The sequence below is a fragment of the Bacillus cereus group sp. BfR-BA-01360 genome, assembly GCF_022663595.1.
GTDB lineage: Bacteria > Bacillota > Bacilli > Bacillales > Bacillaceae_G > Bacillus_A > Bacillus_A cytotoxicus.
Map to the genome: position 1 here is coordinate 57,672 of NZ_JAKUFV010000009.1, position 57,671 is coordinate 115,342.

The window sequence follows — 57,671 nt, forward strand, 5'->3', positions numbered from 1 at the left end:
GAAAAAAGAACTTGTAGCTCGCTACAAGTTCTTTTTTCGTATATTCAGGACGGGGGTATAACTAGACAAGCTAAGTCAATTAGGGAGTAGTACTTATACATTTATTATAGATTGAATTGTGAAGAGTTTATCGTGTGATTTGTGAGAATTATGTGAATTTTATAAGGGGGGGTTTTTTGGTTTGTAACAAAAATATAGATGAAGAAGAATAACATCTCTAAATGATAGATGTTATTCTTTGTAAAGAACATGAAAAAGAAAGTGGACGGTTTTCAAAAGATGATTCTCATATTGAACGGGGAGATTTTTTCCGTTGGGGTAAATGCAATTATAATAAAATTCCCTTTGTAAAAAGGAGTTTTTATTATATAAAAATAAAATAATTAATTGTAGTATATTACTTGTACTAATACTAGTGGCTTTGTAAAGGCTAAAGCTACTGCGTGTGATTTACATCTATATGGTAATTCTAATCTGTTTTGAGCTTTTTAATTATATATTAAGATGAAAGGATTATGGTTATAATGAAAAATCTAGAAAAATATAGAGGTTTTGCAGATAAGTTAGAGGATTTTGCAGATAAGTTAAAAATTATGGCACATCCGGATCGTTTAAGAATATTGAATCTATTAATGGAGGGTGATTCAAAAAATGGAAAGCAAATTTATAAAGAGCTTAATATGGCACAATCGACACTATCACAACATTTAACAAAATTAAGAATGCATCAATTAATATATGGAAGAAGAAAAGGAGTAGAAATTTACTACGATATCAATGATAGTTTAGTATGTAAAGTTATAGGAATTTTAAGTGAAGACTCTTCTAAGAAAAAGGCAGTATAACGTAAAAATCGCTTTTGTTTATCCTGCTATTTTAGAGCAGGAAGACTTCCACCTCAAGATGATAAGGTGGAAGTAGAGCTGTTAATCAGAGGGAGAAAAAGAACCCCTTCTCTGATTAAAGTTTCATTTTATAAGAAAGATATACGACTATATAATTGCTTGTTTCATAAATAAATAGCATGTTGCTTAGGAGAAGGAGGTATCAAACACGAAATAAATAGGATATTTCGTGTAACAATGATGATAAAAAAGAAGATTTTAAATGTTTTAGCGATGACAGTGGTACTTCAGGGAGGAATGACCGCAACACCTGCATTTGCAGCTTCAGCTTCCTCTGTAAAACAATTAGATGAAGCAATATCTTATGATATACAGGTGCTGAAAAGTATAGAAGAACATATGAAAGATGAAGATGGAAAAGGTGAAAAAATAGGAGAAAATGGTGAAATACAAGGCGATTTTCTTGTATATATTCCAAAAGAAATGCCTATATATTCTTCTTATGATTTAAATACTCCAATTATACATCAAGTATCTCAACAGGTAGTAAAAGCAACTAAGAAAAAAGAAAACTGGTATTATATTGAAACTGATTCTGTAAAAGGTTGGGTACAAAATAAAGAGAATGTTCTTGAAGAACGAGAAGTATATTCTTTACCGAAAGATACAAAAAAAATACAAATTAAAGAAGTAACATCTGTATATTCAGCACCATTTCATGCATTCAAAGAGAATGATGTTTTACAACCTCAATCTGTTGAGGCGATTACACAAGCTGGAGAATGGTTTCAAATTCAAACGTCTAATGGGATAAAGTGGATTCATTCGTCATCTGCAAAATTTGAAGGAACAAAGGCCTCTCTTATTCAGTCTACAGTCAATTATAAAGAAGATGCTTCTCTTCAATACGCGCCATCAAGCTTAAATGTGGGGAATATATATGGTGTGAAGTTTACTGAATGGATTGTTCCAAAAGGAAATCCACAAATTCGCCCAGGTTATGCTATGGACCCTCGTTATATCACAATCCACGAAACTGCTAATGAAAGAAGAGGTGCGGATGCAAAAAATCATGCTAAATATTTGATGAATCAAGCGACAGGAAGTACAAGTCGCGGTGCATCATGGCATTTTACAGTAGATGACAAAGAGATTTACCAACATTTACCTTTAAATGAAAATGGATGGCATGCAGGTGATGGAACAAACGGGACTGGAAATAGACAATCAATTGGAATTGAAATTGCTGTAAATCAGGATGGAAACTATGAGAAAGCAGTAGAAAATGCTCGCAAATTGACAGCTTATTTAATGCAGGAATTAAATATTCCAATAGATAATGTAAAGAAACATCAACATTGGAGTGGAAAAAATTGTCCAGCAAAAATAATTGCAAGAGGGACATGGCCAGCTTTTTTAAATGGTGCGAAAAGTTATTATGAAAAAAATAAGCCCGCTGTAATCTCAAATAAAGAAGAGGTTCACCGAAAAGACGATATTTCTGGGAAATGGTATGAACACGAAATTCGTGAGCTCGCGAAAAAAGGTATTATGGCGGGAGATGGAAAGGGCTCATATTGGCCAGAGCGTCTTGTAACACGTGCAGAATTTGCTGCTTTAATTACACGTTCTTTACAATTACCAGAAGGGAAATCGAATTTTAAGGATCTTAGTTTAGCTCATCCATCATTAGTAGATGGCATAAACCGAGCAGCGGCAGCTGGTATCATTCATGGTCGAGGCAATGGTATATTTGCACCAAACGATACGATTACGCGTGAAGAAGTAGTCATTATGGTAGATCGTGCTTTGCAAAGCAAAGGAATTACTGGAGCATTAAAAGAAGCTCCATTTATAGATCAAGATGCAGCTTATGATAAAAAAGCGCTGCAACGTGTATATGGATTAGGAATTGTTAAAGGAAATGATCAAAATCAATTCTTACCAAAAGGAACGGCAAGCCGCGCGGAAGCAGCAGCATTTTTAAATCGTATGTTACGTGTAATGGATAAAAAGCCAGGAGAAAATGCGAAACACAATATTACTGCTAAATCATATGTAGAATTAGATTTAACATTAGCTTCCAATATTACAGGTAAAGAGATTGATAACTTTATTGCAAGATACCATCCTGATAGCCCATTAGTAGGACATGGACAAGACTTTATTGAAGCGCAAAATAATCATGGGGTGAATGCATTATATTTAGCTGCACATGCTATTTTGGAATCGGGTTATGGAAAATCTGAAATTGCATATCGAAAACACAACTTATTTGGATTACGTGCATATGATTGGGATCCATTTGGAAATGCGAAATATTTACAAAGTTATGGAGAAAGTATTGCTTATAATGCAAATTATGTACGTGCGCGTTACTTAGAAAAAACAGGAATGTATTATAATGGCCCAACGTTAACGGGTATGAATGTTAAGTATGCAACAGATAAAGAATGGGCTCCTAAAATTGCAAATATTATGGAGCGTATTAAGCCTTTTAAGGCAGAAGACTATATGTATGCAAAAAGGCTTTCAAAAAATCCAAGTATATTAAATGTTGATGCGTTACCATCGGCAATTCCATATAAGTTGTATCCAGCTGGGACAAAAGCTACGGTAAAATCATCAGCACATTATTATCAAATACCATTTCCATTCAATGGTAAAATTAGAAGTGAAAATATTACTCCAGAACAAAATAAGGTGGGTAGATTGTCTACTGGATCGATTGTAAATATTTATCGTGAAGATCCAAATGGATGGATTGAGTTTTCGTTTGATACTAGCAATCAAAAATATTGGACAGAAAAACATAATTTAAATTTATCATATAAATAGTTTAATAGTATTAAAAGAGGTTGTCCCCAAAGTAGCTGAATAACTACTCTGGACAACCTCTTTTTTACGTAAAATATCAAAAAGAATCATCCTTGATAGAAGAAAATTAGTAAGTTTCCTTTCCTACAAAGTATTTTTTCATCCATATAAAGGGGAAAAGAAAGGGATTGCCTCCCCCTTTAATAAGTATGATTTTATGATATAATGTAAATTATTTAATTTACTATACAGTTGGGAACGGAGGAAGAGTTGCTGTGTCAGAGAAGAAAAGGTACGGGAGTGTTTTATATAAGGCAGTTGAAATTATAGATTATTTAAGAGATATTGAGACACCGGTGACCTTGATGGAAATTTGTACTGTTCTGAAGATAAACAAAGGAACTGCATCGAAAATCATGAATTCCCTCCTTGACTTGAATTTAGTAATGAGAGATGAGCTCACGAATCGATTTACGATGGGGAGCCGCTTGATTGGATATGGAGCTGTGGCAACAAAGCAATTCAATATTGAGACGATTACTGCACCGATAATGGAGGAACTTCATTCGAAATTTGGGGAGACGTTACATTTAGGTATTGAACAAAATGGACGTATGATGTATTTACGGAAATATGAAGCCGTTTCACCGGTTAACTTGCGTTCTCGTGTTGGACAGACAATTCCTTTGTATGCTTCCGCAATGGGAAAAGCGACACTCGCTGCGAAACCTAATCAAGAGATATATAATTATTATCATGCAGCTGAGATTATTCGGTATACAGAGAATACTATTACGAATTTTGAACATTTCATGGCAGAGATAGAGCGTATTCGAAAGAGAAAGTATGCGGTAGATAATGAAGAATATGAACTCGGTGTCCAATGTGTAGCAATCGCTCTGACGAAGTTTGGTAAGAACCATGGGGCAATCAGTATCAGTGTACCGAAGTATCGTATGAATGATAATTTGAGGGGAGATATCATTGATTCACTGTTATTAACGAAAGATAAAATAGAGAAAAAATTATAGGTAAATTAAGTCTGTAATGACCTAAAAACAGAATGGAACATTCCATTCTGTTTTTTTATTGCATTTCTCTCAAACAGAGTATAAATGTGACAGTTTTTTGAAAACGATTGCATTTCGGTTTGTAAAAATATATACTTTAACCATATAAGAAACCTTGTTTCTTATATGGAAACAATTAAACTATAAAGAGTGATGAATGGAGAGGTATGATGAAGATCATCGATGATTATCTAACCAAACGTTCGGAATTTGATGAAAATAACATCATTGTTCCATCTTTTGATCAAGAAGAAGTACGTGTACAAACAAAAAAGACGCCTGAATGGGTTCACTTTGGAGGAGGAAATTTATATCGTTGTTTCCATGCAAAAATCGCTTCGGATTTGTTGAATCAACAAAGGTTAAAGACTGGTATCGTTCTGGTTGAAACCTTTGGTGAAGACATTATCAATGAAGTTTATAGGAAAAATCAAAATCGTTCGCTAACAGTTACGATGGAAGCTGATGGAAATTTTGATAAAGAATTGATTGCAAGTACGGCTGAGAGCCTGTTCTTGGGATATCAAGAAGATATTAATTGTTTGAGAGAAATTTTCGAGGCTGAAAGTCTGAAACTGGTTACGCTTACGATTACAGAGAAAGGATATGTTACTAGAGATTCTCATGGTAATCTGTCATCACAAGCAGCGAAAGATATTAAGACTGGACCTGTAATTGAGAAATTGATTTCCCCAATGGGTCAATTGACTTATTTTGTATACCGACGTTATTTGAAAAAAGAAATTCCCTTAGCGCTTGTATCTACAGATAACTTTTCCCATAATGGTCAACGTTTGAAAGAGGCGATTATGACCATTGCTAATGGCTGGCTTGAGCTAGGATTTGTAGATAAGAAGTTTTTAAACTATGTATCAGAAGAGAGGAAAATAAGTTATCCATTCTCGATGATTGATCGCATTACTCCAATACCTAATGAAGATATTGCGAAGGAGCTTGAAGCCGAAGGGATCGAAGATATGATGCCATTCGTATCTGAGAAACAGGGCATGAAACTTGCTTCCTTCGTAAACACCGAAAAAATCCATTATTTGGTCGTCGAAGATCATTTTCCAAATGGTCGTCCAGCATTGGAAGAAGCGGGTGTTATCTTAACAGATCGTGATACTGTGAATAAAGCAGATTTGATGAAAGTATGTACTTGCTTGAATCCGCTACACACGGCATTAGCAGTATATGGTTCACTCTTAGGATTTAACCGAATTTATGATGAGTCCCAAGATGCTGATTTGCGTAAATTGATTGACAAAATTGGTTCCGAAGGATTGAAGGTTGTTGAAAACCCAGGAATTATCGATCCAAAAGACTTTATCAAAGAAGTTATCGAAAAACGCTTCTCGAATCCTAATATTCCAGATACACCTCAAAGAATTGCATCTGATACTTCACAAAAAGTCGGCATTCGTTTCGGTGAGACAATCAAGAACTATGTTAAATCTTCGGAAGTAAAGGTAGAAGATTTAAAATACATTCCGTTAGTGATCGCTGGCTGGCTGCGTTACTTGATGGGGATTAATGACGAGCTTCAATCGTTCGAAGTAAGCCCAGATCCATTGTTAGAAGAATTGCAAGATTATGTCGGTAAGATTGAGATCGGCATGAACGATAAAACATTGATACATGAATGCTTGAATCCAATATTATCCAATGAGGTGATTTTTGGTTTGAATCTTTGTGCAATTGGAATGTCTGATTTGATTGAACAATATTTCATTGAAATGATCCAAGATCAAGGTTCTGTTAGAAGTACATTACACAAATATGTGACTGAATAATGTCACTAAATACTTAGAGGAGATGACATGGAAATGAAGATGACAATGCGTCATTACGGTGAGAAAGATGATCCTGTAAAAATTGAGTATATCCGCCAGACTCCAGGAATAACAGGAGTTGTCGGTGCTTTGTTTGACGTTCCTGTTGGTGAAGTTTGGCCAATGGATAAGATTCAAGCTATGAAAGATTACGTCGTGAAGCATAGATTGGAGCTTGAAGTCATTGAGTCTGTTAACATCCATGAAGATATCAAACTGGGTTTGTCAACTCGTGACAAATATATTGAGAACTACAAAGAGACAGTTCGTCGGTTGGCTAAAATTGGGATTAAAGTAATTTGTTACAACTTCATGCCTGTATTTGACTGGATGAAGACAGAAATGGATTATAGTCTTGAAGACGGATCAACAACGATGGCATTTTTCCTGAAAGGTGTGCAAAAGTCACCGGAAGAAGTGGCACGAGAAGTTATTTCTAAGAACAAAAATACAATATTACCTGGATGGGAACCAGAACGTTTGGCCCATGTTACGAAATTAATTGAACACTACCAAGGGATTACAGAAGATGATTTGCGTATAAACTTAAAATACTTCCTAGAGCAAGTCATTCCAGTCTGTGAAGAAGTGGATATCAAAATGGCAATTCACCCTGATGATCCGCCTTACTCTATCTTTGGTTTGCCACGGATTGTGAAGAATCGTGATGATTTGAACTTTATTTGCAATATGGTAGATTCGCCTTATAACGGTATTACGCTCTGCACAGGCTCCGTCGGTGAAGATCCAGAGAATGATGTTGTCTCCATCGTTGCTGAATTTACAAAACGTGGCCGTATTCCTTTCGCTCATGTTCGTAATGTGAAATTTATTGGTAATGGAAAAGACTGCTACGAATCAGCTCACTATTCACCTTGTGGATCGCTCGATCTATTCCGCATCATGGAAGCACTCTATGATAACGGTTTTGATGGGTATATCCGTCCGGACCATGGACGTATGATCTGGGGAGAAACGGGACGTCCGGGATACGGATTGTACGACCGTGCTTTAGGTGCTATGTACCTAACAGGTATATGGGAATCATTAGAAAAACGAGGGAAATAATTTATTTTCCATTTTACAATAAATGATGTTCACAATAAACCTTGACTAGGCGGAGGGAAATATAATGACACAAGGGGTATCACTCTTATGGATAGTTGTAGGTATCGCATTATTGATGTTCTTTAACCTGAAGTTCAAATTGCATAATGTAATTTCACTTCTCGTTGTAGGCATCTTTGTTGCTATCATGGAAGGAATGCCGATTCAAGGCATTGTCGAAACCGTTGAACAAGGAATGGGTGGTATTTTTGGCCACCTTGCCTTGATTATCATCTTCGGAGCTGTTGTTGGTAAAATTATGACAGATAGTGGTGCAAGCCAACAAATTGCTGATACTATTATTGTCAAATGTGGTACGAAATATTTAGCAGTTGGATTACTGGTTATTGGAGTCATTTTCGGGATTGCGATGTTCTATGAAGTAGCCTTCTTGATCGCCGTGCCACTCATACTTAATATTGCTAAAAAAGCGAATATACCGTATATGCGCTTGATTATTCCGACCGTTGTCGGGGCAACAATGGGACACAGCCTGTTTCCACCTCAACCTGGACCTGTAGCCCTCGTAGCAGCGTTCAATGCAGATATCTCTCAAGTTTATATTTGGGGTATCGTTGTTATCATTCCTTCATTGATTTGCGCAGGCATTATTCTGCCTCGCCTGATTCCAGGATTGAATAAAATGCCTTTGGATTCTATGTTGAAACCAGTGGATGAAATTCCTAAAAATCAATTGCCATCCTTTGGCACTTCAATTACGATTCCTCTGATTCCAGCCATTCTGATGATTATTTCGTCCATTGTTAAACCGGTTGTTGGGAAAGACTCAGTGACGGGGCATATTCTGACCTTTGTTGGTTCAGCAGAAATTTCGATGTTGATTGCCTTGTTCGCAGCTATGATCTTGCTTGGTTTTCGTCGAGGTAAAAATATGACTGATATGACTAAGACGATGAGCCAAGGTGTAGCGCAAATTGCCGACGTTCTGATAGTTATTACAGCTGGTGGTATTCTAAAACAAGTTATTATCGATAGTGGCGTATCTGATCACATCGTTAACCTGGTAAGTAACATTCCAGTATCACCATTTATTATTGCATGGATTATTACAGCTATCATTCGTATCCTTACTGGGCAAGGTGCTGTTGCTGCGATTACGTCAGCAGGTATGGTAGCTCCATTGGTTACGCAATTTAACTTGAACCCAGCTTTGATGGTACTAGCTGTAGCATGTGGCTCTAACACGATAACATTGATGTATGATGGAGGTTTTTTGTTGTTCAAAGAGACATTTGGTATTTCGATGAAAGATACGTTCAAAACTTGGGGTCTCTTGGAATTGACTAACTCTGTTGTAGGTTTACTTGCTGTATTAGTATTGAGTCTATTTATCTAATTATTAATTATGGTAGAAATTCAAATAACATCTACAAAAATCATACAGATGGGACAATTGGAGAAGATGGTCGATAAGAACTCTTTTACGATTAAATAAAGTTTAAATCACCTTTGATTGTCTATGGCTTATAGGGAATGGGAAACATTTTGTTATCGTCAAGCAAATCAGATAATCGAAGATAAGCTCAAAAAGATGAGGACAAAAAATCGTGGACAGCGATCTATGCTAAATTGTTCGATAACACTTTCAAAGTGAGCTAATTAATTATCTTTCTTGTGAAAATAAGACAATATTTAGAAATAGAATTGGATGTGTTTTCTGATGAAGAAGCAAGAAATTTTAAATAAAGTAGTGCAAAACCCAGTTATCGCTGTAATTCGTGGGGCTTCTAAAGAGGAAGCCTTGCAGGGGGCAGAAGCTGTCATTGCTGGAGGGCTCAAAGGAATTGAATTAACCTTTACTGTTCCTCAAGCAGATCAAGTTATTGCAGAAATGGCTGCCAAATATGCGAATGATCCAGAAGTTGTGATAGGTGCAGGGACTGTATTGGATGCAGTAACGGCACGAATTGCCATTATGGCAGGGGCGCAATTCATTGTTAGCCCAGCTTTTGATGCAGTAACGGCAGAGATATGTAACCTATATCATATTCCTTATATGTCTGGATGTATGACAATTAATGAGATGATTACAGCAACGAAGGCAGGAGTAGACATTATTAAATTGTTTCCAGGAGATGCATTCGGACCGTCGATGGTGAAATCGGTGAAAGGACCTTTGCCACATATTAATATTATGCCAACTGGTGGCGTTGGTCTAGACAATATGGAGACATGGTTCAAAGCAGGCGTTATTGCAGTAGGGATCGGTGGTAATCTGATGGCTCCTGCTGAGAAAGGCGATTTTGCCAAGGTAACAGAAATTGCTAAGCAATATGTAGACAAGATGAATATAATCAAAGGAAAGGAGTATAAATGATGAAAGTACTAACTTTTGGTGAAATAATGTTACGGTTGAAACCAACAGGGAATGAGCGGATTTTGCAGACTAATTTGTTTGAAGGCACTTACGGTGGTTCTGAAGCAAATGTTGCCGTCTCCTTAGCTTTACTAGGTGATGAAGTTTCATATTTGACTAAGATTCCTACGAATCAACTTGGTACAAACGCGTTAAATACGTTGAGAAAGTATGGCGTAGAGACGAATAAAATTTTACGTGGTGACGGTCGTCTAGGTATCTATTTCTTTGAAAAAGGGGCGAGCGTTCGCTCGACGAGCGTCGTCTATGACCGGGCTTATAGCACATTCTCCATGATGAATCATGATGAATTCAATTGGGAGCAAATTTTTGCTGATATCGATTACTTTTATTTCTCAGGGGTTACTCCGGCGCTGTCGAAGGAATTAGAAATTGCTACGTTCGAAGCTTGCGAATACTGCCATGCGCATAACATTCCAGTTGTCTGTGATATGAACTATCGTAGCAAGCTGTGGACGCCAAGACATTCCCAACAAGTGATGTCTAAATTGATGAACTATGTTACTATATGTATTGCTAATGATGAAGATTTCGAAGCGTCGTTAGGTATTAAAGCGTTCGATGGTGACACATCCAAAGGGATTGATCAGAAAGAGGTATTCAAAGCAGCGATGAAAGAAGTTACTGTACGTTATCCTAACTGTAAAATGGTTGCTAGTGTGCTAAGAAACATCTACTCTGTTGAAGAAAGTCATTGGTCAGCTATTCTTCTCACAGGCGATCAATTCTATGAATCAGATGTGTATAACATGCACGTAATGGAGGGAGTTGCTGCTGGAGATGCATTCAGTGCAGGGCTTCTTCACGGAACATTGCATGAGTATGATCCAGACAAAATGGTTAAATTCGCGATTGCAGCTAGTGTACTCAAATTGACGATCACAGGGGATTTAAATCTCGTCTCAGAAGATGAGATTAATAGTGTGATGTCAAAAGATTCATCAGCGCGCTTAAATCGGTAATCAGTATATTTAATTTTACTCAAATTTTTTTACAAAAAGCAGATTGAATCTGTACCCTTTGTAAAGGATATTTTGAAAAAAAGTTATGCAACATCAAGAAGATGATTTCTGTATTCAACAGGGGTCATCTTCTTTAAATTCCATTGATATCTATAATGATTGTAATACGTCATGTAGTTCTTAATTTCATTTTCTAATTGCACAAAAGACTCACAAGACTTTACATGTGCTTCATGTAAAATGACCAAAAAATGATTCTTGTGGGGCGTTATCTCAACAGTTTCCTCTTCTCGACATAGATTGTCCTAACTTACACTTCTTGACTCATTTTTGATAGGTAGGGCTTGTGTAGTGAGTTCCTTGATCTGAATAAATAAATGCACCTTCAGCTAATTTGATTCTCTTATTTTTCTTTAGTTTAAGCAGGATATGAGTAGCTAGATCTAACGTAAGTCGTTTTGAAACATGATACGCTAAGATTTCGTTAGTGGATGCGTCTAGAATTGTAGACAAATAAGCTCTCTTACTCTTACCATACACTAAATAAGTAATATCTGTTAGAAGCGCCTTTCCAGGGAGATTTTGTTTGAACTCCCGGTTTAATAGATGGGGTACAACGCGATGTTCTTTCGTCGCTTTCATCATTCTTTTATAAGGGTTTGCCTTACGAATCGGACAAACAATCCCGTATTTTTTCATGATTCTACGTATATGCTTTAAATTGTAGATAACTTGAAATTGACTCGCTCATGTCATTTTAATTTGACGGGCCCCTTTCTCCAGCTTTCTAAATCGCAATGCTTTTAAAATGATTTCTTTTGCCACTTCATCTTGATTATTCTTTTGTTTCCGCTGTTTTTGGGATTGTGAAGAGAAATAATTATATTTTCCTTTTGTTAAAGGAACTTATTCGTATTGTATAAACAGTACCGATATAAGAAAATAATAATGAACAAAGAGCATTTAAGTACATGTTGTTGCCGATGAAAATTCCTTATGTAGAAACTACCAATCCAAACTCATCCTGTCTAAAAAGATCGTTCTTTTTAGACAGGATGATGTATGAGTGTAAAAGTAGTTTACTATTTTTACACTCATACATCATGATTTTATTTGTAATAATAAACCTTTTATTTATAAAATTTAGCCTGTTCTTTTTAGAGAAGATGTTACAATGATAAGATTCTCTTAAAGGAACGGCTTTTTGTATGTAATCAACAAGATAGAAAGGAAAGATAGTAAGAATGAAAAAAAGTAAAAAAAAGTATGGCGCGATGACTTATAAAACATTGCTTGCAATCAATATTTTGTGGGTTCCATTTGCTAGCGGAACCTTTGAAGTAACGAAAGCAGCAGCAGAGTCGATAGAAAATATAGAAACAACATTAGAAGAGCGTACTTTTCTTTTGAAAGGAAAGGGGAATGTCGATCACCTTGCGAATATTCATCAGCGTGCCTTTGCATTCAGTCCATTTGAACCAACAGGGCTATACGCTAAACCAAATGAAACAATAATAATCCATGTTGAAGGAAAACAAAATATTCAAGCATATATAGGCACATATTCCTATGATGGTAATCCTAAGAAATTTTATTTGAAACCTGGGAAAAATGAAATTTCTGCTCCAAAAGGTGGAATGCTATATTTTGAAAATGCTAATCTGAATGGAGAAACAAAAGTAACTGTATCAAGTGGTGGAACGCCTATCCCATATTTCGAATTAGGAAAGCATACGAAAGAAGATTGGGATGCAATGTTAGAGAAGTTCCCTAATGCTTATGCTGTAGAATTAAAAGGAGAAAGAAGCTTATTCACAGTGACGTATAAAGCTGCTAAACAATATTTAGGAGGAAAAGATCCCTCACCGTTATTGCGTAAGCATGATGAAGCGATTCGAATTCAAGATAAAGTATCAGGAGTATCAGAGGAGTATACAGGTGTAGCACAGGCTGATACACATTACGTTCATTTTGTTGAAGATTTTAATAAAAAAGATGGTTGGATGTATGCGACAAACTATCGAACTGGATATGTTTCCGATGCTATGAAATATGTTTTAGATTTAGAACACTTTGAAAAAGATGGATGGGGACCATGGCATGAAGCAGGGCATCAAAGGCAACAAACATGGAAATGGTCTGGTTTAACCGAGGTTACGGTAAATATTTACAGTATGGCAGTGCAAAGAGCTTTTGGGAATCCTTCACGTTTAGAAGCGGAAGAACGATATAACGATATATTTCTTTATTTAATGAAGCCTCAATCAGAAAAAAATTATGATCAGATTGATAATCTTTTCGTGAAATTAGGGATGTTTTGGCAGCTAGATTTAGCTTTTGGAGATAATTTTTATCCGAAGTTGCATCAGATGTATCGTTTAACTTCACTGGAAGAATTAGGGGATGGATCGGATGAAGAGAAAAAACAACTGTTTATAACAATGGCATCCAAGGTGGCAAATCGGGATTTAACTCCTTTCTTTGAAATATGGGGTTTGATGCCGTCAGAAAAAACAAAAAATAGGATTAAACATTTACCTAAACTTCAAAAAGAAATATGGAAGGGAAGAGATTTAAGACCAGTTGTGGAAGAAAGAGTCTCAAAGTACCAAGTTCCAATGGGAGGAATACCAGTTCCAACTACAGTTGATATAGGAGCCATTAATGATATTGACGTAACAAAGCTTGTAACGAATCTTTCACCTAACGTTTATTTGACAGGGAATAGAAGTATAGATATGAGGCAATTTGACTCAGCATCTGTAACGGTTGAAATTGCTGATAAAGAAGGTAATAAGAATGCGGTTATTGTCCCTATGAAAGTAACTTATGGGGATAGTATAGTCTTTCAAGGGTTGAGTGATTGGAATAGTGCAATTATCAGTATTTCTCATGCTAATCGTCAACTGAAAGCTATTACGACGGATGTAACGAAGACAATTCATTACCGTTTTCCAGAAACATACTATTCTTTCAAAGTATATGATAAAGATACAAGACAAGAAAAGCTCTCCGTATCGACAAGCGGACAAGTGGGGGCGAAAGATTTCGTTAGTAAAATACAAAATGTAAAGTTTAACTATGGAGATATAGTCGAAGTGTTCCATAGTGAGCCTAGCAGATTGCATGTATATCATAACAATGAAAAGGTGCCTCAAGATAAGCAAACAACTAAACAATATATTATTACACCAAAAGGATTTCAAGATCCTCAAGATGTAGATTTAGCAGTTATAGATAACAAAGAAAAAGAGAAGAAAGATGAATCTGAAGTTATAGACAACAAGCAAAAAGAGAAGAAAGACGAGCCCGAAGTTATAGATAACACGAAAAATAAGAAAAAAGATGATATCTCTGGAAAATGGTATGAACACGAAATTCGTGAGCTCGCGAAAAAAGGTATTATGGCGGGAGATGGGAAAGGTTCGTATTGGCCAGAGCGCCTTGTAACACGTGCAGAATTTGCGGCGTTAATTGCGCGAGCTTTACAATTATCGGAAGGAACATCAAACTTTAAAGATCTTGGATTGGCACATCCATCATTAGTAGATGGCATAAACCGAGCAGCGGCAGCTGGTATCATTCATGGACGAGGCAATGGTATATTTGCACCAAATGATACGATTACGCGTGAAGAAGTAGTCATTATGGTAGATCGTGCCTTGCAAAGCAAAGGAATTACTGGAGCATTAAAAGAAGTTCCGTTTATAGATCAAGATGCAGCTTATGATAAAAAAGCGCTGCAACGTGTATATGGATTAGGAATTGTTAAAGGAAATGATCAAAATCAATTCTTACCAAAAGGAACGGCAAGCCGTGCGGAAGCAGCAGCATTTTTAAATCGTATGTTAAGAGTTATAGACGAAGAAAAATAATCGATTAAAGAAAACGGCATCTCTCTGCATGAGGGGCCGTTTTCTTTTTGAAGGAATTGTCTTTTCATCTTGATTTTATCTTTTTAGGCGAGAAGATACCCACCTCAAGGAATGTGGAGGGCATAGCCCAATGAGGAGGTGGAAGGCACGTTAGTCAATAAAGCGTATAAGTTTCGCCTCTATCCAAATAAAGAACAAGAGATACTAATTGCTAAAACAACCGGATGTTCTCGTTTTGTATTCAATCACTTTTTAGCGCAATGAAATGAAGCATACAAAGAAACAGGCAAAGGATTCACTTATAAACACTTGTTCTTCTCAATTAACACAACTAAAGAAAGAATGAACTTGGTTAAAAGAAGTGGATAGTATTTCGCTTCAATCCTCATTAAAAAAACTTGCTAATACATATTCACGTCCTTATTAGTAGAATATGTATCAAGCCATGCCCCTGAAGCAACTTAAAAACTATTATAAAGTAGATTGCCACCAATCCATAAAATGAACGAGACAGCAAAAGCGAGTATAAAGTGCCATTTTTTTCACGTTCGCATATAAAACCTCTTTTCTTTACCAAAAGGAAAATGATTGATTCTTTAAAAGACAAAAAATCCGATAAGTTTGTAAAGCATTTCAAGAAATAAAAATAAACAGAGCGAAGATGTCTAATGAATCGCTAGAGTATATATTTTAATCAAGTTTTTGCAGCTAGTTTGGAAAAAATCTAAAATTCCTTTAGAATAGAAATGAAGGTGATAACGATGGAAAAAGAAATTGAGCGCAAAATCAATTTATTAAATATTCTTGTTCAAGAAAAGAAGTGGTTCACGCTTTTAGAATTGGAAAAGCGGTTGAATTCTTCTAGTAAAACGATACGAAAAGATATAGTAGTGATTAATGATTTATTACCAACAGGCACAACGATACATTCTAAAAAAGGAAAAGGTGTAAAGTTATCTTTACCTCAAGATCAATCAATTTCTGAGGTGATTTCGAAACTTTTAAAACAGTCTCGAACGTTTTTAGTTCTTCAGCAATTATTAGAAGAAAGTTCAAGCACAGTTACATCTTTATCAGAAAATTTATATCTACCTATTTCTTCTACTAATACAGTGTTAAGAAGGCTTGCCAGATATATAAAGAAATTTGGTTTGTCTTTACAAAAGAAACCGTTACAAATTATAGGGAATGAGTTTCAAATTATACTTATGTTTTCTGAACGTTATTTAGAAGCTTTTATAGAAGACGAATGGCCTTTTCCAGAATATAAAGAAGAAGTGCTATTAAGTTATGTAGACTATATTGAGGAGAAACTAGGAATTCTATTTTATTCTAACGACCGAAGAAGATTAGTCTTTATTCTGGCAATTCTTTTTAAGCGAATGAATCAAGGATATAAAGTACAATTTAGTGAATGGGTTATTAAAAATACACTTGAATCTTTATATTACAAAAAAATATTTGAAGGGGAGCACATTATAAAGAAAGATGGAAATAGACCTTTACATATTGAAGAACAAGTGTTGTTAATTATCATTATTAAATTATCGAGTTATGTAAGTGAAAATGAAACAAATTCCAAAAGAGAAGAATTAACGCTTTATACAGAAGGGAAAATACAGGCTTATGTTTATATAAAGAATTTCATTGATATGTTGGAGCAAGAATTACAAATGGATTTAGCTAGTCATGAAGATTTTGTATATGGAATGATTGAGTATTGTAGAAATACATTTTATATATTAAAATTCCTTCCTAGAATAAAAGCTCCAGAAAAAGATACGTGTGCATATATAAAGAAAAACTATAAAGAAACGTTTGATTTAGTAAAAAAGGCGTATATAAAATGGGGAAAACAATTGAAACTAACAGATATTCCGGACGAAGAAGTTGCAAAAGTAACTATGAGGATTGCAGCAATAGGAAAACTCCCTAATAAAAATAGAAAAAAAGTGTTACTTCTTACAGGGGAAGGAAAAAGCTGGGAACAGTATATGAAAAGCTGTATTAATAAACGGTATGGTGATCAACTAGAGTTTATAGAAGGGAAAAATAAAAGGGTGTTACAAGGAGATATTGAAGGAATGGATGTAGACTTTATTATTACAACTGTACCGTTAAATATAACTGTAAAATCTATTGTGTATGTATCCCCTATTTTGCAAGAGCGAGATTTTTATGAAATAGGAATTTCTGTAAATCAGTAATAATTGATTTTTTAAGTGTATTTGAGTATAGAATGGGTTAGATAAAAACCTTGCCTTTTTTAGTAAAAGAGAGAATGAATAAAAAGACAAGGTTTTTATAGATCATCTCACTGCCCTAAAAAAGCGGGATCAATAGCCAGATAAAAGAATGTAAAAATATATAAAGATGGGACGGATAAATATGTATGTAACTGTAACAGATACAGCTTATAAAAAAATTATGGATACGATTCCAAACGAGACGAAATTTATGAAGTTATTTTATGATAACGAAGGGTGCGGCTGTGTAATGAGTGGAATTATTGATTTAGTAGCTGTATCTGAAAAAGAGGAACGTGATGTAGACGTTGCGTCAAATAAATTAAAATTTATCGCAGATCGTACAAAGCTTGTATTTATGGATGATAAATTGATTGTCGATTTGCATGAATCGGGTGAGTATTTTCAATTAAAGAGTCCGAGTCAATTTTATAATCCAAATATGAAACTTCATATTCGAGTGTAATGAATGAAGGAGGAGCAAAAATATGCTCCTTTTTTATGGAGTTTTTTAGATAATAAAAACGCAAAATGGATTGAAATTTCTGTATAATTATTCTTATGGGGGAGATAAGAATGAGGAGATGGGGAATTGAAGTATTAATTTTTAGCGTTGTGGTTATATGGGGCATCAATTATACGATTGCGAAATACGGGCTATTAGAATTTACAGCGATTGAATTTACAGCACTTCGGATGATGGCAGCAGCACCGCTGTTATTATTACTTACGTTTTATATTGAAAAGTCGCTCTATATAGAGAGAAGAGATATACCGAGGCTCATTATTGTCAGTGTTGTTGGCATTATACTATATCAAACATTATTTATGGAAACTGTAAAATATACATCTGCAACAAATGCTTCTTTACTCATTTCTATTTCACCTATTTTTACAACACTATTTACAATTTCGCTGAAACAAGAGAATTTTTCTATTCGAAAATTCATCGGTTCTATTATCGCTTGTGCAGGCACAGTACTTGTGTTACGAGCGGGCCATTCATTTGCCAGCTCGTTCTATGGAAATGGGATTGGGGTTATTACTTCAATATGTTGGGGGCTTTATCCAGTATTAGCGGGACCACTTATAAAAAAATATACAGCACTACGTGTCACTGCTTGGTCAGCGGTTGTTGGGGCGATTCCACTTTGTCTACTGAGTGGATGGCATGTCTTTTTATTACCATTTCAAATTGAAAAAGGAATGACATGGTTTGCGCTCTTATATTCTATTTTCTTTGTAACAGTATTTGGTTTGGTAATGTGGTATATAGGGGTTCAAAAAATCGGAGCATCCCATACGATGGTGTATATGTATATTACTCCACTTGTAGCAGTGTTATTTGCAGCGTTATGGGCAAAAGAGCATATTTCTATGCAGCAAATCATTGGTGGATGTATTATTTTTTTCGGATTATGGTTTGTGAAATTTGAAGAGCGAGCATCACAGGCAATCATATCAGAACATATATCAAAATAGGAAAACAGATCAATCGTGATCTGTTTTCCTATTTTTTTATTTTGGGAAGAAATATGAGAAAAAGAATAGCAGTAATAAGAGGGATTAAATTAAGAAACGGTATACGAAATAATGTGATGAGAATGATGCCGGGAAGAAGGACACCGAGAACAGCATAGAAGATACTGTGCTTTTTTGTGTACCAATATAAAGAAAGGCCAATAAGTGCTGGAACAATGAAATGAATAAGAGCCAATAAAAAATAAATCATCAGACGCCCCCTTTATTTATGTGCTTACTACATCATATCCATATGTTTATAGATTGATATCAATTTTTTGGGAAATGGACAGAAAAATGTTTGCAAAAACGTCAAAAAATCTTTAGGATAGGCAGTAAAAATCTTGTATAATGTTATTTTGTAAAAGTATTTTAATAACATAAACGCAGTGTTTATATGATTTTTGTAAATATAACAAATAAAATGTGATGGTATGTAGATAGAAATGAATAACAGTAAAGGAGCATAGTATGATTCGTATGTCATTAAGGGCGTTTAAAATTCAAATGTATTATTTGCTAGGTATTATGCTACTAGGATGGGCAATGACTCCATTTTCTGCACATTTTTTAGGTGTGGGAATCGGTCTACTAGTTAGTATGTATTGTGTTTGGATTTTAGGCAGACGCATTGAAAAGCTTGGGGATAGCATTGTAAAAAAAACAAAGGCACCGTCCCTTGGAATGTTTAATCGATTTGCAGCAGCGATACTGGGTGCAATTATTATGTATGAAATCGAACATCATATGGTAATGTGGGCGTTTGCTGTTGGGATTATGGGTGGTTACATCTTAATTGTCATTAATTTAGGGTATTACAGCATGAAAGATGAGCAGAAATAGATTATAAGTATAAAACGTTCCTTCTTCAAAAGAAGTGAGACACTCTGTTTGGTTTTTGAAGGTAGGATTTTATATAAAGAAAGAAGCTTACGTTTTTTATCGTAAGCTTCTTTTTTATTGTAAGTATGTGTATAACCGATAAAGTCGCATTGGGTTTTGTCGGTGAGTACGCGTAGCTTTATTTTGATTTACAACATACTTATTCATATGGGTAAGAGTCATTCTTAAGCAGTTGGACCGCCAAGGTTGATAATATCTTTTGAGACATTATCGAATTTCTTGAAGTTTTCTTTAAATTGATTAGCAAGTTCAATTGCTTTTTGCTTATAAGCAGCTTGATCAGCCCATGTTTGTTCAGGCATTAATACTTCATCAGGTACACCTGGCACATGAAGTGGAACATCTAGACCGAAGATATCATGTTTTACGGTTTCTACTTTATCCAGTTCACCGTTTAATGCAGCTTGAACCATTGCTCGAGTATAAGCTAAATTCATGCGCTTCCCAACGCCGTATTCGCCGCCAGTCCAACCAGTATTTACTAAGAATACTTTTGCATCGTGCTTTTCAATTTTTTCACCAAGCATTTCTGCATATCTTGATGCATCAAGCGGTAAGAATGGTGAACCGAAGCAAGTAGAGAATGTAGCTTGTGGAGATGTAACACCACGTTCAGTCCCTGCTAGTTTACTAGTGTAACCGCTTAAGAAATGATACATAGCTTGTTCTTTTGATAACTTACTGATTGGTGGTAATACACCAGATGCATCAGCAGTTAAGAAAATAATGGTATTTGGGTGTCCTGCAACACTTGGTAGAACGATATTGTCAATCGCATCTATTGGATATGCAGCACGTGTATTTTCTGTTAACGCTGTATCGCTATAGTCTGCAATGCGTGTTTTATCATCAACTATAACATTTTCTAATACGGATCCGAATTTAATAGCATCAAAGATTTGTGGTTCTTTTTCATGAGAAAGATTAATGCATTTTGCGTAGCAACCGCCTTCAATATTGAATACGCCATTATCAGACCATCCATGTTCATCATCACCGATTAATTTTCGATGTGGGTCAGCTGATAAAGTTGTTTTACCTGTTCCAGATAAGCCGAAGAATAATGCTACGTCGCCTTCTTCCCCTACGTTAGCAGAGCAGTGCATAGAAAGAATATCTTGTTCAGGAAGTAAGAAGTTCATAATAGAGAAAATAGATTTCTTCATTTCTCCAGCGTATTCAGTACCACCAATTAGCACAATGCGTTTTTCGAATGAAACAATAATGAATGCTTCAGAGTTTGTGCCATCAACTGCTGGATCTGCTTTAAAGTTTGGTGCAGAAACAATTGTGAATGGTGCATTATGATTTGCTAATTCCTCTTCAGTTGGACGAATAAATAATTGATGAACGAATAAATTATGCCATGCATATTCGTTTACAACTTGAATTGGCAGACGGTAGTTACGATCAGCGCCAGCAAATCCTTTAAATACAAATAGTTCTTCTTTTTCCTTTAAGTACTCTAATACTTTTGTATATAATTTATTAAAACGCTCTTCAGAAATCGGTTGATTTACAGGTCCCCAAGCGATTTTATTTGCAACCGATGGTTCTTTCACGATAAATTTATCTTTAGGAGAACGTCCTGTATATTTTCCTGTTGAAGCAGAAACAGCACCGGTAGAAGTTAGTTTTCCTTCATTTCTCATCAGTACTTTTTCCACTAACTGCGGAACGCTTAGTTGAATCTGTGCATTGCTTCCGTTCAGTAATTCATGTAATCCAATTTGGACATTCACAGTACTCATAGTTTATATACCATCCTTTTCATTTTATGAAATATTTCTCGTAATCCCCATCAAAAGTATAACACAATTATATAAATAATGTATACTATTTATTTATTTTTGTTTGTGTGAATGTATAATTTTCTTATTTATATTTTAGCGTGAAAAACTTGTAGGAATAAATGAATATTAATTGACAAATGAATAGCATTTCTTTAGTATAGGTTGGGACGGATACTCTCTTATCCCGAGCTGGCGGAGGGACAGGCCCGATGAAGCCCAGCAACCTCACTTGTACTGGTAAAAACAAGTGAATAGGTGCTAAAACCTGTGCGAGGCGAATGGTCTCGAACGATAAGAGCGAAGGGCAAAAAGCAGTATGCAAGTAGCAAACCAAACCTTTCCTCTATATAATGGGAAAGGTTTTTCTTTATACTTGTGTGGGAGAATAAATGAATGTCGCAATTTGTGGCAAGTTAAGGATGAGTTCCGTACAATATATACAATTACTGTAGGGAGGTTTACCACATGACAAAACAACGTCATCTGTTCACATCTGAGTCTGTAACTGAAGGACATCCAGATAAAATTTGTGACCAAATTTCTGATTCAATTTTAGATGCGATCTTATCAAAAGACGCAAATGCACGTGTAGCTTGTGAAACAACAGTAACAACTGGTTTAGTATTGGTAGCGGGGGAAATTACAACTTCTACGTATGTAGATATTCCAAAAATCGTTCGTGAAACAATACAAGGCATTGGGTATACTCGTGCAAAATATGGATTCGATGCAGAAACTTGTGCAGTTTTAACATCTATCGATGAACAATCTGCTGACATCGCTATGGGTGTTGACCGAGCGTTAGAAGCACGTGAAGGTCAAATGACTGATGCTGAGATTGAAGCGATTGGTGCAGGAGACCAAGGTTTAATGTTTGGTTTCGCATGTAATGAAACGAAAGAATTAATGCCACTTCCAATCTCACTTGCTCACAAATTAGCTCGTCGTTTAACGGAAGTTCGTAAAGATGAAACATTAGAATATTTACGTCCAGACGGTAAAACGCAAGTTACAGTTGAGTATGATGAAAATGGTAAACCAGTACGTGTCGACACAATTGTAATTTCTACTCAACATCATCCGGAAATTACATGGGAACAAATCGATCGCGACTTAAAAGAGCATGTAATTAAAGCTGTTGTGCCAGCAGAATTAATGGACGAAGAAACAAAATTCTTTATTAACCCAACTGGTCGTTTCGTAATTGGTGGGCCACAAGGGGATGCTGGATTAACGGGACGTAAAATTATCGTTGATACTTATGGTGGATATGCTCGTCACGGCGGTGGTGCATTCTCTGGTAAGGATGCAACAAAAGTTGACCGTTCTGCAGCGTATGCAGCACGTTATGTTGCGAAAAATATTGTAGCAGCTGGTCTTGCTGAAAAAGCAGAAGTACAGCTTGCGTATGCAATTGGTGTAGCGAAGCCAGTATCAATTTCAGTTGATACATTTGGAACTGGGAAAGTATCTGAAGAGGTACTAGTAGAATTAGTTCGTAACAACTTCGATCTTCGCCCAGCTGGCATTATTAAAATGTTAGACCTACGTCGCCCAATTTACAAACAAACAGCAGCTTACGGCCACTTTGGACGTACTGATGTAGATCTTCCTTGGGAGCGTACAGACAAAGCAGCTGACTTAAAAGAGCAAGCTGGTCTATAATATAATAAAAAAGGTTTTGCGCTTTCGCGCAAAACCTTTTTTATTTATAGTTAGGCTGTAATAGTGCAAAAAGTTCAATATCATGCCATGCCCCATTTCGAAATATCGCTTCTTTACAAGTCCCTTCATGTTGAAAGCCAAGTTTCTTATAAAGATGTATTGCCTTATCGTTAAACGAAAATACTCGTAGAGAAACGCGATGTAAGTTTAATTCTCGAAAAGCGTAGTTTAATAATAGAGTTAATGCTTCTTTACCATATCCTTGTCCCCAGTAATCTTTCTGCCCAATATCGATGATACATTCTGCGTTCTGGTTATAGGAATCAATCTGAATGAGAGAGGTAATTCCTATTGGGAGGTTGTCATTTTTCAATTCGATGATATAACTTTTGGAATTAGCTGCGTGTATGATTTGTTTGCAAAATGCTTCGGTCTCTTCGAATGAATATGTATCAAGTATAGGGCTAGTTGTTTGCATAACTTCAGGATCGTTACGCCAAAGATGATAAGTCGGAATATCGTCTTCTGATAACTTTCGTAAGCGAATTCGGTTAGATTCAAACAATTTGGAAATACCTCCTATTTCATCTCATTATTTTGTTTCGTACATACCTCAGCGCAAGCATTACAATATATTTGTCCATTCAGTTCAATATATTTTTTATATTTGTCATCCCGCTACTAGGGGTAGGCATATGAATCCATGATTTTTCATAAGATTTGATTTCTTTTTTGCAAGACTTACAAAGTATTGGCTTACTGCGGAATATTTGCAATCATCTTCTCTTTTGACGCGCTTTTCCAGCGCAAAATGCACTGCATAGTAAAAAAAACGTGGCAAAACTAATTCCGCCAATCGTTGCATGAGGTACAGCATCTTTTAACGCAAATCCTGCACTTATGGAAGCAGCAAACAAAAGAAGAAATGTTGTTGTAAGTTTTTGATAGAGTCCCATGTATATCCTCCTCATTGTGAAAATACGGTTCGATTTATAGAATGTGAAAAATAGTAATTGTGATTGAGTGAGTCGTAGAGATGATATGTGGTGGAAGAAACAATAAGATTCCTCTTTATGGATTTATATACTAATATTGTAACATATTATTTTGTGTCGTCACTACATAATGATGAAAGTGTGATGTGCTTCATATAAGCAAGGGATTGAATCGGGTATGATAAAATAAAATAGAGTTTGTTAAAAGAGGAGAATGAGCATGAGTGTAGTAGAACATAAAAAACAAGCGCCAAAAGAAGTGCGTTGTAAAGTAATTACTGTGTCTGATACACGTACAGATACAACGGATAAAAGCGGTAAGGTATTACATGAGTTATTAAGCGAAGCAGGTCATTTCGTAACTGCCTATGAAATTGTAAAAGATGATAAAGAAAGTATTAGGCAAGCTGTATTAAGTGGATATCATCAAGAAGATGTCGACGTTATTTTAACAAACGGAGGAACTGGTATTACAAAGCGCGATGTAACGATTGAAGCAGTTTCGGCATTAATAGATAAAGAGATTGTTGGATTTGGTGAGCTATTTCGCACGATTAGTTATTTAGAGGATATCGGGAGTGCAGCAATGTTAAGTAGAGCAATTGGGGGAACAATGGGCAGAAAGGTTGTCTTTGCTATGCCAGGTTCGACTGGAGCTGTGCGTCTTGCGATGAATAAATTGATTTTGCCAGAGCTCGGGCATATTATATTTGAGCTAAATCGCCAATGAAGAGCGTAGCAGGAATTGTATTAGCTGGTGGTATGTCTAGACGCTTTGGAGAACCGAAAGCCTTAGTAAGTTGGCAAGGGTATACGTTTATTGAACGGATTGTTCAAGTGATGCAGGATGTAATGCAAGATATAGTTGTCATTAGTCATGCTAGCATAAAAGAACGTGTAGCTCATTTAATAGAAGTTCCTGTTATAGAAGATATTTCTTTCTATAAAGGAGAAGGACCGCTTGCAGGAATTGTATCTGGTATGGAGCATCTTGAAGCAGAATGGTATATGATTTCACCTTGTGACACGCCGAATATTTCTAGCAAATGGATAAAACAAATAACAGGACAAATTGACGATGAGTATGAAGCGATTATTCCGATTGTTGAGGGGAGAAAGCAGCCGTTATTAGGGGCGTATCATAAGAATGTGAAAGAGAAAATTTATAAGTTATTAGACGAAGAAAAACGGAGCATGGAGCAACTTTTATCACATTGTAATGTAAAGTATGTGACGGGAGATGAATGGAATATAGAAAAAACATGGTTTGTAAATGTGAATACGAAAGAAGAATATGCAGAATTACTTACATGTAAAAAGAAATAAATGGAATGATAACAGAAAAAATGGCTGTTGTGTGTCCAAGATGGAAAAGAATAGCCTTTTAAAGAATGCGATGGATATTTTGCATTTTGGATTGTTAAATAAGGTCGTTTACGTGGATACCATCTTTTTAACATTTGTACAGGAATATGGCTCATTGTTAAGGAAACAGCTGCTGCATAATTTGTAGAATCCCTTTTGAAAAAAATAAGAAGACAAAGGACGAGTGAGATAGAGAAGATTGCATCACCGATGTGTGTAATGATACGGAAAAAGACATTTAATGTTTTTTGATCGAAATAACGGTTAATTCTTTTGAAAATGTAACACGCTATTTTATATAAGGAGCTGACAGATTTCATCTTCATGGAACATCTTCCTTCTCATTTACATATATATTGAGATGATATCTTCTATTTTAATAAGATTTTGTTGAGGAGATAATAAAGTGAAACTTTAATCAGGGGGGCTTCATTCCCCACTGATTATGAGCCCTCACCAATCGGGCTGCCCTAAAATAGCGGGATAAAATTTTGTAAAGAAACTATTTGTATTTTCATAAAATAAGCTGCCATTGTTATGGCAGCAAGAAGAGTTATTTTTGTAATGATTTATAGTATTGTCCTTTTTCAACATATTGCTTACGAATACGTTCCATATCTTTTCGATCTGCATCTGTTAATTCACGAATGACTTTTGCGGGACGTCCAAATGCAAGTGTATGAGGAGGTATTTTCTTTCCTTGTGAAACTAAGCTTCCAGCGCCGATAAAAGCACCTTCACCAATTTCAGCACCGTCTAAAATGATAGACCCCATCCCGATTAAAGCGTCTTTTTTTATCATGCAGCTATGTAAAATTACTTGATGTCCAATTGTAACATCATCTTCTAAAATGAGAGGATATTGCGGACTTTGATGCAGGGTACATTGATCTTGTACATTCACTCTATTTCCGATGATGGTTGGAGACACATCCCCCCGAATGACAGTGTTAAACCAAATGCTGGATTCTTCACCGATTGTAACGTCACCTGTAATCGTAACGTAGTCAGCAATAAAAGCACTACTCGCAATTTTCGGATTTTTATCTTTGTAAGAATAGATCATGTTCAGCCTTCCTTTCCTAGAGACTATTTTTAGTGTATCAAATTATGAAACAGAGTGAAATGGAGGAGAATTATATGTGGAATTATGAAGCGGAATCGGCAAAGGCTGTTATCGTAATTGTGCATGGTGCCATGGAATACCATGGACGTTATGAAGCGCTGGCAGAAGAGTGGAATCACATTGGGTATCATGTTGTTATGGGAGATCTTCCTGCTCATGGAACAACGTCAAGAAATAGAGGACATATTAATTCGTTTGATGAATACATAGAAGAGGTCAAAGTATGGATAAAAGAAGCGAGAAAGTATAGACTACCTATTTTTTTATTGGGACATAGTATGGGGGGACTTATCATCATTCGAATGATGGAAGAAACGAAGCGCGAAGATATAGATGGTATTATATTAAGTTCACCATGCTTAGGGGTGTTAGCTACTCCAGCGGCACCACTTCGAGCTCTGGCGAAGGTATTAAATATTGTTATGCCGAAATTACAATTTCCGACGAATCTTACAGTGGAAATGTCAACAAGAAATAAAGAAGTTCGCGATGCAATGGAAAATGATTCATTGTTCTTGCGCAAGGTATCCGTTCGCTGGTATAGTGAATTGATAAAATCTACACGAATTGCTCATGAAAAAATAGATGAGTTCCCAGACGTTCCGCTCTTGCTAATGCAGGCGTGTGAGGATAAACTAGTAGATAAAACAAGTGTCCGTAAATGGTTTGATAATTTAAAAATCAGTGATAAGGCGTATAAAGAATGGCCGAATTGTTATCATGAGTTATTAAATGAGTATGAGCGAGATGAAGTTTTTAATTATATCAAGTCATTTACTGAAATGCATGTCAATAACAGAATAGAAACAAATAAATAATGAATTTGTACATTTAATAGAGGAGATGAAGGCCGAAGTGAACGTACCGAGTAATCCCATAACGCTCATGGCGAAAGTATACCGTGATGTGTTTCCGGTAGTACACCATGAGCTGGCAATGTGGAAAGAGCGTGCTTATCATATTCCGAATGACGAACTCCATAATCAAGCGCTTGCAAGTATTGAACATAAAACGTTTCATTGTGAGGGTGGTAGTATTTTAGCTCTACTTGCAAATGAGCAAAGGGAGGAATGTATTCGATTTATTGTAGCGTATCAGACGATTAGCGATTACTTAGATAATTTATGTGATCGCAGTACATCGCTTGATCCGAAAGATTTTGCTGCACTTCATGAATCAATGTTAATGGCGTTAACACCTGAAAGTGAAAGTGGTGGCAATTATTATCGATATCGTGATGACCAAGATGATGGTGGATATTTAGATGAACTTGTAGCTACTTGTCAGGATGTGTTAAGGAAAACGAAGCATTACGATAAAATTGCACCTATTCTTCATGAACTTGCATGTTATTATTGTGATTTGCAAATTCATAAGCACGTGAAATTAGAAGAACGAGAGCCGCGTTTACAAACGTGGTTTGAAGCTCATAAAGAAAGTGTTCCACCAATGAGCTGGTTTGAATTTTCAGCATGCGCAGGATCAACTCTTGGAATTTTTTGTCTCGTGGCGTATGCTTTCCATGACGAATTACTTGATGAGGATATTATAAAGATTAAACAAGGGTATTTTCCTTACGTGCAAGGTCTTCATATTTTACTGGATTATTTCATTGATCAAGAAGAAGACCGAATTGGCGGTGATTTGAATTTTTGTAGCTATTATGAAAATGAGCAGGTCATATTAGCAAGAATGAAACATTTTGTGCAAGAGGCGGAAAAAAGTATTAGTGACTTGCCGCATGCGAAATTTCATCGTTTAATTAGCCGCGGATTATTGGGGATTTATTTGTCGGATCAAAAAGTTTTAGAGAAAAAGAATATGCAGCATATAGCACGGCGCATTGTGAAATATGGCGGTTTCACTTCACGATTCTTCTATTGGAACGGTAAGATGTACCGAAAGAAAATGGCGCAGTGACGTAAAAAGACCACTCTGTTTAAGAGTGGCTTTTTACTATTAGCACATAAGGAGGGGAGTCAGTGAAGACAGAGAGAATGCTTTCGATACTTATTTATTTGCTGCAAAAAGATATCATTTCTGCTGAAGAGTTAGCCAACACATTTGAAGTTAGCAAACGAACGATTTATCGAGATATTGATGCGTTATCGGCGATTGGCATTCCGATTATTTCTTATTTAGGAAAGAATGGCGGTTTTACGCTAATTGATAATTATCGATTAGACAAGTTTACATTTAGCGAAGAGGAAAAGCGTTTTTTACTAGAAGGTTTAACTTTAAAAAGCGAGCTTTTTGATGACGAGCAATTATCCATTTTGCAAAAGAAAATAGAGGTATTGAAAGAAACAAAGAGAGATCACACGTCAAATATGACAGTTTCGTTCTCTACGTTACACCGAGAAACGATAGAAGAAGAGACAAAACAAAAGGTGAAAAAAGTGCTTGTGATGATTGAGAAGGAGCAGAAACTGCAGATTTCATATGTATCACAAACAGGACATCTATCAAAGCGAATCATTCAGCCATTAAAACTAAATTTTATGAATGGTAGCTGGTATTTAGAAGCAGTTTGTGTATTAAGAAAGGCTTTAAGAGTATTCAAATTGACTAGAATTAGAAGAATGGACATAATCGATGATAATACTGAGATTGTTTATGATAGAAAGCCTGAATTTATAAAGGAGCGCAAAGAAAAGTTAGAACAGATTATGCTGTTATTTTCTAAAAGTACATTAGGTAAACTGTATGATTTCTTTACGGATGAAGAAATTGAAATACTTGAAGAGGGAGATGTACAAGTCACTTTTCAATATGATATTAATAAAAATATATTACCATTTTTGCTGATGTTTGGCAGAAATGTAAAAATTGTAGAACCGTTATGGCTAAAAAAGAAATATAGAGAAGAAATTGAATATATTTATAAAAGCTGACAGACTGTTGTCATATTTTGTATGTTACCCTTTACTTATTAAATATTGGGGGGATATACATGAATATAGCAGTTACTGAAAAACAGGTGTATGGGAAAAAGGTGAGAACAAGTAACCAAAATATACACAGTATATTTAAGTTATGGGAAGAGTTTCTTCAGCTTGATTTAAAAGGTGACGTATATGGTGTTTATACGAACTATGAAAGTGATTATACAGGTGAGTATGATTTGTATATCGGCACAGAAAAGGAGCTTGTCGCGGCACATAAAATGATTATTCCAGCTGGAAATTATTACGTTGTTGAAGTAGACAATAGCAATCCGCAAGGTGTATTTCACGCTTGGGAAAAAATTTGGCAAAGTGATATAAAACGAGCCTATCAAACGGATTTTGAATTTTACTCTAAGGATGGAAGTATTAAAATATTTTTATCAATTGAAGAATAAATGGACAACCGGCTCCTTTAAAAGAGTCGGTTGTTTTTATTTTGGATATTTAAGATGTAAGTTGTGATTTGTTTCTTATATATTGATGCACAACCGCTTTTGCAAGACATACAGATGAATCTACAAAGTAAAGGCTGCCAGTTTCGCTGTTTGTGACAACATTTAAATCGGTACAGGCAATGATAGCAGCATCTACTGTTTCTGCTAACTCTATAGAAAGAGTATTCCATAATTCATTTGCTTTATGTAGATGACCTTTTTTTATGCTTGAAATGATTTGTATTGTATCTTTTTGCCAACTCTCTTTATGTATATATTCTATACCAAGCTTTGTAATTTCGTTTTGATAAATACGAGATTGCACAGTGGCATTTGTTGCTAAGAGGGTCACTTTATGAATATGATTTGGTAGTTCTTTCAGCGTCTCATCAATTATATTTAAAAGAGGGAGAGCGACTGCATTTTGTATTTCGTTAAAATATAAATGAGCCGTATTACATGGCATGGCAATAAAATCAACACCTATGTTTTCAAGTCTTTGAGCGCCAGTGACAATTGCTTGTTTCATTGCTTCATGATCAATAGGTTTATCTATATAAAATGGTGTCGGACAAGAGTAAATCATCATATGTGGAAAATCTATATCATTTTTTGCCCCATATATTTGTTGACATTGTTCTACTACGGTGTCAATAAATGGCCCTGTTGATTTCGGCCCCATTCCTGCTAGTATTCCAATCATTTCTGTATATCCTCCTAATTTCATAATTTAAATTTAACAATTCTCGTTTTTGTCTACGTGTTCCTTCTTCTTGCAAGATAAAGAAACAAAATCATTAAAATAAAGGAATATGCAAGTGACCATGCAGTAAGCCATAGTGTATGGATAGCCAAGTTATGTTTATAAGAACTCAGCATCATAAAATCGTTAATAGGTGGAAAAATCCATAGTAGTTCGGGCCATTCTTTTTTGAGACGAATGGATGCAATCGTAATCAGTAATATAAATGAAAGGGAAAGCCAAGCTGTGCTTGCTTTTTTTATGATGTTTCGTGTAAATAGTGTTGCAATGGAAACGCCGAGTATAGATAAAGAAAAGTGGGACAGAAATCCTGTGATAAATAAGGAAAGCGTCATTTTTTCTTTAAACATTTGAAAGGCAATAGGATATATAACAGAAATAAGAGAAAGAATACTGCAAATAAGAAGAGCTGTTCCATATTTGCCAAGGTATAAGGTTCGTATATTTTTAGTATGTGAAAGAGTAATTTGTTCTTGAACAGGGTCTTCTGTATGAAATAGTGTAATGGTAATCCACGCTGCAAGTAAATAGAGCATAAGAGCAGTTTCTAAATACGTGGAAACAATTGGGTTTGGTTTGTAGGCATAAACAAAAAGTAAACTTACGATATACATCGCAATTGGTGGTATGTATTTATATGACTTTGTATAATCAAGAAAGTTGTAACGAATGAGTGCAATCATAAAAATCCTCCTTTTGTTTTAACGATTTAGGTTGTAATAATGTAATGGATGCATTGTTATGTAATAAATAGTGAAGTATATCATTTGTGTAAGTTTTTTTGATGTGCAATTGAATAAGATGCTGCTTTACGGCATATGTAACATGGATGTAGCCAGGTTGTTTCTGTAATTCTGAGATAGAAAATGTATGTGGGACGATCGCTTCTATATAAATATGTTCTTTTTGAGTGATATCGGTTACCAATAGTTTGTCCTCTGCAATTGTATGATTGGCAATTGTTACAATTCGGTCGGCCAAGCTTACTAAGAGTTGTTTTTCATGGCAGGTGAAGAGAATCGTGAGACCTTGTTCCTTTAATGTAAGCAATATATGTTCCAGTTTTTGCTGAGATTTTAGGTCGAGTCCAGAAAGTGGCTCATCTAACATTAATATATCAACATCGCTAAGGAGCGCTTGCATAATATTTGTTCTTTGCTTCATTCCTTTTGAAAAGTTTCTTATAACGGAATGATTCGCATGTTGTAAATGAAAAATTCCTAATAATGAAGGGATTTTACTTTGTAAATGCTCTTTTGAGAGGTGATGAATACGGCCGAGGTGATATAAATAATCTTCGAGTGTAAAACGAATATCTTCTGGAAACTGCTCGGGTACATATCCAATCTTTATACTCGATTCTTTGTAAATTGTGCCTGCTGTCGGATGAATAAATCCAGCGATGATTTTGAGCAAAGTGCTTTTTCCAGTACCATTGCCGCCAACTATAGCAACAGCTTGTCCTTGTGGAATGGATAGATGGATGTTTTCTAATATAAGTTGTTTGCCATATTTCTTTTGGATTTCTTTTAGTTCTAGCAACAAAATACTTCCACCTTTCTATATATTATATGTATATCCATTATATGGTTTTTGTTTGGGTGGTACAATACAAAAAAGACGTGCACATACCACACGTCCCTTTGTTGATTTTTGTCGAGCGGCCGATATGTCATGTCGAAACGCCGATATATTTTAATTTGCGCCGATATAATTGGAGTTATGTTCGATATATCAAAAAAATCGCCGATATATTTAACGTTTCTCAATGGCCACAATAAATGGTGGGTTATTTTGTTGATTGATAAATCCATAGCGAAGGACATGTGCTTGTTTTTGATCCAAACTTTCAGCAAATTGTAGAACAGCATCACGCTCTATTTTTCCTTCTGGATGTCCGTGATAAATGACAAGAACGATGATTCCTTCCGGTGCCATAATTTCTAACAATTGTTCAATGGCAGCAATTGTCGAGTTCGGCTTTGTAACGATATGTTTGTCGCCACCAGGCAGGTAACCTAAATTAAAAATAGCTCCCGTTACTTTTCCTTTTGCTTCTGCTGGCAAGACGGATAGTAGCGTATCGTGGCTATCATGAATGAAAACTGTTCGTTCTTCTAATCCTTTTTCTTTTAGGCGAGCAGTGGAATTTTCAATGGCTTCTTTTTGAATATCAAATCCAAATACTTTCCCGTTCTCTCCAACAATCTCTGCTAAAAAACAAGCATCATGACCATTGCCAAGGGTTGCATCAACGGCATAATCGCCCTCTTTGACAGCTGTTTGTAAAAGTGTGCGCGCAAATGGTAGGACACGTTCTAATTTCATACTTGTTTCACCTCGTTTGCAAATTTTCCTTGCCAACTTCCACGGCGTACAAACTCTGCATCGATAGAATTTAATACTTCCCATTTATTTAAGCTCCACATTGGACCAATCATTAAGTCAGGAGGACCATCACCTGTGATGCGATGCACAATCATGTCTGCGGGAATGATTTCAAGTTGGTCAACAACGAGATTTACGTAATCTTTTAAGGAAAGAAATTGTAATTGTCCTTTTTCATATTGCTTCACCATAGGTGTCCCTTTTAGTAAATGAAGCAGATGGATTTTAATCCCTTGCACATCAAGTTTTGCCACTTCACGTGCAGTTTCCATCATCATATCATAGTCTTCAAGCGGAAGGCCGTTAATAATGTGAGAACATACATTAATGCCATGTTTACGAAGTTTATTTACGCCTTCTATATATGTTGGATAATCATGAGCACGGTTAATCAGGTTCGCAGTGCGTTCGTGAACAGTTTGTAAGCCAAGTTCAACCCAAAGATATGTGCGTTTATTTAATTCAGCTAAATATTCTACAACATCGTCAGGTAAGCAGTCTGGGCGCGTTGCGATGGAGAGACCGACTACGTCCTTTTCTGCTAAAAGAGGTTCGAACTTTTCTTTTAATACTTCAACTGGAGCGTGGGTATTTGTATATGCTTGGAAATAGGCAATACATTTTCCATCCTTCCACTTTGTGTGCATTTTTTCCTTCATTTCATAATATTGCGTTACAACATCGTCGCGACGATCACCAGCAAAGTCACCAGAACCAGCAGCGCTGCAAAACGTACAACCGCCGTATGCGACTGTGCCATCACGGTTCGGGCAGTCAAAGCCGGCATCTAATGAAACTTTAAAAATTTTTTCACCAAATTCTTTTCGTAAATGATAGTTCCACGTATGGTAACGTTTGTTATCATTTGTATATGGGAAAGGGTTTTGAACCTTCATACTTATATTCCTCCTACATTTAAGAGCGTACAGTAAAAACAAAATCCATTATAACATACTCATAAGGTTGATATGGAAGGGACACACTAAAGGGGAAGTAACGGCAAGGAGGAATTTGTTATGGCAGAGCGTCAATCACTTGAAGTATACATTACGCAAGCTGAACAGGCGATGGAATATGCAAAAGAGCAGTTAGATATTGGAAGTAGGCAAGAGCATTACAATACAATGGAGTATTCAGATGCTCAGTTAAAGTTAGAACAAGCTTATAATGATTTACAAGTGATGCAGCAACATGCGAATGATGAACAGCGTGAGCAGCTAAATCGTGTGCGTATGGCAATTAGACAATTGCAACATCAAATGATTGTTACGCCGCACTAATAAGGAGTGAATAAAAGTGGCAAAACGTTCTGATCAAAATAATCCAGAGCAAAAAACACAAAATGGGCATAACGCTGAGTTTTCAAATGAACTTGACCCAGTTGTTCAAGCGAAACAACGTAATCGTAAAAAAGGACAACCTCAAAAATCGAAGCAATCAGAGTGAGTCAGGTCGAAGTATGACCTGACTTTATTTTGTAATCTTACGTATTGGACGCTTACAATTTTACAGAAATTAACGATGTGACAAGCTGCTTAAAAAATAAGCCAGCTTGCCTCGTAGCTTATAAAGCATGATGAAAGTCGCTTTTTATAGAGAAATATATTATGCTTGATAACCGAGAAAAGATTTGGAGGAAACAACAATGATTGCACATATTGGCACAGTCGCACTTTACGTAGATGATCAACAACAGGCACTTGAATTTTGGACAGAGAAGGCTGGATTTGAAGTATATCGTAATGACCCAATGGGGGCAAATGCAAGTTGGATTGAAGTAGGACCAAAAGGAGCCCGGTCACACTTAGTTATTTATCCAAAAACAATGATGCCAAATGCAAATGAGTTAAAAGCATCAATTGTATTTGTAACAGACAATATGACAGAGACGTATGAGACAATGAAGAAAAACGGTGTGGGGTTTAAACAAGAACCAAACGAAATGCCTTGGGGAACTTTCGCGATCTTTCAAGATAATGAAGGAAATGAGTTTGTGTTAAAAGGTTAATATATAAAGCTGAGCTTATGTAAGCCCAGCTTTATATATATTACAAAAATGTAAGGTAAATGTAATATTAACCAATGGTAGAGATTCGGGAAAAGATGCAAAATAGGAAGCAGAAAACATGTAGGAGGATGTATATGAGCAAATCAGTTGTAGACGTAAAAAACGTCCAAAAAGTGTACGGTAAAAAAGGTGAAAATCAATCTTATGCTTTAAAAGGTGTATCGTTTTCGATTCAAGAGGGAGAATTTGTTGGGATTATGGGACCATCTGGTTCTGGGAAAACAACATTACTAAATGTGATTTCAACGTTAGATAAAGCAACAGGTGGTGTTGTTGAAATTGCAGGAACGGATATTACAAAGATGAAGCAAGGGGAGCTATCTGATTTTCGTTCTCAAAAATTAGGATTTATCTTTCAAGACTTCAACTTACTGGAGAACTTAACGATTTATGAAAACATTGCTCTTCCGCTATCACTTCAAGGTGTTTCATCACGCAAGATTGGACCAAAAGTAGAAAAGGTAGCAGAAATGCTAGGGATTTCAGAGATACTTCAAAAATATCCATCTGAAGTATCTGGGGGACAAAAGCAACGTTCAGCAGCAGCACGTGCCCTTGTGCATGAGCCAGCTATTATTTTAGGGGACGAGCCAACCGGAGCGCTTGATTCCAAAAATGCAACAAGCCTTTTAGAAGCCATGAAGAATTTAAATGAAGAACAAGGTGTATCCATTATGATGGTAACGCACGATCCATACAGTGCAAGTTACTGTGAGCGTATTTTATTCATTCAAGATGGTGAGTTATATAAAGAGATTCATCGAAGTGGAACACGTGAAGACTTTTATAAAGAAATATTAGATGTGCTTGCAGATTTAGGCACAAAAAAAGCGTAAGAAAGGAGGTAACAGGATGTTATTTAAGCTGTCTATGTCAGGATTAAAAAGTAAGCTGAAAGATTATATCGTCTTACTAATTGGTCTTGTCATGTCTATTTCAATTTTTTATATGTTCCAAACGTTAGCGTTGAATAAAGCATTTCTTCAATCTAACTCGGTCATTCAATCGATTACTTTCGTCTTTCAAGCTGGTTCGTTTTTACTAGCAATTATTACGTTCTTTTATATTTTATATGCGAATTCTTTCTTATTATCGCTTCGCCAAAAAGAATTTGGCATGTATATGATGTTAGGAGCAAAGAAACATAAAATTACTTTGCTTATGTTTATGGAAACAGTCATTATTGGAGTTGCCTCTCTCGTAATTGGGATTATAGTTGGTACAGGGCTTGCACAAGGAATCGGTCAATTATTGATGAAACAATTAGAGTTTACTGGAAGTGGTTATCAAGCGTTTTATATTCCATCGATGACCGTTACTTGTATTTTCTTTTTTGTATTATTTGTATTATCAGCAATTATGAACAGTATTAAGTTATCACGTATTTCCGTTTTACAACTTGTTCATGCAGATGCGCAAGCAGAGCGCATTAGAGTGAAAGGGCAACTAACTAGTATTATTGCGGTACTTGCAGTTATTTTATTAGGAATTGGATATGCCTCCATGATTTATATGGATAAGTTAAAGCAAATGGGCATTATTATTGCGCTAATTACAGTAACATCAGGAACTTACATGCTGTTCGGAGCACTTCTTCCGGTTATTATTAAAAAGCTAAAGAGTAACAAAAAGCGGAATGAAAAAGGATTGAATGCCTTTACATTTGCACAATTAAATTTCCGGATTAATAGTTTAACAAGAGTACTTGCAACAGTGGCGATGTTAATTGCACTGGGTGCAGGAGCCATTTCTGGCGGGATGGCGTTTAAAAATAATGTAATGAATACAGTGGATCTTTTTGAAGTATATGATGCAGTAATTCATAATCCAACAGCTGAACAAAAGAAAATTTTAGACGGGATTTCATTTCAAGAGAAAAGCGAATATCGCTATAAAGTAGACGATAAATTTGTTTACTACTTAAATGAAGATTTAGAAAAGAATCGTCCGATTATAATGGATACATCTAATCGTGAAAATGCGGAAAGTTTAAAAGATGTTGCTAAGTTTAAAAAAGTGTCTGAAGAACTTCCAGTTGGAGCAATTTCAGGTGGAAATGAAAAAGATCCTAACGCAAAGGTACTGCCAGAAGAGTGGAATGAAGTATTCTTTAAAATAGAACCTTTCTATGTCCATCCTAATCATACCATAAAAATTGTTGATAAAAAGATGTATAACGATATGCAAGGTACAGAAGGTATTGTATTTCTTGGAAAAACAGATGATTTTGTCACATACACAAAAGAATGGAAAAAACTTGACGAATTGCAGGAAGCGAAATATAAAAATGCAAAAGAAGGAAGCTTCCAAAGTAAATATACAATGTATACAGGATTTTACACGATTGCTAGCGGGACAGTATTTATGGGGTTCTTCCTTGGAATTGCTTTCTTAGCAATGATGGCAAGTTGCTTAATGTTTAAAATTCTCTCTGGCGCTTCTAAAGATATTACACGTTATCAAATGCTTCGTAAAATTGGAGTGCGTCGTGAGTTATTAACGAAATCTATTTATAAAGAGTTATTTTTCGTATTCTTATTTCCGGCAATTATAGGTATTGTCCATGTGTTAGTTGGTATGAATATCTTCGGATTTATTTTAATTGATCCGTACTTCCGCATTTGGGTTCCAATTGTTATTTTCGTAGTCATTTACGCTATTTACTACTTAATTACAGTTCAATTGTATAAAGGAATTGTTCTTCCGAAAGAAGAGTAAGGGAAAAATACCGAGCAGAGAATGTTCGGTATTTTTTCTACTATTATCTGAATTTCATCAACTATTAATCAGTTGCCTTCCTATTTAAAAACGACTACAATTTTACTGTTATATAAGAACGAAAAAAACAGAATAGGAGGGGACACGATGCCAAGAAAAGTATGGCTATTAGTAGCTGGAATGATTATTAATGTCACAGGTGCTTCTTTTTTATGGCCTTTTAATACAATTTATTTACACGACCATTTAGGTAAATCTTTGTCAGTGGCCGGAATGGTATTAATGATTAACTCACTTACGGGCGTAATTGGAAATTTGCTTGGTGGTACATTGTTTGATAAGTGGGGCGGATATAAATCGACGTTACTTGGAATTGTGATTACACTTGTTGCTATTTTAGGTCTTGTATTTTTCCATGGTTGGCCATTGTATGTCATTTGGCTTGCATTAATTGGTTTCGGTTCGGGAATGGTCTTTCCATCGATGTATGCAATGGTTGGTGCAGTTTGGCCAGAAGGTGGAAGGCGTGCATTTAATGCGATGTATGTTGGACAAAATGTCGGAATTGCTGTTGGCACAGCATGCGGTGGCCTAGTTGCTTCTTATCGCTTTGATTATATTTTCTTAGCAAACTTTATTTTGTACTTTATTTTCTTTTTAATTGCTTTTATCGGTTTTCGCGGTATGGAGGATCAAAAAGAGCAACGTCTACAAACAGAAGTTAAAATGAACAAAGGGTATTCGCTCACACCGGGATTTAAAGCGCTTCTTATTGTTTGTGTAGCATATGCGTTATGTTGGGTTACGTATGTACAGTGGCAAGGGGCAATTGCAACGCATATGCAAGAGTTAAATATTAGTTTGCGTCATTACAGTTTATTATGGACAATCAATGGAGCGATGATTGTTTGTGCACAGCCGCTTGTAAGTATGATGATTCGTGCAATGAAGCGTTCTTTAAAGCAGCAAATTATGATCGGAATTGGTATTTTTGTAGCATCATTTTTTGTATTAAGTCAGGCGGAGCAATTTACAATGTTTCTTGTCGCGATGGTGACATTAACAATTGGAGAATTATTTGTATGGCCGGCTGTTCCAACAATTGCAAATATACTAGCGCCAAATGATAAACTTGGTTTTTATCAAGGGGTTGTCAATAGCGCAGCAACTGTAGGGAAAATGTTTGGACCGGTTGTTGGTGGAGCAATTGTTGATTTATACAATATGGAAGTATTGTTTATAGCAATTATGGTAATGCTTGTAATAGCATTTTTTGCCACAAGCATTTTTGATAAGAAAGTAAAAGTGGAAGAAACAGTGAACGAAAAAATTGCAGTTTAGTTTGACGGAACATATAACATGTTTTAGAATATATTTAACTTCACTCATATTTTTAATAACAGCGAGAAGGAGTAGTAGTAAGCGAAACGGGTCTAGAGAGTTGACGGTTGGTGCAAGTCAATCCATGTTTCATTATGAACTCGCCTTTGAGTTGCGATTGTGAACTTAAGTAGCAATGGCCGTTCATCCACGTTACGGATTTAAGTGAATGTAAGTATTTACATTAATTTAGGGTGGTACCGCGGGAATCTATAACCTCTCGTCCCTTTTTAGGGATGAGAGGTTTTTTGTATTTTAGGCGGTGAAAATAAATTGTATTTTAAGGAGGGAATCTCATGAGCTTTAATCATCAAGAAATTGAGAAGAAGTGGCAAGCGTATTGGGAAGAGAATAAAACATTCCGTACGCCAGATGAGACAGACAAACCAAAATTTTATGCATTAGATATGTTCCCATATCCATCAGGTGCAGGTCTTCACGTAGGACATCCAGAGGGATATACAGCAACAGATATTTTATCACGTATGAAACGTATGCAAGGGTATAATGTTCTTCATCCAATGGGATGGGATGCATTCGGTCTTCCAGCAGAGCAATATGCACTTGATACGGGGAATAGCCCAGCGGAATTTACAGAGAAAAATATTAACACATTCCGTAATCAAATTAAGTCACTTGGCTTCTCATACGATTGGGATCGCGAAGTAAATACAACAGATCCGAATTACTATAAATGGACACAATGGATTTTCTTAAAGCTATTTGAAAAAGGTTTAGCTTACGTGGATGAAATTCCTGTAAACTGGTGCCCAGCACTTGGTACAGTGCTTGCGAATGAAGAAGTAATTGATGGTAAGAGTGAGCGCGGTGGACACCCTGTTGAGCGCCGTCCGATGAAACAATGGATGCTAAAAATTACTGCATATGCAGATCGCTTACTAGAAGACTTAGATGAGCTTGATTGGCCAGAAAGTTTAAAAGATATGCAACGCAACTGGATTGGACGTTCTGAAGGTGCAGAAGTACATTTTAATATCGACGGTACAGATAAGAAATTTACAATCTTTACAACGCGCCCTGATACATTATTTGGAGCAACTTACTGCGTACTTGCTCCAGAGCATGCACTTGTTGCAGAAATTACAACAGAAGATCAAAAAGGAGCTGTAGAAGCTTACATTGATGTTGTAAAATCGAAAAGTGATTTAGAACGTACAGAGCTTGCGAAAGAAAAAACAGGTGTATTCACGGGTGCATACGCAATCAATCCTGTAAACGGAGAGAAATTACCAATTTGGATTGCTGATTATGTGCTTGCTAGCTATGGAACAGGTGCTGTAATGGCAGTTCCAGCTCATGATGAACGCGATTATGAGTTTGCCAAAACTTTTGATCTGCCAATGAAAGAAGTGGTAAAAGGCGGAGACATTACGAAAGAAGCATACACAGCTGATGGGGAACACATCGATTCTGCATTCCTTAATGGTTTAAATAAGGAAGAGGCAATTGCAAAAATGATTGAATGGCTTGAAGTAACAGGCGCAGGAAATCAAAAAGTAACGTACCGCCTTCGTGACTGGTTATTTAGTCGTCAACGTTATTGGGGTGAGCCAATTCCAATTATCCATTGGGAAGATGGTACGATGACAGCGGTGAAAGAAGAAGAATTACCGTTAGTTCTTCCAAAAACAGATAATATTCGTCCGTCTGGAACAGGTGAATCACCACTTGCAAACATCGATGAGTGGGTAAATGTTGTAGATCCAGAGACTGGTAAAAAAGGCCGTCGTGAAACAAATACAATGCCGCAATGGGCTGGTAGCTGCTGGTACTATTTACGTTATATCGATCCAAACAATAACGAAGCACTTGTAGATCCTGAAAAAGCAAAACAATGGCTTCCAGTTGATATTTATATTGGCGGGGCAGAGCATGCTGTACTTCATTTACTATATGCTCGTTTCTGGCATAAAGTATTATATGATATCGGTGTTGTTCCAACGAAAGAGCCATTCCAACAACTATTTAACCAAGGTATGATTTTAGGAGAAAACAACGAGAAAATGAGTAAGTCAAAAGGTAACGTTGTAAACCCTGATGACATCGTAGCAAGCCATGGTGCTGATACACTTCGTCTTTACGAAATGTTCATGGGACCATTAGATGCTTCAATCGCTTGGTCTGAAAACGGCCTTGATGGAGCGCGTCGTTTCTTAGATCGCGTATGGCGCCTATTCGTTCAAGAAAACGGTGAATTAAGCGAGAAAATTACAGATGCGCCGAATAAAGAGCTTGAAAAAGCATATCACCAAACAGTGAAGAAAGTAACAGAAGACTATGAAGAGCTTCATTTTAATACTGCAATTTCTCAAATGATGATGTTTATTAATGATGCATATAAAGCGGAAACGCTTCCGAAAGAATATGTAGAAGGTTTCGTGAAGTTACTTGCACCAGTTGCACCGCACATTGCAGAGGAACTTTGGAGCAAGCTTGGTTATAATGAAACAATCACATATGCAAGCTGGCCAACATTTGATGAGTCTAAACTTGTAGAAGATGAAGTAGAAATTGTTGTTCAAGTAATGGGAAAAGTTCGTGCAAAACTGAAAATGAAAAAAGACGCATCAAAAGAAGAAATGGAACAACTTGCACTTGAAGAAGTGAAAGAACAAATTGAAGGGAAAACAGTTCGCAAAGTAATTGTCGTTCCTGGAAAACTTGTTAATATTGTTGCAAACTGATGAAAAAGAGCAGTCCTTTATAAGAAGGCTGCTCTTTTTCATAGTGGAAAAAAGATGAATTCCTATACAGACAAACACCTATTCAATTGTGTGCAATATGATAAAAAAGGTAGACTAAACTTGAGAAGAAGAGGTGAAAGAAATGAAAGGGATAGATAATAAAGCACCATATGGATTTATGATTAGTGGAGACCATCACTATGCTCCGATGGGAATTGGTGGAGGAGCAGGAGGATTCCCGCCATCTGTAGCTGGTGTGCAAACAGGAATGCCAGGGGTAGCACCAGGGTTTCCAGGAGGATTCTCTCCAGGGGCTGTAATGGGTAGCCAACTAGGGGGACCGACTGTATTTCCAGCACCAGGAATTGGTGTTGCAGCAGGTATAGGAGCAGTGAATCCATATGGTGTTTACGGACATCATGGACACCACGGACATCATGGACACCACGGACATCACGGACATCATGGACACCACGGACATCACGGACAACATGGGCATCACGGACATCACGGGCATCATGGACATCACGGGCATCATGGACATCACGGACATCATGGACAGTATGGACACCACGGACATCATGGGCACCACGGACACCATGGGCATCATGGACATCAACAAGACCAGCACCATCATCAAGGACAACATCATCAAACTTGGTACGGCGGAGCGACAAGGGATTCCGAAGGGACAGATGGTCATACAGGATATAATGGATGTTGATGATTGGAATCTAGCACATATAAAAAATTCTCTTGTGCGCAAGGGGATTTTTTTATTGGGCATAGTAAGGTGAGGAGGTGTTACATATGGGAAAAGGTAGAAGTAATAATGCTGGTAAAAAACAGCCGAATTTTGATGATTCATCTAACTTTGCTAAGCAAAGTCAACCGACAGAGAAAAAGAAGAAATAGTGGAAAGGAGCTATCTTGTTTGGATAGCTCCTTTTTACATAATTTTCATTTTAATGATTTTGCTAATGCTTCTTGGCGTTGACGCTCGATTTCTGCGCGAAGTTGTGGCTCGGGTGCTTGCCAACCTTCTGGTTTTAAAATTTTGCCGTCTCCTTCGCGAAAGCGCGGTTTTCCATCAGGAAATAACTTTGCCATATTGGCATTATTCACAATTTCAAATCCTTTATCTGGACGCACTCCCATTTCTGCAAATGTTCCAAAGGCAAAATAAATAAGATCGATTAATGCATCATATTGATCTTCTAGAGTTGTTGCTTCTAAAAACTCTTCTAATTCTTCTTGCATAAAGCTTGCGCGAATCTTTGCACGTTCTTCCGTTAATTTTGTTGGTACATCTGTAACTGGGTGTCCGAATACTTCATGCATTTTTGCGACAAGTTCATATCCTTTATCTAGACCTTTTTCGTTAGACATGTTGTTTCATCCTTTCTTACTATGTGCCGAATTCCATTGTAACATAAGATCTTTGTTATTCTTCTTTCTTTATGAAAAATGATACAGCGATATCGATTCCGAATATTCCGACAAGAAGTGATGGAATAACAATGAGTAAATAACGAGTGAAAGAAACATTTTTTAAATATGTATGTGCAAATAAAAATACTAAGAGAAATAGAACCCCATTTAAAATAGGTTTTATCAATTTTTTTAACATAAGCTCTCCCGTAACTCCTTTTTCTCTATGTAAGGCATAAAAAAACTCCCCCTTCTCCGTTGTACCATGCTAGAGGGAGGAGTTCAATCTTTATGTTAGATTCTATTATTCAATAACCCCTGAATTTGTAATATTTACTTTATATTGAACTTTAATAGGTACATCTTTATACATTGCTTTCCATTTCTCTAAGTTGAATGGTCGATAGTGCTGCCTAAATCTTGCCCCAAGGCCAATGGGATCGACATCCAAAGATTGAAAGTGTTTAATGAGTTTTGCTGCTCTTGTATTGAGTTGTTTTTCGATAGATCTAGCAATTTTTTGTGTATTCTTCTTATTTTCCAAACTAAATTTTCTTGATAATTCTTGAATACGTGCATCAAGTTTCACTGTAATGAGAAAAGAAGGTCTGCCGTTTTTTACATGTACTTGGTAAGTAGGGGTAGAGCGAATATTATTAATGATTGTGTATCCAGGGTTTGTTTTGAATTCCTGTGAATCTAATCGATGTTTTTCAACTAATCCTTTAAATACAAACAGATCTCGTTGCTTGATTTTCCCGACATATTTATCTTTCTTGAAAAGAGCAATACCAGTAATTTTTACTTTGTCTTTGCTTTTTTTTAAGATAGGAATATAGTAGTCTTGGCCTACGCGATAATAACGGAATGCACCCAAATATACATTATCGGTTGGCAAAGGACCAGTTTGCATATTATGCTCCAATAACTTTTTTATATAAATTGCAACATTTGATGAGGTTGTATACTTTTCTTCAAATAATTCACGCCCATTTCCATCTAATAAGGCAACATATAAGGCATTTCCGACATTTACATCACGAATGAGCGTGTCAAATGAAGTGGACAATCCTTTTTTAGCGATGTTCATTGTGAACAGAGCAACGCGCATTTGGCCGTTTGCAAACGGTTGGGAAGATGTTAAAGCAGTATCGGCTTTTACTTGTTTTACAGCATTCCCTACCCCTTCAAAAACTTGAACTTTATTTCCTTTTTCCTGTACGGGACAAACAAATGTTACTTTTACTTTATCATCTTTCGCTGTATCAAAAACCGTTCCTTGAATGAGCTGAATATCATCAATAATCGTTTTTTGTAAGCAACCAGTCATACTAAACATACAGAAACAGGAAAGGAGAATTACTTTTGTTTTGATTTTTTCCATTTTCTTTTCACCCACATAATAAGAAATAAAATCGGGATGTACATATAAAGAACAAAAAAGCTAGTATGAGATATCATGCTAATAAAATCATTAATATCGTGTCGATTTGTTAATAGTTGTGAAATAATGATTGTAATGAACAAAAGAGCGATTAAAATCTTTTTTTGTTTCACACGAAAGACTTCATATGTACCTCTTGTTGCAGCCCATAATGGAAGTAAGAAACTTGGCATAATGACAAGAGCGTAAGCAGAGATTGCAATGTACTCTAAGCGCTCAATAAAGGGAAGTTGAATAACCTGTGTCATAGAAAGCTGCGGCCATATTGTTTGTAATAACTGATTTTCACTAAAAAAAGCAAAGGCTAGCATAGTACTGAATACGTATAAAATGTTAGAAAATAGTGCGCCATATTGTGCGAATTTATGAGACTTTTGTGCCCCTTTTACAAATGGATAAATCATAAGGTATACTTCAAATCCAGTCATCGTGTAAATAGAGGATTGTGCTGCTTTTAATATATCCTGAACAGAATGAGAAAATATAGGAAGTAAATTTTCCCACTGTGCATATTTTAGAACAAATAAACTAAGGAAAAGATAACCGAAAATTCCGGCGATAGAAATTACGCATATGCCGGTCATAACGCGAAATCCTGATGAGATAATGTAATAGCTAAGTAAGCAGAAGAAAAAGGTCAATGTCCATGTAGAAGCGGTAGGAAACATCCATACTTGAACAATTTCGACATAGGTTCGGATAACGGAAATACTTATAATGAAAAAGTAAGTCACAAAGAGTAGGTTCATTCCTGTTCCAACCCACTTTCCGAACAGCTCTTGATGTAAATCAATTAAATTCCCCTCATTTTCTTTTAACAAGAAATGCATCATCCAGATGAGAATGTGGATGGTAATTCCTACAATGAGAACTCCTATCCAACCATCGTATCCTGCGGACTTTGCGATGATGCGTGCAAAGCCTAAAACCCCCGCTCCAAATTGTGCACCATGAATTAAGAAGAAAACAAAGATAGGTGATATTTGATATTTTGTTTTAACTTTACTCATAAGATGCACCTCGCTTTATTCATCAAAATCAGATCTATGTTTTATTGGAATACCTTTTGCAGTCTTTTTTACGTGCTGTGGTCTTGCTTGTACATCTCTTGTATCAATTACAGATAGAGGAAACCGCACCCAAGAGTCCTTAAAGGATTGTTTCCTTGCTGGATAAAAGAGGGCATATGGTTTGCGTAAAGATGATAGGCGGAATAAATGGGTAAATAAAAAAAGAAATCCAAGTACAATGCCTAAAAGTCCGCCTAATTCTGCACTAATCAGAAATGGGAATCGTAATAATCGCACAGTGTTTCCCATTTTATAAATAGGTGTAATAAAGGAAGCAAGTGCAGATAAAGCAACAATAATTAAGAGAATATTACTTGTTAAACCAGCTTCAACAGAGGCTTGACCAATTACAATCCCCCCTACAATACCGAGCGTTTGCCCTACTTTCATTGGGAGTCTGGCGCCTGCTTCTCTTAATAAATCAATTGCAAGTTCTAAAAATAGCGCTTCTATTAAAGGAGGGAATGGAACTTGGGCTCTGGATAAAATCAATGTTTCTAATAAGTCGCTTGGAATCAATTCATAATGATAGCTTAAGACAGCGACATATAATGGAGTTGCACAAATCGAAAAAAGAACAGCAATTAAACGTAACATTCTCGAAAATGTAGCATACATCCAAGAGACGTTGTAATCTTCAGGTGAAACAAAGAAATCAAAATAAGAGACAGGCGTAAGTAAAACGCTAGGTGAGCCGTCGACAAAAATAGCAATTTTTCCATCGATTAAAGCTTTTGTTACTCTATCAGTGCGCTCTGTATTAATATAGAGAGGGAAAATTGACTTTTCACCCATTAATTCTTGAATATAAGAACTGTCATTAATTTGATCATATTTAATTGTTCGAAGAGACTCTTCTAAGAAAGCAACATTTTCTTTTTCAGCAAGGTTGTCTAAGTACATCATCACAACCTTTGTCTTTGAAAAAGCTCCAATGATAATTTCTTTCGTTTGTAATGCTAATACTGGGAGGCGTTTTCGGACTAAATTTATATTTGTATCAATATCTTCGACGAAACCCTCTTGTGGGCCAACTACTGTTGATTCATTTAATGGTGCAGTTGGTGCTCGATAATTATCAATTGCGATATTTGCAAGTAGACATTTTTGATCTTTTTCATGTAATTGAACAATTGCGTGCCCCTTTAAGACCATATCTTCTATTTTTTGTAAATCATTTGTAATTATAATTCCACTCATTGGAATGTGTTCTTTCAATTCTTCTAATGTAGAGCATGTGCGTTCTAATAATGTTGGCATTAAATATTTTTGTAACTTTTCACCGTCAAGTGATGGCCGATAGTAAGAAATCCAGTATGGCATTGTTTCATCATCGGATGTGTGATAATTGACAAAATCGCTAGATGCTTTCAATTTCTCTAACAAATCTTGAAGAGTGTGAACCTTTTCTTTCTTCGGTTGACTGAAATCATAAATGCTATTGTCACTAGTATGTGTATGGGTTGCTTCTTGAACAGGTTGTTGCTTATTGAGGATCTGTTCTCCTCGCTGAGAAGCTTGATTAAGGTGCTGTTGTTCGGATTGCTTTTGCTCTCTTTGCTGAGAAGTTTGCACAAGGCGTTGCTGCTCGTCCTGCTTAGCAGTTTCCTTTTGGATCTTTGCTGTTTTTTTCTTTCGTAACCAGTTCCAAATCATTGCTTTCTCCCTCTTTAACTTATGTAAGATGATGTTAGTTTATGGTGTATTTTGTTTCTTATACATATGTCTGGAAAGAAAACTGTTATATAAAAAGAAGGTTTTCTTTTAGAAACGTGTAATCTTTTTATAAGCAAAATTGATTTGTTATGAAAATGATGGGACTTGAGATGGAGTATGAAAAATAATCAAATATGTAAAAGCAGTTGCCATTATAGACGGAAAAATTGAGCGGGTTAGTAGAGAGGTTGGAAGAATAAGATGTTTGAAAGGAGAAATGGAACGTGTATGTGAAAAAAGAGTGTTTTTCTTTGAAACAATTTACATTTGCAAATAAAAAGAAAATTCCTATTCAGATGGGATATGAAACATATGGGAAGTTAAATAAGGAAAAATCCAATGCGATTTTAGTTTGTCATTATTTTAGTGCAACGAGTCATGCGGCAGGAAAGTATACGGAGAATGATTTACTGCCTGGATGGTGGGATGGGTTGATTGGACCAGGAAAAGCAATTGATACGGACCAATACTTTGTTATATGTACGGATAATCTTTGTAATGTTCAAGTGAAAAATCCGTATGTTATAACGACAGGGCCAAAGTCAATGAATCCAGAAACCGGTTTGGAATATGGGATGGATTTTCCAGTATTCACTTTTTTAGATGTTGCTCGCATCCAATATGAATTAATAAAAGAAATAGGGATTAACAGGTTACACGCTGTAATTGGGCCATCGGCAGGTGGGATGATTGCGCAGCAATGGGCGGTTCATTATCCACATATGGTCGAACGAATGATAGGTGTAATTACGAATCCGCAAAATCCAGTTGTAACATCTGTGAATGTTTTGCGGAATGCAATTGATGCCATTCAGTTGGATCCGAAATGGCAGGATGGGACTTATGGGGAAGAGCAACCAATTAAGGGATTACATGTAGCAAGTAAAATGATGTTTATCAATGCATTTGATGCGAAGTATTATGAAAAGGAATTTCCGCGTAATAGTACCGAAACAAAACCGTATGAAAACTTTGGTTCACCGACATCATTTGAGAAAGAGATTGATTGCTTAACGCTTCAAAATATTCAATTTGTAGACGCAAATTCATGGATGTATACTGCAAAGGCAACGTTATTACATGATATTGCGTATGGCTTCTCCTCTATGGATGAGGCACTTTCACAAATTGAGGCAAATGTGCTGATGATTCCATGTAAGCAAGACGTATTACAACCAGCACATTATAATTATAAAATGGTTGATAGCCTGAAAAAACAAGGGAAATTTGCAGAAGTATATGAGATTGAAAGCACGAATGGACATATGGCTGGAGTGATGGATATCCATCTATTTGAGAAGAAATTGTATGAGTTTTTGAATCGTAAAATATCTAGTTTTGTATAAAGAAAGGTGCATATTTAGCAAGTAGCACCTTTCTTTATACAAACTTTAAACGAAAAATATACGTGGCAATGCATGCGCCGAAAAAAGCGATGCTAAGTAATAAAAGTAGGAATGAGATTTCTTGAAACGATAGCTTATTATAGTTTTTCTTCATATTAAATACAATGATAGAAAGAATAAGAAAAATAAGGCCCATAAAGAAAAATGAAAGTGTCATGTCACTTCGCTCCTTTCGTAAAACAAGTATTATGAGAATACAATGTGAAAGTTAGCTTTGTAAAGTATAAATATTGATAAAAAGTTGAGAAAGAGATAAGAAAAGGTACAGTTTCATTTCTTTGCGTTCAGCCATCAGCATGCTAAAATTGGTGAGTAAAGAGGAAAAATACTGTTTCAAAGTTTTATTGTATATAAGGAGGAACAATCGATGACAGAAGTAAAAACAATTACAACAGAAGAAGTACAAAAGCGTCTCGAAAATGGAGAGACATTATTTCTAGTAGATGTACGTGAAGATGAAGAAGTGGCGCAAGGGAAAATTCCAGAAGCTGTACATATAAAAATGGGTGACATTCCAAATAAATTGGAATTCTTTGATAAGGAAAATGAATATATTTTTATTTGTAGATCAGGAATGCGCAGTGAAAATGTATGTCACTATTTAAATGAGCAAGGATTTAAAACCGTCAATATGGTTGGCGGTATGCTGCAATATAAAGGAGAAATTAAATAATGAATTTATAAAAACTTGAAACGTGTCTGTTTCAAGTTTTTTTTCTTATGCATACAGTGTACAAAGGAGGGAATAATTTGGGTGCGCGAATTCGTAATATGAAAATTATCAATAATAAAGGCAACGTGAATGTAGGCGATTATTATAGCCTTTCACCTTCAGGGGTTCAAAAAGTATATGCTGGTGCTGGCGGGTCAAGCATCGCTAATTTTTTTAATGGCAAACGTATGCAACCTGAAACGCCAAGAGTTCCAGAGTTTTTCCCGCCATTAGAAACGAGTGAATTAACATTAGGATCATAAAGGAAAGGAGGAATAAATATGCCTGCTCATATTCAAAAATTTGTCATTGTAAATCAGTATGGAAATATATTTACAGGTGATCACTTAAGTGATACTTCATTTGTTGCTTCTAAAACATATAGCGGGGCATTGGGACCGACGTGCATCGATGTTGTAACAGTAGTTGGTACAACATCAAATCTTTGCTTACAACCAGGTGACACAGTGACAACAACGTATACAAGAGGAACACAAACATCTGAAAGTCAAAATACAGGATTATAAGGGGAGAATCCCGTTGGAATTTTGCAAGCAGTGCCAAATACAGATGCTTTTAATTCCGCGCCTGGTTTATAAGAAATAATCCCCTGATTGTAGGGGATTATTTCTTAAGGTGCATGGGCATGCGTTTTCGATAAATTACGTAGCTGCGACGTAAATATTTTACGGGAACACTAAATACATGTACGAGTCTTGTGAATGGCCAAGTTGCAAAAAGGCCTAGTGCTGCAATAATATGAATTTTAAACCAAATCGGTACGTCTGCCATATATTCTGCTTTCGGACTGAAAATGAACAGACTACGGAACCATGGGCCAATTGTTGTACGGTAATCAAAGCCTTTTGCATCAATATTGAAAAAGGTAGAAGAAAGACCGGCTAACATAACAATGAACAGTAGAATGAGAGCTATATAGTCTCCTTTTGTACTTGTTGCAATCATACGTTTTACTGTAAAACGACGATACATTAAGATTACTAATCCAACAATAGAAGCAATTCCAGCAGGAAGTCCGAAACTAATAGCAATGATATGATAAGTATACTCTGAAATACCGAGTGAGCGATAGACAGATTCCGGAATTAAAATTCCCATAATATGACCGCCGATTACAAACATAATTCCAAAGTGAAAGAGAAGACTTCCAATTCGAAGTATTTTCTTTTCGAGCAGTTCACTAGATTTTGATGTCCAACCAAATTGGTCATAGTTATAGCGAAAAATGTGTCCGCCGATAAAGATTGCGAAAATGATATAAGGAAATAGCACCCAGAAAAATTGATCCAGCATGTTTAGAGAACTCCTTTCTCATTTGTTTGTACACCCCATGCATCAATAGCAAGCAGAACGGAAGCGATGATTGGTTCATGTAGACAATTTGCTTTTTTTAATTGCTCATGCAAAGCTTGTATATTTTTCATGTACTTACTTATAAGTGGATCACAATCTTCTTCCGGTGCGTTTGCTAGAAATTCAAGAAGAAGTGGTAAGTAATCAGGAAGCTCCTTATCTGTTACCATAAAGCCAGCTTTTTGATAATGTTGTTTTAATTCTAGTAATTCAATTCCGCGTTCTCTTTGTTCACCTGTATTCATATAAGTTAAGTATAAATTTGTCTTTTTTCCGAAGTCGAATGTATACACATACGAGTCGATTAGTTGCGCATCTGTTTTGTTCTGTACTTGTTTTATGAATCTTGTAAGCAATGTGCGAATTTCTTCATTTGTAATCGTACGGATTGTTTCTTGTAGTTCGGGTAAAGCTTCTCTCCATCCTGCTTCAGGATAGGAGAGAAGGAAGGAAGTACAAGAAAAAGCGGTTTGTAAACTTTGTTTCATCGTTGTTACCTCCCTTAGTTAAGAAAGCGTCATGCAAGAGCCTGGACCACCGGCAAAGGAAAGGCCACAGCTTCCTTGTTCACTATATAAATCAGCAACTTGCTCGCGGTGAGTTGTTGGAATAACAAAGCGATCTTTATATTTTGCGATTGCTAGTAGGCGGTACATATCTTCTACATCTTCTTTTGTTAATCCAAGTTCTTTTAATACCATTTCATCTGGCTCTTTATGAACTTGTAGTGCTCTCATATGTGTGCGCATGACAGCCATTTTTTTCAATGTAAGTCGAATGTGGGATTCGTCCCCAGCGGTAAGTAAATTCGCTAAATATTGAATTGGAATTCGCATATTATCAATTGCAGGGAAAATATCCTCTTCTTTCCAGTTGCTTCCTTTTCCTTCGACTATATTCATAATTGGACTGAGCGGTGGAATATACCAAACCATTGGCATTGTTCTATATTCAGGGTGAAGCGGAAGAGCGATTTTCCAATCGATAATCATTTTGTAAATTGGTGAATGTTGCGCTGCTTTTATCCATTCTTCAGGTATTCCTTGTTTTTTTGCCTCGGCAACTACTTCTGGATCATTTGGATCTAAGAAAACAGTAAGCTGCGATTCATATAAGTCTTTTTCATTTTCGATGGAAGCGGCTTCTTTTACCTTGTCAGCGTCATATAACATAACACCAATGTAGCGTATACGCCCTACACATGTTTCAGAACAGATGGTAGGCATACCCGCCTCAATACGCGGGAAGCACATTGTACATTTTTCCGCTTTATTCGTTTGCCAGTTGAAATACACTTTTTTATATGGGCAAGAAGATACACAAAATCTCCAAGCACGGCATGCATTTTGATCGACAAGAACAATTCCATCTTCTTCACGTTTATACATCGCGCCAGATGGACAAGAAGAAACGCAAGACGGATTCATACAATGTTCGCAAATGCGAGGTAAATACATCATAAAGACGTTTTCAAAGTCTGTCTTAATATCTTCTTCCATTTTCTTTACATTCGGGTCTTGTAAGGCAGTGATATGTCCACCAGCTAAGTCATCTTCCCAGTTTGGCCCCCATTCAATTTTATCGATAAATTCGCCTGTAATTGCCGATTTTGGACGAGCTACTGGTTGATGTTTGCGCTGCGGGCTGTTTGTTAACGTTTCATAATCGTAGTTCCATGGCTCGAAGTAATCATCGATTGTCGGTAAATCTGGATTATGAAAAATATTTAGTAGACGTTTCACTTTAGAACCGGATTTGAGCTGAAGTTCACCGTTCTTTACTTCCCAGCCGCCTTTATATATTTCTTGATTTTCCCATTGTTTTGGATAGCCAATACCAGGCTTTGTTTCCACATTGTTAAAATACATATATTCAGCACCTGGACGATTTGTCCAGGTATTTTTGCACGTTACACTACAAGTATGGCAGCCGATACATTTATCTAAGTTCATTACCATTCCGACTTGTGCTTTAATCTTCAAGCCAATCTACCTCCTTCAGTTTGCGGATGACGACGTTTAAATCACGCTGATTACCCGTTGGACCATAGTAGTTAAACCCATAGCTTAATTGACCATATCCGCCAATCATATGCGTTGGTTTTACATGGATGCGCGTTGGACTATTATGCGTTCCACCACGGTTACTTGTTAAATTTGTACCAGGCACGTTAATATGACGGTCTTGTGCATGATGCATAAAGGCCATTCCTCTTGGTATGCGATGTGTAACAACTGCACGTGCTACAACAACGCCGTTTCGGTTGAAACATTCAATCCAGTCGTTATCATCTACACCAGCTTCAGCGGCGTCATCTTTATTCATCCAAACAGTTGGACCACCACGGAATAGTGTTAACATTGGTAAGGAATCGAAGTACATACTATGAATAGACCATTTATTATGCGGCGTTAAATAGTTTAGCGTAATTTCTTTTCCTTCTACTTCCGGACGTGATTTTTGAAACGGTTTATGCTGCAAGATTGGTTTAAATGTTGCCATTGTTTCACCAAACTCTTTCATCATCTCGTGATCTAAGTAGAATGATTGTCGTCCTGTAATCGTTCTCCAAGGAATAAGACGTTCTACATTTGTTGTAAATGGTGAGTAGCGGCGTCCCCCTTTTTCTGAGCCAGTAAAGGCAGGAGAAGTAATTACTGTTTTAGGTTGTGCTGTAATTTGCTCGAATGTGAAACACTCTTCTTCGCGTTCTGCTGCTAAATCGCGTAATTTTAAATCTGTTTGTTTTTCAAGAGCTTCCCACGCTTTTACAGCCATATGACCATTAGTTGTTGAAGAAAGAGTAAGGACTGCTTCTGCTGCATGGACTGCTTCTGTTATATTAGGGCATCCTTTTGCGATAGAATCGGTGCGGATGACTCCTAAGCGACTCTTTAATTGTTCGTACTCTTTTTCTGCGGACCAAGAAATACCTTTTGTCCCAATTGGTTGTTTACCAGCATTTGGTCCAAGCGCAGTCATTTTGTCATAAATTGTTTTATAATCACGCTCGACAACATGAATTTGTGGCATCGTTTTACCTGGAATTGGTTCACATTCCCCTTTGCTCCAGTCTTTAATCTTGCCAAGTGGCTGTGCTAATTCTTGCGGTGTATCGTGAAGAAGCGGAGTTGCAACAACTTCTTTTATTGGATCAAGATCAAGTTCTGTTGCTAATTTAGAGACTGCTTTTGCAAGGGAGCAGAAAATGTCCCAGTCGGAACGAGCTTCCCATGGTGAACCAATAGCTGGATTAAATGGATGTACAAATGGATGCATATCTGTACTACTTAAATCGTGTTTTTCATACCATGTTGAAGCGGGTAGAACAATATCGGAATAAAGTGCTGTCCCGGCCATACGGAAATCTAGGTTAACAAGTAAATCTAGTTTGCCTTCAGGGGCCGTTTCATGCCATTTTATTTCTTCTGGTCGCAATGAATCGCTATCATCGTTCATTAATCCATTTGTTGTACCGAGTAAATGTTTTAAGAAATATTCGTGACCTTTACCTGAACTTGAAATTAAGTTTGCACGCCATACAAATAAGTTACGTGGGAAGTTATTTTTGTTATCTGGATCTTCAATGGCAAATTTCAGTTCTTTTTCTTTTAATTTCTGTGCCACATATATTCCAATTTCTTCTTTTGTGGTTGCCCCATTAGCGACAGCTTCTTTATAAATTTCAATTCCATTCTTTTCGAAAGTCGGATAAGAAGGAAGCCAGCCAAGACGAGCTGCTAATACATTGTAATCACCATGATGTTGATAGCGTGAGTTGCCAACAACTGGTGATGCTAAGTGACCGACTGGTGTATCTTCATAACGCCACTGATCTGTTACAAAATAGAAGAATGATGTCCCGTTTTGTAGCTTTGGAGGACCTTGCCAGTCTCTTGCCATCGCAATGGTTTGCCATCCTTCGGCTGGACGTAATTTTTCTTGCCCGACATAATGTGCCCAACCACCGCCATTTACGCCTTGTGCCCCAACGAGAAGAACGAGGTTTAAAACAGCGCGATAAATCGTATCAGAGTTAAACCAATGGTTAATACCAGCACCGACAATAATCATGGAACGACCATTTGTATCGATGGCGTTTTGAGCAAACTCACGAGCGATTTGAATGACTAAGTCTCGTTTTACACCTGTGATGTTTTCTTGCCATGCTGGTGTAAATGGAATCGAATCATGAAAGTCTTTTGGTTCTTGGCCGCCAAGTCCACGGTTTACGCCGTAGTTAGCTAATGTTAAGTCGTACACAGTTGTAACGAAAACATCACCATCTCGTGTTTTCATTTTCTTCACTGGAATTGTTCGTTCTAGTATTTGATTCCCTTCATCAGAGAAGTATGGAATCTGTACAGTACCAATGGCATCTTCCATGCCAAGTAAAGAAAGCCGCGGATTAATTTTTTCTCCCGTTTGCTCATCTTCTAAGCGCAAGTTCCATTTCTTCTCATTATCCCAGCGAGAGCCCATTGTACCGTGAGGAATAGCAAAATCATTCGTGTTATCCTTCCAAAGAACAGGCTTCCATTCGCCAAGCTTTGTTTCACGGCCAATATCATTTGCATGTAAGAACCGATCTGCTATGAATTGGTCTCCTTGCTGTTTTAATGTGACGAAGAACGGGAAATCAGTATATTGTTTTGCATAATTTGTGAAGTATTCTACTTGTTTGTCCACATAAAACTCTTGTAAAATGACGTGCCCCATCGCCATCGCAAGTGCGCCATCTGTCCCTTGTTTTACGCTCATCCAGTCATCAGCAAATTTTGTGGATTCAGCAAAGTCAGGACTTACGGAAACAACTTTTGTTCCTTTGTAGCGTACTTCAGCTAAGAAGTGCGCATCTGGCGTTCTGGTCATTGGAACGTTTGAACCCCATGTCATAATGTAACCAGAGTTATACCAATCACTACTTTCTGGTACATCTGTTTGATCACCCCAAATTTGTGGGGAAGCAGGTGGGAGGTCAGCGTACCAATCATAGAAGCTGAGCATAGGTCCACCCATCAGCTGCATAAAGCGGCTACCAGCAGCATGACTTAACATAGACATGGCTGGAATTGGTGAGAAACCAACGTTTCGATCGGGACCATATTTCATTACTGTATATAGTAAGGAGGTTGCAACAAGTTGCAATACTTCATCCCAGTTCGCACGAATGAATCCACCTTTACCACGTGCACTTTTATAGGTGCGAGCTTTTTCAGGATTTTCTACAATGCTTTTCCAAGCATCTAATGGTGATGTATGATTTTGAAGTTCTTCCTTCCACATATTCCAAAGGACGCCGCGTACATATGGATATTTCACGCGAAGTGGACTATAAATGTACCAAGAAAAACTTGCGCCGCGTGGACAACCCCGAGGCTCAAAATCCGGCATATCAGGGCCAGTAGTTGGATAATTTAATTCTTGTCCTTCCCAAGTTACAATTCCATCTTTTACATAAATGTTCCAACTACAAGAGCCAGTACAGTTTACTCCATGTGTAGAGCGGATGACTTTATCATGTTGCCATCTTTTGCGATAGACGTTTTCCCATTCGCGATCTTCGTATGTTTCTTGTGTATGGTTCTCGTTATATCGATCTATTGGCGAAAAATATTTTAACCGTTTCATGAATGCTGAAGATTTCTTTTTCATACTGCTCACTCCTTTATTACCTCTCATTTTCTTATCTTCACTATAAGAGGAGGGAATAAATAGGGATGTGATATCTATCACAGTTCAACAGATTGTCAAAAATCATTTCGTAAGAGTGTGGTGTTTTTCACATTTCATCATGTGTTTTTCGTGTAGAGTGAAGGAGAAAAGAAAAAGTAGCCTCTCACATAGAGAGACTACTCAATACTACAAATAGAAGAGGGACAATCTTCACAAGAAATTTCACATTTTAAAAATTGTAAATTATGAATTGTAATTTTTCCTTTCTGAATAGAAAGGATTCCTTGTTTTTTTAATTCATTTAACATACGGTTGACACTTTCGCGTGAAGTAGCACAGAAGTTAGCAAGCTCTTGGTTTGTTAAAGGCAAATCAATCAAGATCCCATTTTCTTTTAAAATACCGTAACTATTTGTCATGCGAATGAGCGTGGAATATAAAGCACCTTTTTTTCCATGCAATACTAAATCACGAAATTTTGTTTGCATTCTTCTTAGATGTTCACTAATCCATTTCATAAATTCAAATGCAAGAGCTGGCTTTTGAAGCAATGCTTTTTCTAAGGCATCTCGTTTTATTACACCAATCTCAACTTCTTCGAGACATTTTGCATTTAATAAATACTTTGCATGATCTGCAAATAGTGTTAATTCTCCGATAATATCATCCTTTGAACAAATGCGAAGTGTTAATTCTTGTCCATCAGCGCTAATTTTACTAATTTGTACTTTTCCAGATCGAATGATATAGAGTTCTTTTGCTTCTATACCTTCTTGAAAAATATAGCTTCCTTTGCTGACGTTCATTTTATATTCAACAGATGCAAGTAGTTCTTTTAAATCATTTGATAATGCCGTACGATTTGTCACAGCAATCACCTTTCTTTTTCGAGCAGTCTATCCTTTATTGTGAGTATAA

At 36.4% G+C, this 57,671-nt stretch carries 52 protein-coding genes, 6 pseudogenes, 1 riboswitch and 1 other annotated feature; of the genes and pseudogenes, 34 read left to right on the forward strand and 24 right to left on the reverse strand.

What is annotated here, in order from left to right; translation table 11 throughout:
• The first annotated feature begins 524 nt into the window (after positions 1 to 524).
• From MR056_RS10725 to MR056_RS10765, 9 genes and pseudogenes are all read left to right on the forward strand, one after another.
• Positions 525 to 845, forward strand: a complete 321-nt coding sequence (locus MR056_RS10725) for an ArsR/SmtB family transcription factor (protein ID WP_012095908.1) — start codon at positions 525 to 527, stop codon at positions 843 to 845.
• Positions 846 to 1,850: 1,005 nt separating this feature from the next.
• Positions 1,851 to 2,216, forward strand: a pseudogene (locus MR056_RS22650) (peptidoglycan recognition protein family protein); the annotation flags it as partial.
• Between the two features lie 15 nt (positions 2,217 to 2,231).
• On the forward strand, positions 2,232 to 3,683 hold the full coding sequence (locus MR056_RS22655) for an S-layer homology domain-containing protein (RefSeq protein ID WP_375293713.1): 1,452 nt from the start codon (positions 2,232 to 2,234) through the stop codon (positions 3,681 to 3,683).
• Between the two features lie 254 nt (positions 3,684 to 3,937).
• Positions 3,938 to 4,693, forward strand: a complete 756-nt coding sequence (locus tag MR056_RS22415; RefSeq protein ID WP_087095473.1) for an IclR family transcriptional regulator — start codon at positions 3,938 to 3,940, stop codon at positions 4,691 to 4,693.
• A 209-nt stretch (positions 4,694 to 4,902) separates the two neighbouring features.
• Positions 4,903 to 6,525: a mannitol dehydrogenase family protein gene (locus MR056_RS10745; protein WP_239430989.1), complete on the forward strand. Its 1,623-nt coding sequence runs from the start codon at positions 4,903 to 4,905 to the stop codon at positions 6,523 to 6,525.
• A 33-nt stretch (positions 6,526 to 6,558) separates the two neighbouring features.
• Positions 6,559 to 7,632: a mannonate dehydratase gene (gene uxuA, locus MR056_RS10750; RefSeq protein WP_087095488.1), complete on the forward strand. Its 1,074-nt coding sequence runs from the start codon at positions 6,559 to 6,561 to the stop codon at positions 7,630 to 7,632.
• 64 nt (positions 7,633 to 7,696) lie between these two features.
• Positions 7,697 to 9,028: a gluconate:H+ symporter gene (locus MR056_RS10755; RefSeq protein WP_087095471.1), complete on the forward strand. Its 1,332-nt coding sequence runs from the start codon at positions 7,697 to 7,699 to the stop codon at positions 9,026 to 9,028.
• Between the two features lie 324 nt (positions 9,029 to 9,352).
• A complete protein-coding gene (locus tag MR056_RS10760) occupies positions 9,353 to 10,009 on the forward strand; it encodes a bifunctional 4-hydroxy-2-oxoglutarate aldolase/2-dehydro-3-deoxy-phosphogluconate aldolase (RefSeq protein WP_087095470.1) in 657 nt (218 codons plus the stop codon).
• Positions 10,009 to 11,031, forward strand: a complete 1,023-nt coding sequence (locus MR056_RS10765) for a sugar kinase (protein ID WP_087095469.1) — start codon at positions 10,009 to 10,011, stop codon at positions 11,029 to 11,031. Before MR056_RS10760 ends, MR056_RS10765 begins: the two co-directional genes overlap by 1 nt.
• An 83-nt stretch (positions 11,032 to 11,114) precedes the next feature.
• Here the strand turns inward: MR056_RS10765 and MR056_RS10770 are convergent.
• Positions 11,115 to 11,922 (reverse strand): annotated as a pseudogene (locus tag MR056_RS10770) (IS3 family transposase); the annotation flags it as partial.
• A 353-nt stretch (positions 11,923 to 12,275) separates the two neighbouring features.
• Here MR056_RS10770 and MR056_RS10775 point away from each other — a divergent pair.
• The 5 genes and pseudogenes from MR056_RS10775 to MR056_RS10795 all read left to right on the forward strand — a co-directional run bounded on the left by MR056_RS10775 (position 12,276) and on the right by MR056_RS10795 (position 18,634).
• Complete coding sequence (locus tag MR056_RS10775; protein WP_012095904.1) at positions 12,276 to 14,906, forward strand: M60 family metallopeptidase; 2,631 nt, start codon at positions 12,276 to 12,278, stop codon at positions 14,904 to 14,906.
• Between the two features lie 138 nt (positions 14,907 to 15,044).
• Positions 15,045 to 15,324: pseudogene (locus tag MR056_RS10780) on the forward strand (helix-turn-helix domain-containing protein); the annotation flags it as partial.
• 343 nt (positions 15,325 to 15,667) lie between these two features.
• On the forward strand, positions 15,668 to 17,113 hold the full coding sequence (locus MR056_RS10785) for a BglG family transcription antiterminator (protein ID WP_012095902.1): 1,446 nt from the start codon (positions 15,668 to 15,670) through the stop codon (positions 17,111 to 17,113).
• 181 nt (positions 17,114 to 17,294) lie between these two features.
• Positions 17,295 to 17,618 (forward strand): iron-sulfur cluster biosynthesis family protein, encoded by a 324-nt coding sequence (locus MR056_RS10790; protein ID WP_012095901.1) that lies wholly within the window; start codon positions 17,295 to 17,297, stop codon positions 17,616 to 17,618.
• Positions 17,619 to 17,728: 110 nt separating this feature from the next.
• Positions 17,729 to 18,634 (forward strand): DMT family transporter, encoded by a 906-nt coding sequence (locus tag MR056_RS10795; RefSeq protein ID WP_012095900.1) that lies wholly within the window; start codon positions 17,729 to 17,731, stop codon positions 18,632 to 18,634.
• 28 nt (positions 18,635 to 18,662) lie between these two features.
• On the opposite strand, the gene MR056_RS10800 is transcribed toward MR056_RS10795, so the two are convergent.
• Positions 18,663 to 18,884, reverse strand: coding sequence for a hypothetical protein (locus MR056_RS10800; RefSeq protein ID WP_012095899.1), 222 nt, complete (start codon positions 18,882 to 18,884; stop codon positions 18,663 to 18,665).
• A gap of 260 nt (positions 18,885 to 19,144) precedes the next feature.
• Here MR056_RS10800 and MR056_RS10805 point away from each other — a divergent pair, with 260 nt between their 5' ends.
• Positions 19,145 to 19,516: an ATP synthase subunit I gene (locus MR056_RS10805; RefSeq protein ID WP_012095898.1), complete on the forward strand. Its 372-nt coding sequence runs from the start codon at positions 19,145 to 19,147 to the stop codon at positions 19,514 to 19,516.
• Positions 19,517 to 19,740: 224 nt separating this feature from the next.
• On the opposite strand, the gene pckA is transcribed toward MR056_RS10805, so the two are convergent.
• Positions 19,741 to 21,327, reverse strand: a complete 1,587-nt coding sequence (pckA, locus tag MR056_RS10810) for a phosphoenolpyruvate carboxykinase (ATP) (protein ID WP_048723967.1) — start codon at positions 21,325 to 21,327, stop codon at positions 19,741 to 19,743.
• 218 nt (positions 21,328 to 21,545) lie between these two features.
• A riboswitch (SAM riboswitch) is annotated at positions 21,546 to 21,667 on the forward strand.
• Between the two features lie 167 nt (positions 21,668 to 21,834).
• On the opposite strand from pckA, the gene metK reads away from it, so the two are divergent.
• Positions 21,835 to 23,034 (forward strand): methionine adenosyltransferase, encoded by a 1,200-nt coding sequence (metK, locus tag MR056_RS10815; RefSeq protein WP_012095896.1) that lies wholly within the window; start codon positions 21,835 to 21,837, stop codon positions 23,032 to 23,034.
• Between the two features lie 40 nt (positions 23,035 to 23,074).
• On the opposite strand, the gene MR056_RS10820 is transcribed toward metK, so the two are convergent.
• From MR056_RS10820 to MR056_RS10830, 3 genes and pseudogenes are all read right to left on the reverse strand, one after another.
• Entirely contained in the window at positions 23,075 to 23,599 is a 525-nt protein-coding gene (locus tag MR056_RS10820; RefSeq protein WP_012095895.1) for a GNAT family N-acetyltransferase, read from the reverse strand.
• Positions 23,600 to 23,613: 14 nt separating this feature from the next.
• A pseudogene (locus tag MR056_RS10825) lies at positions 23,614 to 23,804 on the reverse strand (hypothetical protein).
• Between the two features lie 6 nt (positions 23,805 to 23,810).
• Positions 23,811 to 23,990 (reverse strand): hypothetical protein, encoded by a 180-nt coding sequence (locus MR056_RS10830; RefSeq protein ID WP_041810083.1) that lies wholly within the window; start codon positions 23,988 to 23,990, stop codon positions 23,811 to 23,813.
• 259 nt (positions 23,991 to 24,249) lie between these two features.
• On the opposite strand from MR056_RS10830, the gene MR056_RS10835 reads away from it, so the two are divergent.
• Positions 24,250 to 24,759 carry a MogA/MoaB family molybdenum cofactor biosynthesis protein gene (locus MR056_RS10835; protein ID WP_012095893.1) on the forward strand — a complete coding sequence of 170 codons (510 nt, stop codon included), beginning with the start codon at positions 24,250 to 24,252 and terminating at the stop codon, positions 24,757 to 24,759.
• Positions 24,756 to 25,355 (forward strand): molybdenum cofactor guanylyltransferase, encoded by a 600-nt coding sequence (locus MR056_RS10840; RefSeq protein WP_012095892.1) that lies wholly within the window; start codon positions 24,756 to 24,758, stop codon positions 25,353 to 25,355. Before MR056_RS10835 ends, MR056_RS10840 begins: the two co-directional genes overlap by 4 nt.
• On the opposite strand, the pseudogene MR056_RS10845 reads toward MR056_RS10840, so the two are convergent.
• Both MR056_RS10845 and MR056_RS10850 read right to left on the reverse strand, forming a co-directional pair.
• Positions 25,345 to 25,720: pseudogene (locus tag MR056_RS10845) on the reverse strand (phosphatase PAP2 family protein); the annotation flags it as partial. The gene MR056_RS10840 and the pseudogene MR056_RS10845 sit on opposite strands and share 11 nt — an antisense overlap.
• A gap of 227 nt (positions 25,721 to 25,947) precedes the next feature.
• Positions 25,948 to 26,460: a gamma carbonic anhydrase gene (locus MR056_RS10850; RefSeq protein WP_012095891.1), complete on the reverse strand. Its 513-nt coding sequence runs from the start codon at positions 26,458 to 26,460 to the stop codon at positions 25,948 to 25,950.
• 74 nt (positions 26,461 to 26,534) lie between these two features.
• Here MR056_RS10850 and MR056_RS10855 point away from each other — a divergent pair, with 74 nt between their 5' ends.
• The 4 genes from MR056_RS10855 to MR056_RS10870 all read left to right on the forward strand — a co-directional run bounded on the left by MR056_RS10855 (position 26,535) and on the right by MR056_RS10870 (position 29,863).
• A complete protein-coding gene (locus MR056_RS10855; protein ID WP_012095890.1) occupies positions 26,535 to 27,338 on the forward strand; it encodes an alpha/beta hydrolase in 804 nt (267 codons plus the stop codon).
• A gap of 37 nt (positions 27,339 to 27,375) precedes the next feature.
• The gene (locus MR056_RS10860; protein WP_012095889.1) at positions 27,376 to 28,440 is read left to right on the forward strand and encodes a tetraprenyl-beta-curcumene synthase family protein; all 1,065 of its coding nucleotides are present in this window, start codon (positions 27,376 to 27,378) and stop codon (positions 28,438 to 28,440) included.
• 62 nt (positions 28,441 to 28,502) lie between these two features.
• A complete protein-coding gene (locus MR056_RS10865) occupies positions 28,503 to 29,414 on the forward strand; it encodes a helix-turn-helix transcriptional regulator (protein WP_012095888.1) in 912 nt (303 codons plus the stop codon).
• 59 nt (positions 29,415 to 29,473) lie between these two features.
• Positions 29,474 to 29,863 (forward strand): GyrI-like domain-containing protein, encoded by a 390-nt coding sequence (locus MR056_RS10870; protein ID WP_012095887.1) that lies wholly within the window; start codon positions 29,474 to 29,476, stop codon positions 29,861 to 29,863.
• Positions 29,864 to 29,912: 49 nt separating this feature from the next.
• Here the strand turns inward: MR056_RS10870 and MR056_RS10875 are convergent, their stop codons facing one another.
• From MR056_RS10875 to mnmL, 5 genes are all read right to left on the reverse strand, one after another.
• Positions 29,913 to 30,605 (reverse strand): aspartate/glutamate racemase family protein, encoded by a 693-nt coding sequence (locus MR056_RS10875; RefSeq protein ID WP_041810081.1) that lies wholly within the window; start codon positions 30,603 to 30,605, stop codon positions 29,913 to 29,915.
• Between the two features lie 53 nt (positions 30,606 to 30,658).
• Positions 30,659 to 31,348 carry a hypothetical protein gene (locus MR056_RS10880; RefSeq protein WP_012095885.1) on the reverse strand — a complete coding sequence of 230 codons (690 nt, stop codon included), beginning with the start codon at positions 31,346 to 31,348 and terminating at the stop codon, positions 30,659 to 30,661.
• The gene (locus MR056_RS10885) at positions 31,317 to 32,210 is read right to left on the reverse strand and encodes an ABC transporter ATP-binding protein (protein WP_012095884.1); all 894 of its coding nucleotides are present in this window, start codon (positions 32,208 to 32,210) and stop codon (positions 31,317 to 31,319) included. Before MR056_RS10885 ends, MR056_RS10880 begins: the two co-directional genes overlap by 32 nt.
• Before the next feature lie 210 nt (positions 32,211 to 32,420).
• On the reverse strand, positions 32,421 to 32,993 hold the full coding sequence (gene mnmM / locus MR056_RS10890) for a tRNA 5-(aminomethyl)-2-thiouridylate-methyltransferase MnmM (RefSeq protein WP_012095883.1): 573 nt from the start codon (positions 32,991 to 32,993) through the stop codon (positions 32,421 to 32,423).
• Positions 32,990 to 33,949, reverse strand: coding sequence for a tRNA modification radical SAM protein MnmL/YtqA (mnmL, locus tag MR056_RS10895; protein WP_012095882.1), 960 nt, complete (start codon positions 33,947 to 33,949; stop codon positions 32,990 to 32,992). The genes mnmM and mnmL overlap by 4 nt, the downstream gene beginning before the upstream one ends.
• Positions 33,950 to 34,069: 120 nt before the next feature.
• Here mnmL and MR056_RS10900 point away from each other — a divergent pair, with 120 nt between their 5' ends.
• The 8 genes from MR056_RS10900 to MR056_RS10935 all read left to right on the forward strand — a co-directional run bounded on the left by MR056_RS10900 (position 34,070) and on the right by MR056_RS10935 (position 42,648).
• Complete coding sequence (locus tag MR056_RS10900) at positions 34,070 to 34,333, forward strand: YtzC family protein (protein WP_012095881.1); 264 nt, start codon at positions 34,070 to 34,072, stop codon at positions 34,331 to 34,333.
• Positions 34,334 to 34,349: 16 nt separating this feature from the next.
• Complete coding sequence (locus MR056_RS10905) at positions 34,350 to 34,499, forward strand: hypothetical protein (RefSeq protein WP_003208774.1); 150 nt, start codon at positions 34,350 to 34,352, stop codon at positions 34,497 to 34,499.
• A 199-nt stretch (positions 34,500 to 34,698) separates the two neighbouring features.
• The gene (locus tag MR056_RS10910) at positions 34,699 to 35,061 is read left to right on the forward strand and encodes a VOC family protein (RefSeq protein ID WP_012095880.1); all 363 of its coding nucleotides are present in this window, start codon (positions 34,699 to 34,701) and stop codon (positions 35,059 to 35,061) included.
• A 134-nt stretch (positions 35,062 to 35,195) separates the two neighbouring features.
• Positions 35,196 to 35,957 carry an ABC transporter ATP-binding protein gene (locus MR056_RS10915; RefSeq protein WP_041810079.1) on the forward strand — a complete coding sequence of 254 codons (762 nt, stop codon included), beginning with the start codon at positions 35,196 to 35,198 and terminating at the stop codon, positions 35,955 to 35,957.
• A gap of 16 nt (positions 35,958 to 35,973) precedes the next feature.
• Positions 35,974 to 37,839: an FtsX-like permease family protein gene (locus tag MR056_RS10920; protein WP_012095878.1), complete on the forward strand. Its 1,866-nt coding sequence runs from the start codon at positions 35,974 to 35,976 to the stop codon at positions 37,837 to 37,839.
• Between the two features lie 147 nt (positions 37,840 to 37,986).
• Positions 37,987 to 39,180, forward strand: coding sequence for an MDR family MFS transporter (locus tag MR056_RS10925; protein WP_012095877.1), 1,194 nt, complete (start codon positions 37,987 to 37,989; stop codon positions 39,178 to 39,180).
• 52 nt (positions 39,181 to 39,232) lie between these two features.
• Positions 39,233 to 39,450 (forward strand) — a binding site (T-box leader).
• Between the two features lie 65 nt (positions 39,451 to 39,515).
• Positions 39,516 to 41,924, forward strand: coding sequence for a leucine--tRNA ligase (gene leuS, locus MR056_RS10930; RefSeq protein WP_012095876.1), 2,409 nt, complete (start codon positions 39,516 to 39,518; stop codon positions 41,922 to 41,924).
• A 142-nt stretch (positions 41,925 to 42,066) separates the two neighbouring features.
• Entirely contained in the window at positions 42,067 to 42,648 is a 582-nt protein-coding gene (locus MR056_RS10935; protein ID WP_180566377.1) for a vrrB protein, read from the forward strand.
• Between the two features lie 236 nt (positions 42,649 to 42,884).
• On the opposite strand, the gene MR056_RS10940 is transcribed toward MR056_RS10935, so the two are convergent.
• The 5 genes from MR056_RS10940 to MR056_RS10960 form a co-directional block, all read right to left on the reverse strand.
• Positions 42,885 to 43,313 carry a pyrophosphohydrolase domain-containing protein gene (locus tag MR056_RS10940; RefSeq protein ID WP_012095871.1) on the reverse strand — a complete coding sequence of 143 codons (429 nt, stop codon included), beginning with the start codon at positions 43,311 to 43,313 and terminating at the stop codon, positions 42,885 to 42,887.
• 55 nt (positions 43,314 to 43,368) lie between these two features.
• The gene (locus MR056_RS10945) at positions 43,369 to 43,554 is read right to left on the reverse strand and encodes a hypothetical protein (RefSeq protein WP_012095870.1); all 186 of its coding nucleotides are present in this window, start codon (positions 43,552 to 43,554) and stop codon (positions 43,369 to 43,371) included.
• 105 nt (positions 43,555 to 43,659) lie between these two features.
• Positions 43,660 to 44,739: a Ger(x)C family spore germination protein gene (locus tag MR056_RS10950; RefSeq protein WP_087095458.1), complete on the reverse strand. Its 1,080-nt coding sequence runs from the start codon at positions 44,737 to 44,739 to the stop codon at positions 43,660 to 43,662.
• Positions 44,715 to 45,809: a spore germination protein gene (locus tag MR056_RS10955; protein WP_087099295.1), complete on the reverse strand. Its 1,095-nt coding sequence runs from the start codon at positions 45,807 to 45,809 to the stop codon at positions 44,715 to 44,717. Before MR056_RS10955 ends, MR056_RS10950 begins: the two co-directional genes overlap by 25 nt.
• A gap of 15 nt (positions 45,810 to 45,824) precedes the next feature.
• A complete protein-coding gene (locus MR056_RS10960) occupies positions 45,825 to 47,525 on the reverse strand; it encodes a spore germination protein (RefSeq protein ID WP_087095457.1) in 1,701 nt (566 codons plus the stop codon).
• Between the two features lie 284 nt (positions 47,526 to 47,809).
• Between MR056_RS10960 and MR056_RS10965 the strand changes: the two genes are divergently transcribed.
• Positions 47,810 to 48,931, forward strand: a complete 1,122-nt coding sequence (locus MR056_RS10965; protein WP_012095866.1) for a homoserine O-acetyltransferase family protein — start codon at positions 47,810 to 47,812, stop codon at positions 48,929 to 48,931.
• Positions 48,932 to 48,965: 34 nt separating this feature from the next.
• Here the strand turns inward: MR056_RS10965 and MR056_RS10970 are convergent, their stop codons facing one another.
• Entirely contained in the window at positions 48,966 to 49,148 is a 183-nt protein-coding gene (locus MR056_RS10970; protein WP_012095864.1) for a hypothetical protein, read from the reverse strand.
• 210 nt (positions 49,149 to 49,358) lie between these two features.
• Here MR056_RS10970 and MR056_RS10975 point away from each other — a divergent pair, with 210 nt between their 5' ends.
• The 3 genes and pseudogenes from MR056_RS10975 (at position 49,359) to MR056_RS10985 (ending at position 50,302) form a co-directional block, all read left to right on the forward strand.
• Entirely contained in the window at positions 49,359 to 49,664 is a 306-nt protein-coding gene (locus MR056_RS10975; protein WP_012095862.1) for a rhodanese-like domain-containing protein, read from the forward strand.
• A gap of 77 nt (positions 49,665 to 49,741) precedes the next feature.
• Positions 49,742 to 49,966, forward strand: a complete 225-nt coding sequence (locus MR056_RS10980) for a spore germination protein (RefSeq protein WP_048723997.1) — start codon at positions 49,742 to 49,744, stop codon at positions 49,964 to 49,966.
• Positions 49,967 to 49,984: 18 nt separating this feature from the next.
• Positions 49,985 to 50,302 (forward strand): annotated as a pseudogene (locus tag MR056_RS10985) (hypothetical protein).
• A 25-nt stretch (positions 50,303 to 50,327) separates the two neighbouring features.
• Here the strand turns inward: MR056_RS10985 and narI are convergent.
• From narI to MR056_RS11010, 5 genes are all read right to left on the reverse strand, one after another.
• Positions 50,328 to 51,017 carry a respiratory nitrate reductase subunit gamma gene (gene narI, locus MR056_RS10990; protein WP_012095859.1) on the reverse strand — a complete coding sequence of 230 codons (690 nt, stop codon included), beginning with the start codon at positions 51,015 to 51,017 and terminating at the stop codon, positions 50,328 to 50,330.
• Between the two features lie 2 nt (positions 51,018 to 51,019).
• Positions 51,020 to 51,565 (reverse strand): nitrate reductase molybdenum cofactor assembly chaperone, encoded by a 546-nt coding sequence (narJ, locus tag MR056_RS10995; RefSeq protein ID WP_012095858.1) that lies wholly within the window; start codon positions 51,563 to 51,565, stop codon positions 51,020 to 51,022.
• 18 nt (positions 51,566 to 51,583) lie between these two features.
• The gene (gene narH, locus MR056_RS11000) at positions 51,584 to 53,059 is read right to left on the reverse strand and encodes a nitrate reductase subunit beta (protein WP_012095857.1); all 1,476 of its coding nucleotides are present in this window, start codon (positions 53,057 to 53,059) and stop codon (positions 51,584 to 51,586) included.
• Positions 53,049 to 56,732 carry a nitrate reductase subunit alpha gene (locus MR056_RS11005; RefSeq protein WP_242136555.1) on the reverse strand — a complete coding sequence of 1,228 codons (3,684 nt, stop codon included), beginning with the start codon at positions 56,730 to 56,732 and terminating at the stop codon, positions 53,049 to 53,051. The genes narH and MR056_RS11005 overlap by 11 nt, the downstream gene beginning before the upstream one ends.
• Positions 56,733 to 56,929: 197 nt before the next feature.
• Positions 56,930 to 57,622: a Crp/Fnr family transcriptional regulator gene (locus MR056_RS11010; RefSeq protein ID WP_012095855.1), complete on the reverse strand. Its 693-nt coding sequence runs from the start codon at positions 57,620 to 57,622 to the stop codon at positions 56,930 to 56,932.
• Between the last annotated feature and the right edge of the window lie 49 nt (positions 57,623 to 57,671).

Bases quoted from the DNA above. Each gene is read 5' to 3' on its own strand.
- MR056_RS10760 (WP_087095470.1), top strand. From the start codon at position 9,353: ATGAAGAAGCAAGAAATTTTAAATAAAGTAGTGCAAAACCCAGTTATC.
- pckA (WP_048723967.1), bottom strand. From the start codon at position 21,327: ATGAGTACTGTGAATGTCCAAATTGGATTACATGAATTACTGAACGGA.
- MR056_RS10970 (WP_012095864.1), bottom strand. From the start codon at position 49,148: ATGACACTTTCATTTTTCTTTATGGGCCTTATTTTTCTTATTCTTTCT.
- metK (WP_012095896.1), top strand. From the start codon at position 21,835: ATGACAAAACAACGTCATCTGTTCACATCTGAGTCTGTAACTGAAGGA.
- MR056_RS10975 (WP_012095862.1), top strand. From the start codon at position 49,359: ATGACAGAAGTAAAAACAATTACAACAGAAGAAGTACAAAAGCGTCTC.
- MR056_RS10945 (WP_012095870.1), bottom strand. From the start codon at position 43,554: ATGTTAAAAAAATTGATAAAACCTATTTTAAATGGGGTTCTATTTCTC.
- MR056_RS10835 (WP_012095893.1), top strand. From the start codon at position 24,250: ATGAGTGTAGTAGAACATAAAAAACAAGCGCCAAAAGAAGTGCGTTGT.
- MR056_RS10840 (WP_012095892.1), top strand. From the start codon at position 24,756: ATGAAGAGCGTAGCAGGAATTGTATTAGCTGGTGGTATGTCTAGACGC.
- MR056_RS10875 (WP_041810081.1), bottom strand. From the start codon at position 30,605: ATGATTGGAATACTAGCAGGAATGGGGCCGAAATCAACAGGGCCATTT.
- MR056_RS10955 (WP_087099295.1), bottom strand. From the start codon at position 45,809: ATGAGTAAAGTTAAAACAAAATATCAAATATCACCTATCTTTGTTTTC.
- mnmM (WP_012095883.1), bottom strand. From the start codon at position 32,993: ATGAAATTAGAACGTGTCCTACCATTTGCGCGCACACTTTTACAAACA.
- MR056_RS10775 (WP_012095904.1), top strand. From the start codon at position 12,276: ATGAAAAAAAGTAAAAAAAAGTATGGCGCGATGACTTATAAAACATTG.
- MR056_RS10910 (WP_012095880.1), top strand. From the start codon at position 34,699: ATGATTGCACATATTGGCACAGTCGCACTTTACGTAGATGATCAACAA.
- MR056_RS10950 (WP_087095458.1), bottom strand. From the start codon at position 44,739: ATGGAAAAAATCAAAACAAAAGTAATTCTCCTTTCCTGTTTCTGTATG.
- MR056_RS10850 (WP_012095891.1), bottom strand. From the start codon at position 26,460: ATGATCTATTCTTACAAAGATAAAAATCCGAAAATTGCGAGTAGTGCT.
- MR056_RS10830 (WP_041810083.1), bottom strand. From the start codon at position 23,990: ATGGGACTCTATCAAAAACTTACAACAACATTTCTTCTTTTGTTTGCT.
- MR056_RS10795 (WP_012095900.1), top strand. From the start codon at position 17,729: ATGAGGAGATGGGGAATTGAAGTATTAATTTTTAGCGTTGTGGTTATA.
- mnmL (WP_012095882.1), bottom strand. From the start codon at position 33,949: ATGAAGGTTCAAAACCCTTTCCCATATACAAATGATAACAAACGTTAC.
- MR056_RS10785 (WP_012095902.1), top strand. From the start codon at position 15,668: ATGGAAAAAGAAATTGAGCGCAAAATCAATTTATTAAATATTCTTGTT.
- MR056_RS10925 (WP_012095877.1), top strand. From the start codon at position 37,987: ATGCCAAGAAAAGTATGGCTATTAGTAGCTGGAATGATTATTAATGTC.
- MR056_RS10915 (WP_041810079.1), top strand. From the start codon at position 35,196: ATGAGCAAATCAGTTGTAGACGTAAAAAACGTCCAAAAAGTGTACGGT.
- MR056_RS10755 (WP_087095471.1), top strand. From the start codon at position 7,697: ATGACACAAGGGGTATCACTCTTATGGATAGTTGTAGGTATCGCATTA.
- MR056_RS10870 (WP_012095887.1), top strand. From the start codon at position 29,474: ATGAATATAGCAGTTACTGAAAAACAGGTGTATGGGAAAAAGGTGAGA.
- narI (WP_012095859.1), bottom strand. From the start codon at position 51,017: ATGCTGGATCAATTTTTCTGGGTGCTATTTCCTTATATCATTTTCGCA.
- MR056_RS10725 (WP_012095908.1), top strand. From the start codon at position 525: ATGAAAAATCTAGAAAAATATAGAGGTTTTGCAGATAAGTTAGAGGAT.
- MR056_RS10900 (WP_012095881.1), top strand. From the start codon at position 34,070: ATGGCAGAGCGTCAATCACTTGAAGTATACATTACGCAAGCTGAACAG.
- MR056_RS10745 (WP_239430989.1), top strand. From the start codon at position 4,903: ATGAAGATCATCGATGATTATCTAACCAAACGTTCGGAATTTGATGAA.
- MR056_RS10940 (WP_012095871.1), bottom strand. From the start codon at position 43,313: ATGTCTAACGAAAAAGGTCTAGATAAAGGATATGAACTTGTCGCAAAA.
- MR056_RS11005 (WP_242136555.1), bottom strand. From the start codon at position 56,732: ATGAAAAAGAAATCTTCAGCATTCATGAAACGGTTAAAATATTTTTCG.
- MR056_RS10765 (WP_087095469.1), top strand. From the start codon at position 10,009: ATGAAAGTACTAACTTTTGGTGAAATAATGTTACGGTTGAAACCAACA.
- MR056_RS10960 (WP_087095457.1), bottom strand. From the start codon at position 47,525: ATGATTTGGAACTGGTTACGAAAGAAAAAAACAGCAAAGATCCAAAAG.
- MR056_RS10880 (WP_012095885.1), bottom strand. From the start codon at position 31,348: ATGATTGCACTCATTCGTTACAACTTTCTTGATTATACAAAGTCATAT.
- MR056_RS10805 (WP_012095898.1), top strand. From the start codon at position 19,145: ATGATTCGTATGTCATTAAGGGCGTTTAAAATTCAAATGTATTATTTG.
- uxuA (WP_087095488.1), top strand. From the start codon at position 6,559: ATGAAGATGACAATGCGTCATTACGGTGAGAAAGATGATCCTGTAAAA.
- MR056_RS10935 (WP_180566377.1), top strand. From the start codon at position 42,067: ATGAAAGGGATAGATAATAAAGCACCATATGGATTTATGATTAGTGGA.
- MR056_RS10790 (WP_012095901.1), top strand. From the start codon at position 17,295: ATGTATGTAACTGTAACAGATACAGCTTATAAAAAAATTATGGATACG.
- leuS (WP_012095876.1), top strand. From the start codon at position 39,516: ATGAGCTTTAATCATCAAGAAATTGAGAAGAAGTGGCAAGCGTATTGG.
- MR056_RS10800 (WP_012095899.1), bottom strand. From the start codon at position 18,884: ATGATTTATTTTTTATTGGCTCTTATTCATTTCATTGTTCCAGCACTT.
- MR056_RS10920 (WP_012095878.1), top strand. From the start codon at position 35,974: ATGTTATTTAAGCTGTCTATGTCAGGATTAAAAAGTAAGCTGAAAGAT.
- narJ (WP_012095858.1), bottom strand. From the start codon at position 51,565: ATGAAACAAAGTTTACAAACCGCTTTTTCTTGTACTTCCTTCCTTCTC.
- MR056_RS10855 (WP_012095890.1), top strand. From the start codon at position 26,535: ATGTGGAATTATGAAGCGGAATCGGCAAAGGCTGTTATCGTAATTGTG.